This is a genomic window from Actinacidiphila yanglinensis, assembly GCF_900107965.1.
In the GTDB taxonomy this organism is placed as follows: domain Bacteria; phylum Actinomycetota; class Actinomycetes; order Streptomycetales; family Streptomycetaceae; genus Actinacidiphila; species Actinacidiphila yanglinensis.
The window spans coordinates 1-57,355 of record NZ_FNVU01000031.1 but is presented as its reverse complement, the minus strand read 5'-3'; the positions used below and the strand labels follow the sequence as shown (position 1 = coordinate 57,355).

Below are 57,355 nucleotides of genomic sequence, written 5' to 3'. Positions count from 1 at the left end.
TGTGGAGTGTCAGATCCTCCAGGACGCCGTTGGCGTCGAAGAGCGTTGCCATGCGCTGATGGTCGCCGGCGGCCGCGCTCCGGGACAGTGCGGCGACCGTGCGCTTCAGCGGTGACGACGCGTTCTCCCCGGGCAGGGTCCACCCGAAGTCGCTCGGGAACTGGGCGGGGGGCGAGCGAAACGCGCTCAGCTCCGAGATTCCGAAGTGCCGGCCGTCCCAGTAGTCGATCCAGCGGACGAACTTGCCTTCGCGGATGTCGACGACGGAGATCCCGCGGATCTCCTGCCCGAACTCCTGCGGGCTGTTGGTGAAGAACAGTGCGGCGCCGGTCTCGCTTCCCAGGAGGTCCGTCTGGTACGAGTGCGCGTCCGGGCCCCAGTTCGGCATGTAGTTCTCGAACACACCCTTCAGGGTGGCCCAGTCGGGGAAGCTGAATCCGGCGGTGGCGTCCCAGTAGGTCATGTCGCTCCGGCTGAAGAACGCCATGGTGCGGTCGACGTCGGCCGCGCTCTTCGCCGTCAGGAAGGAGCTGAAGAGGCGCCGGATACCGGCCGGGGCCTCGGCACTGATGCCGGGGGCTGCCTCGGCGGACCCCGGGAGCATCCACGTGCCGGCGAGCGCGGCACTTCCGGCGGCGACAGCGGTGAGTGCTGATCTTCTGGAGAGGAACCTCGCGTTGTCGTTCTTCATGGTCTCCACCCTTCGACCGGGACGCATGGCACCCGCCGTATGGATGTACGACTGGGGACATGCATACTGAGCGTCCAGTATGGTAAAACATACCAGTCGTTTAGTATGTGGTCAAGATCGACGGGATCCGGTGCTAGTCGGACGCCCGGCCGCCCGCATCGAGGGTGGCCGCGGCGGCTTGGAGCAGGTCCAGCCGCATCTGGTCGGTCAGCTTGCCGCCACCCTCCACCAGTGCGGCCATCGCGCCCTCCTTCACGGCGACGACGGCCATGCGGGCACGGATGAGTTGGATGGGCGACGGGTCCGGGCCGGCGATGGCCAGGATGATCAGTTCCGTCCTTCCGGCGAAGTCATGGCGCTGGGAGTGTTCCTGCAGGACGGAGGCATCCCCGGACTGCAGTGCCATGTAGGCGGCCGGGTGGTGGGCCTGCAGGTCGATCAGGGCGCCGAGCAGTTCCCGCGGCGTGCGCTCGCCGGCATGGGCCGCGAGTTCGGCGATCTCGGCGGCCGGCTCTGCGACCAGAGCGGAGAGGATCGCCTCCTTGGACTTGAAGTGGTAGTAGAGCGCGCCCTTGGTGACGCCCAGGGCCTCGGCCAGGTCGGCAGTCGAGGTGACGGTGTAGCCCTTGGTCCCGAACAGCTTCCGCGCTGCATCGAGGATGTCTGCCCGCATATCACGGCGCTGGCGTGGAGTCATGACCACCAGCATACTGATCGTTCGGTATGACGTTGCATACTGAACGACCGGTATGTACTCTGGGGTTGTCGTCCTGGGGACCAGCCCCCGCAAGGCCATGAGGAACGAAATGACTCCCGAACAGACACTGAGCCTGGTGCGCCGCTACCACGAGGCGTGGACCACGACCAAGGATTTCGACACGGCAGCGCAGTTCCTCGCGGAGGACCTGAAAACGGACCTCCCCGTCAACACCTACGCGGACAAGCAGGAGTTCGCGGCGGCGATCCGCGGTTTCGGCGAGATGGCGTCGAGCGTCCGAGTGCTGTCCGCATGCGCCGGTCCGGGCGAAGCCGCGATGGTCTACGACCTGGAGCTCGGGCCGATCGGCACGCTGCGGATCGCTGAGCAGTTCGTCGTCGCCGAGGGCCGGATCACCTCCATTCGCCAGGTGCACGACACGGCGACCATGCGCGCGGCGGGGTTTGTACCGCCCCTGCCGCAGTAGCCCCTCCGGCCGGCGATACGTCTACCTCTGCGCGGCGCCGCAGTCCTCACCCCGGAAGAGAACGATCCATTCCCCTCACCCTCCCGGAGCCAGCCTCCGGCGTCCGCGGGTAGCGGAGACGAAACCACCACAACACACCTCATGCACATCGATGATTGGAGCTTGATCACATGTCACAGCGCACTTGGTTCATCACCGGCACCTCCCGCGGCTTCGGCCGCATCTGGGCGGCTGCGGCTCTGGACCGCGGCGACCGCGTGGTCGGCACCGCCCGCGACGTCGGCGCGGTGAGCGACCTTCAGCAGCGTTACCCCGACACCTTCCTCGGACTGCCGCTCGACGTCACCGACCGCCCCGCGGTCTTCGGCGCGGTCAAGACCGCCCACGCCCACTTCGGCAAGCTGGACATCATCGTCAACAACGCCGGTTACGGCCAGTTCGGCATGGTCGAGGAGCTGTCGGAGCAGGAGGCCCGCGACCAGATCGACACGAACCTGTTCGGCGCACTGTGGGTCACCCAGGCCGCCCTGCCCTACCTGCGCGAGGCCCGGAAGGGCCACATCCTCCAGGTCTCCTCGATCGGCGGAATCACCGCGTTCCCCGGGATCGGGATCTACCACGCCTCCAAGTGGGCCCTCGAAGGACTCAGCCAGAGCCTCGCCTCCGAGGTCGCCAGCTTCGGCGTGCATCTGACCCTCATCGAACCGCAGAGCTACGCCACCGACTGGGCCGGTGCCTCGGCCAAGCGCGCCACCGTGATCGACGCATACGGACCGGTGCGTGAGGCGACCTACAAGCGACTGTCGAGCAACAAGCCCGGCGACCCGGATGCCTCCGCCGCCGCGGTGCTCAACATCGTCGACGCAGAGACGCCCCCGCTGCGCGCGTTCCTCGGCTCCGCGCCCCTCGCTGTCGCGGAGAGCGAATACGCCAGCCGCCTGAAGATGTGGCGTGAGTGGCAGCCGGTCGCCGAACTCGCCCAGGGCAGCTGATCCCCTCGCCTCCGGCGATGATGTGCGGGACGCCACGCCTGCGCAGGCAGGCGCGGATCTTGCGCGAATCGCAGCGACTGTCACCAATGATGAGGCGGGGCACACGCCGCGCAATGCGCACCCCGCCGCGAACGACACCAGAAAAGCCACCATTCGCACCAAGATCACACCATGGGAGGCGGGATCCACAGAGCAGGTTGGGCCCACCCCCAAGCACCAGGTGGCTGCTTTCAAAGAGCGCCATCACCGCCGAGGCAGACGAGCATCCACGGCCTTTCAACGTTGTTCATCAGGCAGCTGTCAGGCCGGCGCGCGGCCGGGCGAGGGCGGAGGCCAGGCCGTTTCCGGATCTCCAGGCAAAGATCCGGGCGGCGTCTTCCAGGTCGTTGTAGTCCGGTTGCTTGGTGAGCTGGGCCTCGTTCCCTATTAGATAGGCGTGTCGGAGCCGTACGGAGCGCCTAGGAGGAGGGGCCGGATGTGGCGTGTGTTTTGGGTGCCGCGAGAAGGGCCGGAGGTGCTGGCACGGCTGCCCGTGTTGAGGACCCGGAGCGACCTGCGTGAGCGTGAGGCCTCGGTTCAGATCAGGCCGGGTGATCCGATCCTGCTCGCCCCGGACTATCGGGTCGACGAGCTGATGACACCACCCGCATCACGACCGAAAGCATCTGACCGGTGCCCCCAGCCCCCGACGAACGCGACCGCATTCGGGCTGCGATGGACCGCATCCTGTCCGGCACGCCCCAGCACTCGAAAGGCGCGCTGACGATCGTCGCCCTCGCCACCGAAGTCGGCGTGTTCCGCAACGCGCTCACCCAGCGCCACCTGGATTTGAAGAACGAGTCCTACCCCAAGGTCAAGGAGCGGGGCCAGCCAGGGAATGTCGAGATCCGGCTCCGCCAGCAGGTCGTCAAGCTCAAGACTCTGCGCCAGAACGACCAGACGGAACTCGCCTCGCGCGGCAGGACGTTGAGGCCCTGGTGCCATCGTGAACCAGCTCACTGCCGAGAACCGGCGCTGCCGAACGCAGTTGACCGCTCCGGACCCCGTCGTTCGGCTGCTCCCCACCTAGCCTCAGCCGCCCAGGCCGTGAGCGGGCTGGAAGGTCTGGGCCGCCTCTCGTGAAGCGAGGTCGAGCGAGAGCGCGTGATCTTCGTACGGCCCTACGAGGCTCGGGAACAGGCAGAGCTTCAACAGTCGCACGATCGCTGATTTCCGAAATCGGCGGCGTTGTCTACGTTGGGGCGCTGGCTCTCGCTCCTTCGGGGGCCCGGCGCATGATGCCGTGGTGTTCGCGGGACCTGGCCACGCGGGCGCGTCCCGCGTGAAGTGCGTGCCCGTCGGGCACGACTGCGCCGTCCTCCGCGCTCCGGACGTGGCGTGCGAGGTGTGCGTTCAGCACTCTGTTTCGTTGGCAGCGACGACTTCACGCTGCGCGGTCTGTGCCACGCGCGCGAGCAGCGTCCGCAGTTGCTCGGTGTCCGTGGGGTCGAGGTCGGTGAGGAGGCGCGCTTCGGCGGCGCCGAGGCTCTCCCGTACCTGGGTGAGGCGTGCGCGTCCGGTGTCGGTGATGAGGACCTGGCGGGCGCGCCGGTCGCGCGGGTCCGGCTTGCGGGTCACCAGGTTGTGGGCCTCGAGGTCGTCGAGGAGGTAGGTCATCACGGTGCGGTCGAGGCTCACCTCCTTGGCCAGGGTGAGCTGTGACGGCGGCTCGCGGTCGCCGGCCAGAGCGACCAGGACCAGGTAGCCGCGGGCTCCGCCGGGCAGGTCCGCAACGGAGTCGGTGGCGACGCGGCGAAACGCAGTAGAGACCATGCGGATCGCCCAGCCCAGGTCGGTGTCCAGCGCCAGCGGTTCTGACTCGTTACGCGGCTTCTTGTTCTCGGACATGGGTGCGGCGGTCGGCCGAGCCGGAAGGTGTTCGCCCACGAAGGCGCGGGGCGTGCAGGCACCGTGTCGGCCGCCTGACGTCAGGGCGCTGTGGTCAGCGCTTCGTTGGCTGCGCGGAGCATGTCCGCGTACGGGGCGCGGGGTTGTCCGGTCTGGAGGACGACTTGGCGGGCGGCTTGGTGGACGAGCATGGGCAGTCCGCTGATCACGGTTCTTCCGGCGTTCCGGGCGGCGACCGCGCAAGGGGTGGGCCAGGGCTGGTAGACGACGTCCAGGAAAGCTCCCGCGCCGCGGGGCCAGTGCGGTGCGAGGTGGTCGGCGGCGCCGGGCGGTACCGCGGAGATGACGAGACCGGCGGACAGGTGGTCCGAGGCGGTTGCCCACGAACGGACGCCCGCGCGGATTTCGATCCGCTCTGCGGCGTTGAGCAGGTGGTCGGCCCGGTCGGGGTTACGGGCGATCACGTGGGCGTGGTGGCAGCCCAGGTGCCGGGCGGCGGCCAGGGCGGTGCCGGCGGTTGCTCCGGCGCCGATGACAGTGACCGAGGTCGCGCTGGTCACACCGGCTTCGCGGAGGGCTTGCAGCATGCCGTGCAGGTCGGTGTTGTCGCCGAGCAGGCGCCCGTGGTGGACGACGATGGTGTTGGCGGTTCCCGTCTGCCGGACGGTTTCGGAGGCGTCGTCCAGGAGTGGCAGGACAGCGCGTTTAAGTGGCATTGTGAGGGACAATCCGGCCCAGCTCCCGTCCAGGCCGTGCAGGAACCCGGGCAGCTCTTCGGGCAGGCATTCGATGGCGTGGTACGCCCAGTCCAGTCCCATTGCTTGGTACGCGGCCCGGTGCAGCACCGGCGAGAGCGCCTGGGCAACGGGGGATCCCAGGACAGCGAGCTGCTTCACGGCCGGCGCTTTGGGGCGTGGTGCAGGATGGCGGCCACGCCTTCGTCGCTGGGTTGGTAGGTGATGCCGCGTAGGACGGCGACGGGGGCGCCGCGCCCACGCTGGCCGAGGATCAGCCCGGCTGCGGCGGCCACCAGGTCGGTCAGCGTCTCCTCCTGATGCTTGGTCCGGCCGCCGGGTTCGGTGTGCTCGGTGACGCGCAGGGAGGCGATTCCGGCGGCGCCGATGCTGATGACGGTGGCGCCCCGGCGGTCGGCCCGGCCGTCGGAATCGGCGATCACCACGGCGACCTTCGCCCCGCTGGAGGTGGTGAGTGCGTCGCGCAGCCGGCGGGCGGAGGCGTCCGGGTCCTCGGGCAGCAGCCACGCCCCGTCCGGTCCGGCGCGGTCGATGCCGGCGGAGGTGAGCTGGTAGCCGAGGTGGTGTCGGGCGATGATCGGCCCGCGGTCGGTGGCCAGGAAGTGGTCGCTGGATTCGTCGAGGATGAGCTGGACGATCTCGGCGGGCTTGCCCGTGAGGGCTGCCAGCTCGCGAGCTTGAGGGCCTGGGGTGACAGTTGCCAGGTCCCGGTAGCGACCCTCGGCGATGGAGACGACCTTCGAGGCGATCACCACGATGTCGCCGTCGCACAGTGCGGAGCCCTGGCCGGTCAGGGTGGTGGTGATCGTCGCGGCGAGGTCGTCGCCGGGGCGGATGGTGGGGAAGGGCTCCGCGGCGAACGCGGACAAGGCGCTGGTGTTCATGGCGTGTGGCTCCGTGCGGTGCGGGAGGTGAGGGCGGTGACCAGCCGGGCGTGGGCGGCAGCGAGATCCGCGGCGCGCCCGCCGCAGGGTGGTGCGGTCAGCCAGGTACGGACGCGGTCGACATAGGCCGGCCACAGGGTGCGGGCCGCCTGGTCCGGCGGAGTCCCGGATCTGACGGCTTGCCATGCATCGGCTACCGGCAGTGGCCACGGTGGAGCATCGTACCCGGCCTGTGCGGGGGCGAGTTTGTCGAGCACGGCGTGCATGGACGCCAGGCGGTCGGGGGTGACCTGCCGTTCGGCGGGTCGGTACCGGGCAGCGGGCAGGGCTTCGGCGGCTCGGGGCTGGGGCTGGTGGGTGGTGAGGGCGAGCAGGATGGGGACGGCCTGGTCGTAGATCTGCTGCAGGTGGGGGAAGGAAGCGGCGTGCTGTTTCGGCGTAGGCAGGGTGACGGAGCTGAGGGGGCCGGTGCGGGCGCCGGTGAGCAGGAGGAAGGCGTCGATGCCGTAGCCGTCGACCGCGGCGGCGAGGTCCGGGGCCAGTTCCAGGTCGGCTCGGAGGGCTGCGCGGACGGCCCGGGCCGGTAGGGCGAGGTCGCCGGCCAGCGGCTGGGGGATGTCGTGGCCGGTGGTGGCGGCGATCAGGGGGCGGGCCAGGTGGGAGGTGAGGTTGGCTTCGTCCCAGTAGCGCGGGTAGTTCGCGGTGGCACACCCGCCCGAGGTGCGGGCGAGGTTGAGGAGGGCGCGGTACACGGCCGGGTCGGGGTTGCGGGTGTCGGTGTCGGCGATGAGGACCGGCCCGGTGCCGCCGGGCAGGTGAGCCAGGGCGTTCAGGATCTGGGTGCCCTTGCCGCGTGGGACGCCGGTCAGGCTGATCTTCCGGGCCCGGGTTGGGGTCGCGGCGAAGTGCCTGGCGGTGGCGGGGTCGTCGGAGGAGTCGGTGTGGACGATGACCGCTTGGGGATCGTCCAGGGCGGTGTCGACGGCGGTGGTGACGGCGGCGATGGTGGCGGGTTCGTTGCGGCTGGGCAGGATCGCGGCGGCCGTGCGTGGTGTGGTCATGTGGTCATCTCCCGGGTGATCAGGTCGGCGGCGCTGTCCGGGTCGGGCGCGTACAGGTACAGGTACCGGTGGTTGCCGAGGCGGGAGATCAGGTGGGTGCGCCAGTGGGCCAGGGCCGGGGTGTCGATGTTCCAGACCCGCCCGTACGGGGCACCGGCCGGCCCGCTCAGCGGCGTGGGCAGCCCGGAGATCTGGCGGGCGAGGGCCTCATGCAGGCGGAGTTGTTCGTTGATGCTGAACGGCAGAGCGTTCACCAGCAGCGGGCTGGGGACGGCCGGGTTCACGGTGAGGCGGACCACCGCGGCCAGTGCGGACGGGCTGGCGGCGAACGGGGCCAGGCGGACGACGGGTTTGGGTACCTGCCACCTGGCCGCGTCGCGGGGGCGGGCGGCGGCGGTCGCTTGGCCCGGCCACAGCAGCAGCTCCGACCCGTGTTCGCCCAGGACCGCGAGGTCGTCGCCGGCGTGGGTGAAGCCGCGCTCGCCCAGTGCGAGGGTCACGCTGGTCTTGCCCGCGCCTTTGGACCCCAGGAGCAGCACGCCGCAGCCACCCGGGGTGATCACGGCGTTGGCGTGCAGGGTGAGCATCTGCCGGTGCTGGCGGGCGCGTTCCAGCGCTGTGTACGTGGCGTAGGCCAGGGTCGCGGTGCCGGCGACCGCGCGGGTCAGGCGCAGGCGGACCGCACGCCCGGTGGCGGTGACGTCTGGATCCCCCGTGGTGTACTCCACGATCACTTCGGGAGCTTCGGGCGGCGGCGGGCGGTCGTCGTGGTGCCAGCCGCCGGGGAGCCGGTCGCCCACCGCGGTGGCCGGTGTCGTGTCCAGCCCGGTAGGCAGGTCCATGGCGGCGGTGACGTGGCCGGTGGCCACGGTGCCCCGGCTCATGACGGGGTAGTGGGCGGGTCGAGTTCGGCGAGCAGGTCCTCGACCGGGGCCACTTCGGGCAGGTAGCGGTGGTGCTCGACGAGGTCGGGCATCCAGTCAGTGCGGTGGAACACCGCGCGGACGACGTCGTCGGCGTAGGGGGCGGGGTGGGTGGTGGTGATGTCCAGCGAGGCGGGGTCGGGGTAGCGGGAGCCGTTGGTCCACATCACCGCGATGCGGCAGGGACCGGCCCGGCGGGCGAGTTCGGTGGCTGCGGTGTCGGCGAGCCAGCCGCCGACCTTGCCGACGTGGTAGGCGGGGTTCTTGCCGAACAGGGTTTCGTTGCCTGCCTGCTGGCCGGGGGTGATCAGCCCGGAGCGGGCGTTGCCGCGTCCGACGAGGCCGTCTTCGCCGTAGTCGATCGCCGATCCGGACACGGTGAAATACTGACCGGCCAGCGGACCGGTGGGGGTGTTGCGTGTGTTGCAGACCACGGTGACGGGGCCGGGCAGGCGCTTGGATAGCTCCGCGGTCAGCTCGCCCGTGGTGTGGGTGACCGCGTCGTGGAGTTCGGCTGCCGAGGACAGGTGACCGGGCAGGGCCGGCACGCAGGTGGTGACCGTGAACATGGTCCCGTCCCGGATGACCAGGGCCTTGATGTCGCTGCCCGCCCAGGGCCGGCGGCGGAACCATGCTTCGGTGAGCAGCGCGGTCGTCTCGGCCGCGGTGCGCGGGCCGGTGCCGACCAGGAACGCGGTGTCGTTGGAGTACGGTGCGGTGCGCTCGGGCAGGTCGGCCAGGGTGCGGGGCGCGAACCAGTACGGGAACTTGGAGGAGTCCGTGGTCTGGTGCAGGACGGTGTAGGTGATGCTGTCGAAGCCGGGCAGCGCGGCGCGTAGTTGGTCGGTGGCGGCCTGCTCCAGGATCTCGCGCACCGGCAGGGCGTGGCCGGCGAAGGTGGTCGAGATCCGGCCGCCGAACACCACCCGGACGGGGCGGTCGTAGACGCCGTCGCTCTCCCCGAATCGGGCCCGGCCGCCCAGGACGGCGACCTTGTCGAGGTTGTGGTGCAGCACGGCGCCGAACTCCCGCAGGCAGTAGGCGCTGTAGTAGAGCGAGGCGCGTTCGGCTATCGCGTCGGCCAGGGTGTCGGGGTGGCCGATGCCCTTGCGTTCGACGACCTCGACCCTGAGTTCACTGGGCAGGACGGGCCGGGGAGAGGTGGCGGGCAGTGCGGTAGACATGGTCGATGACCTCCAGCGGGCGCACCAGGGCGCCGAGGGGGAAAAGGCTCGGATGGTGGTGGGACGGACCGCTGGTGCCGGGGGCGGGCAGGGCGCGGTACATCTCGCGGCGCAGCGTGCGGTCGTCGGGCGCGGTGGTGGCCGGGCCGAGTCCGGCTTCGAGGTTCCGGCCGTGCACGTGGACTTGCTGGCCGTCGGCGAGGTGCAGGAGCACTTCGTGCCGCGGAGGTTTGTCGCTGTCGACGCGGGCGTCCACGGTCAGGACGGCGCCGCTGGTGAAGGTGACCTCGGCGGTGACGTGGTCCTCGGATTCGGCCCACCGGCGCTCGTGGCGCACCAGGCCGTCGCAGGAGGCGATGTCCCCGGGCGGCAGCAGTCGCAGGGCCAGGGCGAGTCCGTGGATGGCCTGCTGGTGCAGGACCCCACCGGACGTCGCCCAGTGGGTGCGCCAGGTGCGGTAGTAGGCCCGGTCCCGTCGGCAGACCAGCGTCACTTCGGCCCGGTCCACCGCCGGCCCGTGGTCGAGCAGTCCGGGAAGGCCCGGTGCGAAGTGCGGCTGGAACGCCACGAAGATCCGCTCGTCCGCAGGCTCGGGGCGGCCGAGGTCCGCGGCGCGGACGGTGACGGGTTTTTCCACCAGCACCATGGCACCGGTGCGTGCGGCCCCGCGCGCGACCGTCAGCGCGGTCCCGGGCGGTGCGGCCACGACCACCAGGTCCGGGGCCAACCGTTCCAGGGCGTTTTGCCAGTGCGTGAGCCGCGGCAGCCCGGCGGGCAGGCCGGTGATCGGGCGGGGGTCGGTGACCCCCACCACGGTCATGTCCTCGACGCCGGTTATGGCCTCGAGGTGCTTGATGCCGACCTCGCCCGCGCCGACGAGCAGGACCCGCCTCACGCCAGGCCGCCCGGTATGGTCCGGCGCAAGAACGCCGCCCCCTGGGTGATCGCTCCGGCCGGATCGTCGCGCACGTGGGTCTCCAGCGCGTACGGCAGGGCGGGGCGCACGCGGTGCAGGGCTGCCAGCAGTTCGCCGTACGGCACGCTTCCCGATCCGGCAGCGGTGAAGTGCTTGGTGCCGTCGGCGGCGGGCCGGTAGTCCTTGACGTGGACGTATTCCGCGTACGGGGCAAGGGCATCGACCGCGCCGGCGGTGCCGTGTCCGACCTCGTGCAGGTTGCCCAGGTCCAGCCACAGGCCCATGTCGGGGTGCGTGCGCAGGACGTCCAGCAAAGCGGCGGGCTCGGCGATCGTGCACACCGGCTCGTTCTCCAGCAGCAGCCGCACCCCAGCGGCCTTCGCCCGCTCCAGCGCGTAGGGCAGCAGCGGGTCGTCGGGGAACGTCTCGGTCAGTGCGCCCTCCACCCGCAGATGGGAGAAGACCCGTATCCGGCCGGTGCCCAAGATTCCGGCGACGCTGATCGCCCGGTCCACCCACCGGCGGCGGTCCTGGTCCGGCACCCGGGTGGGGAAGCCGAAGCTGTCGACCCGGCCCGGGGTCGCCTCGGGACGGCACCACTTCCACAGCGGCGACGCCAGCGCCGCGACGACCAGCCCCCGCTCGTCGGCCAGCCGCCGCACCGTGCGCAGCCGGTCATCGTCCAGGACCAGGGCGTTCGAGCCGTAGGCGCTGCGGATCTCCAGGTGACCGACACCCAGGGCGACGGCCAAGTCCATTCCGGCGGCCGGGTCTTGGCCCAGCTCGTCAGGATTGAGTACGACGAATCCCTGCACGAGAAGCTCCTCGTCATCAGTTTTCGGGTGAGGGCCGTTCGGCGGGTGCGAGCGGGCCCGGCTCCGGGCGCTGCACGCCGATGCGGCGCCGCGCACGTGTAGCCGGGCAGGCGCGCCCGGCTACACGTGCGGCGGAGGCGGTGAGGGAGTCGGAGGGGCCGGAGGGGCGGGAGGCGGCGGGGGAGGGGGCTGGGGGCGCATGGCGGAACTCCTCCTCGGTGCGGGGCAGGCGGCGGCCCCTGCTGAGGCGCCGCGGTCGTCGGCTGTTGTCCCAGCCTGGGAACTCCGGGGCCGCAAACCCATCCCGAGGCCCTATAGGGCCGGCCTCTGGCCGTCACCCCAAAGCCATGACAAGCAGTCACCGCGCATCTACGCTGGCGCAGTCGAGACTGGTCCCCTGAGAGGGGAGATCACCGTGCGCAGCCACCACCAGCCCGCCGTGCCCGCCGGCCTGTGGGACCAGGACACGGTCCGCCCCGCCCTCGAACAGCGCGACGTGGCCGTCCTGTTCAAGCACTTCCGCAAGTACGCCGGTGCCAGCCAGACCGCCGTAGGCGCCTTGGTGGGTCTGGCCCAGTCCGATGTCAGCGCCATCGAACGCGGCCTGCGCCAGGTTCAGAGCCTGGAGGTCTTGACGCGTATCGCCGACGGCCTGGGCATACCGCCGGACCTCATGGGTCTGGCCGCAGCCGGCAGCGCCACGGCCGCCGCCGGCCCGCCGATCCCCCGTACCGTCCCCACCCCGCCGCCGTCGGCCGCTAGGCTGGCCGAAGCCGATCAGGAGGACGACGTGCGACGACGCGAACTGGTGGCCGGCGCACTCGGCCTGGGAGCCGGGATGATCGCCGGAACCGCGTCCCCGGCCGCCGCGCAGGAAGACGGCGACAACCCGGCTGCCGCCATGGAACGTGCCTTGTTCACCCCAGTGGCCGCAGCACCCGCCGGCCCGCGCGCCCTGGCAACCGCCCTGGCCGGGGCCCGTGATCAGTTCACCGCGGCGCGCTACGCAGCCCTCGGCCGTGCCCTGCCCCCGCTGATCGCGACCGCCGAAGCCACACGCGACGCCACCAGCGGGCGGGCCCGCGAACACGCCCAGGCCATGGTCGCCCGCGCCTACGTCCTGGCCACGGAACTCGCCGTCAAGCAGCACTCCGAAGCCGCCTGGGCCACCGCCGACCGTGCGCTGAACGCCGCCCGCGCCAGCGGCGACCCTCACGCCGTCAGCGAGGCCGCCCGCGTCCTGGCCATCACCATGCGCCGCGCCGGCCGCAGTAGCGACGCCGTGCACTTCCTCACCGGTACCGCCGCGGCCCTTGACCTCGGCCCAGGCTCCCAGCTCACCGATGCCCTCGCCGCTCGGGTCTGCCTGCTCATGACTGCCGCCTACACCGCCGCCACCGGCGGACAGCGCAGCACCGCCCTGGACCTTCTGGGGGAGGCGGAGGAGTCCGCCGACCGCATCACCGTTACCAGGACCGGGCCGCCGGCCGGGCTCTTCACCATTTCCGCCAGTCCGGCCGAATGCGCGATGTACCGCATCAGCAGCCTCACCGTCCTGGGCACGCCCGATGACGCCGTCCCTTACGCCGCCCGCGTGAAACCGTCTCAGCTGGCCAGCACCGAACGCGTTGCCCGGTACTACACCGACACCGCCAGGATGTGGCACCAAATCGGCGACAACCGACGCACCTTCAGCGCGCTGACCGCCGTCGAACGCACCGCACCCGAAGAAGTCCGTCGCCCCGCCCTGCGCTCCCTGACCGCCGACCTGCTGTACGCACCCCAGAGCCTCCCCGGCCTGAGGGAGTTCGCCGTCCGCACCGGCGCTGCCGCCTAACGCGGCTCTGTTACCGGAGATAGTCGACAGTGGCCCACGGAAGTAGGCACGGCCTGCGCCGCGGGTGCATCCGCAGCGCCATCCCCGAGAAGATCGACCTGATCCCCGGGTTCACCCGGGACGTCACCGGCCTGGGCCATCACGGAACCGGTGACCTGGAGGTCCGGCTGCGTACCGAGAAGGACCTGGAGCGCGCCGGCGACCTCCTGCGGCTCAGCTATGCCGCGGCCTAGCTGAGTGCTGCGGATGGCGTTGGTGGGTGTCGGCCGGACTGGTCGGCACCCATCGGCGTGTCCGTGGCTGTGCACCTTGCGTCCACGGGCTCATCGTGGGTTCGCTGGCGGTCTTCCGTAGGCGACGTGCGCGGCGTTGTGGGAACAGGTGCCAGCCGGACGAGTCCTTTCGTCGGCGGACAGGGCGTGGCGGTGTGAATTCCATGATGCTGAGAAAGCGCGTTTTACCTGACGGTATATTTTTTCCGTGCTATTACGGGCTGCGTGCCGTGCCTCGGGCTCCGGCGGCCTTGTTGTGGGAGGACTTGTGGCTTGAGCAGGTCGGAGCTTGTCGATCAGTTGCCGCCGCATGACTGCACGCGGGGAGGATGTGCGATCTCGGGCTCGCCGAGCGTCTCTTGTGTCTGCGAGCAACTGACGCGTGTCCCTGCCTGCACGACCTATTCGTCATTTCGTTCACGGTCCCCGCGAGCCGCGCGGCGTACCTCACGCCAGGCTGAGAAGAGGTCCGGAAGCTGGCGCAGCAGCGAGGTAGCCAGATACACAAGGAGCCGGAGGAAGCCGAATGCACCCAGTGCGGTGCCCGTAGCGACGTACATGGCGGGTAGCTTGGACGTGGAACCCGGATGGCGCAAGCAGCAGCGGCGAAAGTGAAGGCCGTATTTTCCGGCACGCCGAAGTGGGGCGAATGCGTCCCCTCGCTGCCCCAGGTCATGGTACCGGAGGCGGCTGCCCCGGTTGAACTGCGGGAAAGAGAAATCATTAAAGTACATGCGCATATAGAGTTAAGCAATATAGGCCACGTCGTTAGCGATCTGAAAAATGGCCGGAATTGTCATGGGTGGCGTGAACTAGACGCTTTCGGGCGGCACTATTGGCGGGCGGCTTCGCGGCTGCGGCGTCGCCGCCTGTGTGGGCGGGGTCGCGTTCGTCGATCCGGTGTGCCGCGTATGGGGTGTCGCGGCGTCGAAGGCGGCGAGAGGACCGGGTCGTCGAAACACGGTGTGGTGACTGGGCGGCGCCCCGTACCCTGCTCTGGCACAGGCCGCGTCGTTTGGCCCCGACCGGCTCCGTCCAGCAGCGGGAGAGCCGGACATGACAGGCAGTGGACAGACGGACATCACTGAGCTGGCCGACATGCTCACCGGGCAAAAGCGTGTGAACGTCCGTATGGCCCTTGTCACGGAGGGCAGCCAGTGGCGGATTCACCTGGGCGAGATCAGCATCGACGGCGTGGGGATGAGGGACGGGCGCACCTGGCGTTACAGTACGGCGGCCTTCGTGGAGCGACGCCTGCCCGGCAAGGTGGCCGCGGCACTGCTGATCGGCGAGCCGCAGGAGATCGCCGGACTGGAGGTCTGCAGCCCGAGCCCCCAGCACTCGTCCGCCACGACCAGACGACTGCACGGCCGTCAGGAATGGGGCCGGGAAATCACCGCTTGGCCACGCACGGAGTGGACCATCACCAGGGACTCCGCAGCCAGCCAGCATGGCGGCGGGATCCTGGTCGGCGACGGCGACATTCCCTCGTACATGACGTTCGACGCGGCCTTGAGCGCCTTCTTCTACGGCAGCCCGCACAACAGCAATACCCACTACTCGTACCTGTGGCGGATCGCCCTGCCGCAGCGTGATGCATGGCTGCAGAAGATCACTGTCTCGCCGGATCTTCTGACAGCCGACGTCACCGGCGAGGATCTCGCAGACGTGGTACTGGAACTGAGCGAGCCCGCCGGCCACCAGACGCGGCAGGTGACCGGGCCCGGCACCTACACCTTCCCCCTTCCCGACGGACTTGCTTCCGACTGCCTGCTCATGCTGCGCCGCAAGGGCGACTGGCTGGACCTGCGGTCCTTCCCCGCCCCCGTCTTCGGCCGTGTCCGCGACGACTCGGTTGTCTGGGAGCAGCCGGGAGCTGAAGTGGACATCCTCCTGGCTGCGGGCGAAGGCCAGCACCTGGAGGCGAAGCGAGAAATTCCGTCGGCGGGCGAGAGCCGCAGGAAGATGCTCATAACCATTGCGGCCTTCGCCTCCCAGCACGGCGGCGGCACCCTGCTCATCGGCGTCGAAGACGACGACCTGCAGATTGTGGGACTTCGCGAAGATCAGACCGTCGACCAGCAGATGCTGCAGGTCGGGAACATAATCCGCGACAGCATCGAACCGGCTCCCCTCTACACGCCGCGCGTGATCGACCACCGCGGCAAGAAGGTGCTCGCCATCGAGGTCGCAGGCGACGGCCGGCCCCACGCGTACCGCTTCCAACAAAAGCCGCTTGAGTTCTACGTCCGGCGCGGCCCGAACACGGTTGCTGCGCGGCATCACGAGATCGCGGACGGGTTCGGCCCGCCGCCGTCCGCACGCTTGTACTGAGCGTCCCATCAGCGGCCGCACCCTTTTGGATGGTCGTGATCGTCGCTCTGTGGTCGGGCCCCGGCGTCCGTTCACTGGGGTGCCCCCGCACAATGTCCAGACGGTCCGGTTGTGGAGGCTGCCGTGTACCGCTTTGCCGGCCTTGCCTTCGCGGTGTTCGTCCTGGTCGTGCCGACAGCCCTGCTGGCCAGCGTGGCCGTCTCGGCGGCGGTGGGCCGCTGGTGGACGGCCGCGGTGTGCAGGATCTTTGTGGTGTACGCCGCCGCCTTGATTCCGCTGGAGCGTTCCTTAGGGCGAGGCAGCCGCGGACAGCAGGTCCACTACCGGAGGCTGCGGGAGGTGACTGCTGGCAACGCCCCCCTCGGCGTGACCCGACTGCTGCGCCGGCGGCACGGCGACCCCTTCTTCTACACCGTCGGGCGCCATGCGGGCAGGTTTGGCACCTGGTGACTACTCATCCAGCGTTTCGATGACCGGGACATGCTGACCTAAACCGGCTCCGCCGTGGCCGAAGGCGTGAAGCACTTGTGTGCACGGGCTATCTACGCGGGTTGGCACTTCTTGCCAGTTGTGGTCGTGGGGCGAGGGATCCGATGTGCGCCGTTTCCGTCTCAGGTACATCCCCCTCTTCTGGCTGCTTCACGTCGTGCTGACCTTGTGTAACACCGTCGAAGAGATGCCCTTTAGCAGCAGGCTGTGACAATTGGCCGGGGCGGCCACGAAGTTTCCGCCGGTTCGACGGGCGCCGGTGAGGGGTGCTTGGCCTCTCTCGTTGCCTGGGTACTCAGCCCTGCAGGCAGGTGAGGGTGCAGGTCGCGGGCTTCGGTCGGAGGCTCGGACATTGGCTTGATCGCGATGGTTGGCGATCGTGAGCGCCACGGCAGCCGCGACGCTTGCGGTTCTGTGACTCAGTCGGCGAGAGAGGGAGATCAGCGTGGCCAGCGAGGCGCTCGTGTCGGCGGTGCGGAAGTTGCTGGATGATCCGCATGCGGACCCGGGGTTGGAGGTCTCGGGGGTCGAGCAGGCTGCGGAGGCGGTTCGTCTCCTCGACGAAGGACTGCGTGGAGGGTTGGGTGTCTTTCGCAGCATGGCGGCGGGCGCGCAGCAGGGTGCCGAATCGCTTTCGTCCGACTCCTTGCAAGTGCTCTCTGAGTTCGTACAGAACGCCAACGACGCCGGCGCTGGGCGACTGCGCTTCCGGTTGAGCCCGGAGGCCCTTCTGGTCGCCCACGACGGTGACCCTGTCCGCCTAGGCGACATCCTGCTGCTGGGAATGCCCTGGCTTACCGGCAAGACCACCGACGCCCAGAGCACGGGCCGCTTCGGCATCGGTCTTTCGACGCTCAGGGCTCTTGCCGCCACTTGGGAGGTCCACTGCCGTCCCTTCCACCTGAGGTACGCCGGTCTCACTCTGGAACCCGCTACTCGCCCCGAGCTGCCGGAGGAGATCTCCGGGCCCAGGTGGACGGTCTTCCGGATCCCCCTGGAGCCGGGACAGCTGCCCGCTGACGAGCTCTTCGCATGGTTCGAGAGCTGGAGTGACTCCTCCCTGCTCTTCTTGCGCCATCTCGAACACATCGAGGTGACAGACGGCGAACACAGCACCGTACTGCGGCTGTCCTGGGAGGAAGCCGCACGCACGCGCGTGGAGATAGGCGGCACGGAGTCCAGCGTGGTGGTGCGGCACGCCACGACGAGCGAGGGAGCGGTCTGGCGCATGTACGAAGCGCAGGTCACGCCGCGACCCGAATGGAAGCGTCACCACAAGGCACTCGGGGACGAGGTTCCCGTTGCGGTGGCGCTACCCCTGCAAGTCCACGGCCACGGCAGCGTCCACGCTGGCCTGCCCGTCGCACCGCTCGACATGGCCGCCCGCGTCCACACCCAATTCGACCCCGTTGCCAGCCGCGAGGGATTCGCGAGCAGTCGCCTGAACCAGCAGCTCGTGCCGCTGGTGGCCGATCTGTGGGAGGGCGCCGTCCGCGACGTGCTCGGACACGTGGATCCGGCCGCCTGGCACCTCGTGCACCTCTCGCCGACGGGCGGAGCCACGCCACCGCACCACCTGCAGGACGTGATCAGGTCGACGCTCCAGACCCGCGCTCGACAGTCGCTCGCTGCGAATCTCGTCCTCCCGGCGTCCGACGACGGCCCCCCGGTGTCCCTGGTTGAGTTCGCCGTCGAAGAGATCGCCCTGACCGGCGTGATTGACGACGCGGAGGTCGCCCGTCTGTCCGGCGCCCCCTACACCTTTCCGCACACTGCCCGCGACCGGGCTGGCCACTGGCGTCGCGTCCTTGCTGACTGGCGCGCGGCGGGGGCGGCCGAGTTGCGCCCCGAGGTGCGGGTCACGGACGCGCTCGTCCTCTTTGGCGACGCGGAACGCGATGTCGTACGAACCGTCCGGCTTGCTGCGGTCGCCCTCGAATCCGGCCACGAATACACGCTGGCGCAAAAGCCGTGTCTGGTCAGCGCCGACGGGCGTTCGCTGAATCCGTCCGACCGTCGGCACGCGTACGCCGAAGGGCCCGCCAGCGATACCGGGACCCTGGACGGCCTGGGCGTCGTGCACGATCTCCATCCCGCCTTCTGGGCTGAAGACCCTGCCGCGAAGAAGGTGCTCGACTGGCTGCGGCGTCGCGGATCGCTTATCCGGCGGGACGACACGGCTGCCGTCCTCGGGATCGTCGCCCGGCTCGGCGAGTCGGGCGGACGACTGCCCGACGCCGACGAACCAGAGGAGATCGCCCGCCTCGCCTCCCTCCAAAGCGCCCTCGGCGACCTGCCCAAGAGGGCCCGGAACACTCTCGGGCCCAAGATCGGGCGGGCTGTACGGCTGAACGCCTTCACGTTCGACGACCAAGGCGAGGAGCAACCCTGCGTAGTGGAGCCCCGCGCCGCCTACCTTCCGGCGAAGCTGGAGAGCGCCGACCGCGACCGGTTCGCTGTCGCTGCCCGCAAGACACCGGGACTCGTCTGGGTGCACCGCTCCTACGAGCGATCGCTCCTGTCGGCCGCACAGGGCAATGGTCTGAGCAGAACGGCCTTCCTCCGGCTTCTCGGCGTCGCGGACATCCCTCGCCTGACAGCGCTCCCGCGCGACCGCTTCGATTCCGCGTACTTCAAGCAATACGCGGCGGACTCCCGGATCGGTCTGGCACGCCATTGCATGTGGAACCTCCCGGACCGCCGGAGGGTGATGTGGAATGAGACCGCGACGCACACGCTGGACGACCTCGTCAGCGACGACCTGCGCGCCGTCGTGGCCGATATCGTGGCCGAGGAGAACGTGGGCGAGCGTCGGCGGCGCACGGCCGCACTACTGCGCACGCTCACGGGGCCGCTGACCAGCTCCGAACAGGGCCGGGTGCAGATGGCCCAGGCGGACCGCAAGTGGTTCGTCGCGGCGAGACGTCGGCCCTGTGGGTCTGGCAGCTGCGGGACGCCGCCTGGCTGGAGGACGCCACCGGTGCTCTGCGGCCCCCGACCGCGCTTCAGCTGCGCACGCCGGATGCCGTGGCCCTCTACGGTCACGACGACCCCGACTACCTGCACAGAGACATTCAGCAGGCCTTGGCTAGCCGTACCGACGTCCTCACCCTCCTCGGCGTTTCCGGCGACCCCGACGTTCCCCGGCTCGCGGACCGGCTCCGCGAACTGCGAAAGCGCACATGGGACGGCGACGAGATCGGAGATGGCCTGCGAGCGGAAGCGCTGCTCGTCTACCGGGCCCTCGCACGACGTCTCACGGACCGCTCGACCGAGGTCCCGCGGACCGAGGTCGAGCGAAACATCCGGCACGCCTTCATGGGGGAGGAGCTCATCCTGACCGACCAGGGCTGGAAAGCCTCGGACGACTGCTTCAGCGGCACCGCTGTTCTGCGCGGCTTCCGCCCCTTCACCTTCACCGAGCCTGGCCTCGAACCGCTGTGGCAGCTCCTCGGCATCGGCGAGCCGGAAGCCGAGGACCTGGTCGACGTACTGAAAGAGATCGCCCGGCAGGACGAGTTTCCCGCCTCCCAGCAGCAGGTGATGCTCAACGCCCTGCGCTCCCTGCGGGACCGGCTCGCTTCTGTCGGCGGACCGGCCCCGCTCGCGGTGCGCAACAAGTTGCGGCCGCTGCCGCTCTGGACCACCTCTGGGTGGACGCGGACCAGGCCGGTGTATGCCGTCGATCATCCTGGCGTCGAACGCGCACTCGCCGAGCGGTTGCCGCTCTGGAAGCCGGGAGGCGACGTCCAGCAGTTCACGTCTCTGTTCGCTCTACTCAAGGTCATCCCGCTGGACGTCGCCGGCGCACTGGTCATCGATGGCCAGGATTCGGTGCCCGACAGCACCCTGACCGAGGACTTCCGCCGCGCTGTCGTCGCACTGCAAGACCTTCTCGTACGGGACGAGCCCGAGCTCGCGGAGTCCTTCTCCGACTGGAATTGGCTGGCGGGCCTGGAGGTACGGATCCATCCCCACCTGAGGATCCGTCTTGAACCGGACGGAGCGCACGAGCCCGTTGAGCTGCCCGTCGACGCGCAGATCGCCCGTGAGCAGGGCGCCCTCTTCCTCCGCTCCGCTGAGGCACTGCCGACCAAGCCGGGCACGGGCACGGCCATCGCCGCCCTCTTCCCCGGGCAACGGCACCGAGTCGGTCACCGTTGGCGCGACGTCTGGGAGGAGCGCCTGGCGGACACTGCAGTCGAGACTGCGTTCACGTCGACCGGGCAGCAGGACCAGGAGGACCGCCGGCGGCTCGACGAACAACTGCGCCGAAGGCAGCAGGAGACCCCGGCCACGCACCCCACACCGAGTGTTCCGGCCTCACGTCAAGCACCGCCACCACCCCTAAAGAGGGTGCCAGCCCAGAGCCTCCCCTCCGCCCCGTCACTTACTACCCTGCCAAGCAGACCATCGCCCTCGCCGCAGCCGGCCCCGCCGTCGTCCGCGCGCCGCCTCGTCAGTGAAGCTGCCTTCGATGCTCCGCCCCTCACGGTCACCACCACCGGTCCCTCACAGCCGCCCACGAGTGATCCGTCCGCCTCGGGTTACACGCGTACCGGCGGAATGAGTCCATGGCCCTCATCCCTTCCCCTCTCCCGGCCCGGCGGTAGTCCGCCGCGAGAGCAGTCCGCTCCGCTGGGCTACCGGGACCCCGATAAGGAGCGACTCGCCCTGCGGGCGCTACGGCGCATCCTGCGGGACCAGGGCATCGACCTGGAGGATCAGCGCGGAGTCTCGGGCTTCGGGGCCGACGCCCTCGACTCGACCGGGCGCTTCTTCGAGATCAAGGCGCACGGCGGTGCGGTCCCCCTCGAACTCTCCCTCACCCGTGCTGAGTTCAGGCGGGCAATGTCCGAAGGGGACAACTACATCCTGGTGATCGCCTCACACCTGGAGAAGGGCAAGGGCACCCCGACCCTTCGCCTCATCCCGGACCCGGTGAACCGCTTCGAGATCGAGCTCCCGACGGAGACCAGGCTCAAGGGCGTCCGGTACACGGGGGTGGCATCCACGGTGTACGAGTGGCCTTCGGAGCAGTGAGCCGCACCAGTTCCGGGTGGCGGCACCAGATGATCGCGGCTCATCCCGCCCTCCAGGCACTTCAGGGAAACCCGGCCGGGCAGGCGGACGCCGCGGTGGGCGCCGTCGCCGGCTCGGCGGTTGGTGATCAGGTCGTCGGCTTGGAGCCGGGGCAGGGCGGCGGGGTGTCCGGGCACGGCGCCATTGTCGTGGGCGGCGAGGATGCGAGCCCCGGTGAGAGGGTGAGGGGGTGCAGACGATGCCTTTCTCGGGTGCGGCTCTGACCCGTCGGTCTGCGGTGCGGTCGGGTGTGAGGAACGCGGCATGACAGTGTCCCTGTGGCCATCGACAGGTGCCTCCCGGCTCGATGTCCGAGTGACTCCTCGGCGACTCAGGCGTTAAAGGTGTGTGGTGCGCTGCATGCGTCACACCGGCCCCACGTACACCGGCGCATTAGTCGGGGGCCGTTCGAGCGGGAGGCCCTGGCAGTCATGGCAGCCTCCGGATCCGGGGCCTCCCGCTTGCACCGCTGCCGCTCGCGACGGGAACGACCACCACCGCGTGGGGCCGCCATCGCCTCGGTTGCAGGTGACCTCTGCCTCAGTTGCGCCTTCGGGCTGTTGGCCGTCAGGGGTTGCCATCAGCGGGCTTCGACCGTGGGCAAGCCGCCCTGTGTGTGAGCCCAGGTCTGCCGGTGCTGCTACGGCCCGGATCCGACGGGCTGTGACCATGGAATGTGGATGGTGTGGTGTGCGAGGCGTTCGTGTCGGTGGTGGCGGCGCGAAAGGGAATGGGGGCGCGGGGAATGCGTATTCCGATTTCTGCGTGTACCAACCTTAAGGCGCCGTGTGCGCTCCCGGGCGCTCCGCCGTATGGCTGACGTCGCCCCGAACCGCTTGATGGCGAGACCGCTCAGATGGGTTAATCCGGGCATCTGCTTCTTTGGGCGGTGATCCACGGAGCATACGAAAAACCCCTCGACTGGGATCGGTTGTTCCCCGTCGGGAGTCACGTCCGATGTCCTCGCGCGTGACGGTTCATGCGGGACTGCATCGCAATCCGCGCACGTCACGAGGCCATCGAACGAACCACCTGCCAGTGGTTGTTGTGACGTCGGTGTGCACCTTTTCGGGATGTCCGTGGATCTGAACGCCCCTGTCACTGCTCGGAAGAGTACCGCATTCCGAGCGAGGAGGAACAGCTCATGCCAATTACCCCCAACCAGGGCCCGAGTGGCGGCGGAACTCTCGTCACCATCACGGGCACCAATTTGAGCGGCACCACCGCCGTTCGCTTCGGCACCCGTTCGGCGACGTCCGTCACCAACGTCTCGCCCACCCAGGTCACCGCCGTCTCGCCTGCGGGCAACGGAGCGGTCGGTGTCACCGTGACCACGGCCGGCGGAACGAGCAACCCGGTCTCGTTCTTCTACGTCGGCGCGCCCTTCAAGCAGTCGCTCAGCCCGGACACGGGCTCGACCGCGGGCGGCGAGACGGTCACCATCAACGGCACCGGGCTGGCCACGGCCTCCAGCGTGGCTTTCGGCGCCAACAGTGCGACGCCGACGGTCGTCTCGGACAGCCAGATCACCGTTACGGCGCCGGCCGGGACCGCCGGTTCCGTCGGTGTCACCGTCACCACCGCGGGCGGGAGCAACAACGGCCTGACGTACACGTACGTGGCCGACCCGACGCTGACCGCGATCACGCCCACGTCGGGGCCGACCTCGGGAGGCACCGCGGTGACCCTCACCGGCACCAGCCTGACCTCCACCACGGGGGTCACCTTCGGTGGTGTCCCCGCGATCTTCGGAGTGCTGTCCGACACTTCGGTGTCGGCCGTCACGCCGGCGGGGACCGCGGGCGCCGTCGACGTCGTGCTGACCAACGACGCCGGCAGCGACACCCTGGCGGCTGGCTACACCTACGTGGCGGGCCCGGGCATCTGACCGTCCATCAAGGGCGCGGTGTCCCTCTGTGGCCCCCGCCAGGACACCGCGCCCTGCTTTTCGCGGTCCCCGGCCCGATCCCCGGGTCGGGGACCCTGCACCCGCCTGCCGTCGACCGTGCGCCGCGGGAGACAGCCCGGCCGGAATTCCCCCTGCCACACACCCGTGCAGGGACCACGCCGTAGCGCCTGGGACCTGCCGCTCACGGCCCCGCCGGCGCGATCGGGCCGACCACACCTCTTGGAGTCACCGTGGCCCCTGTCCTCACCTCGGTCGTGCCCAACACGGGTCCGGCGGCGGGCACCAATCCCGTGACCTTGAACGGCAGTCAGTTCACCGGCGCCACCGCCGTCACCTTCGGATCGGCGGCCGCCCTGTCCTACACGGTCACCAGCCCCTCGGTGATCTCCGCGACGGTCCCGCCCGGCACCGGCATCGTCAACGTGACCGTGCGTACGCCGGCCGGGCTCAGCAACGCGGTCACCTACACCTACGCGGCGGCGCCGACCCTCACCTCGATCGCGCCGTCCCAGGGCCCGGCGTCGGGCGGGACGACGGTGGTCCTCACCGGCACGGGGCTGACGGGGGCGACCGCGGTCACGTTCGGCAGCAGCCCGGCGGCTTCGTTCACGGTCAACTCGGCCACCCAGATCACCGCGGTCACTCCGGCCGGCACCGGAACGGTGGCCTGCACCGTCACCGGCCCCGGCGGCACCAGCAACACCGTCTTCTACACCTACCTGACGGCGCCCGTGCTCACGGCGCTCTCGCCTGCGCAGGGCCCGACCGGCGCCGGCGCCAGCGTGACCCTGACCGGCACCGGGCTGACCACGACCACCACCGTCCTGTTCGGTTCCACGCCCGCGGCGTTCACCGTGATCTCGGACACCACGGTGGTCGCCCTCGCCCCCGCGGGCGCCGCGGGAACGGTGGCGGTAGGGGTGACGACGGCCGCCGGCGCGAGCAACACGCTCACCTACCTACGGGTGGCACCCCCCGCGATCTAGCCCGAACCCGCAGCCCCCTGCCTGCAGATGGCCCCACACGCCGCCGCCGGACCGGTCCATTCGAGCGAGCTGATCACCCAGGAGAGTTCGGGCGGAGCCAGACCTCCCCGAAATGCTCTGAAAAGCGACTTAAAGTCACGCCTCGAACGATGTTGCCCCCCACCAGACGTTCCTATCGAGGAGGCCCCCGTGATTTCCTGGCGCGAACGACGTGTACGACCTGAACGACGCAGCCCCAAAGCCGCCTTCCTGGTCGCCGCGGCGGCCGCCGCCGCTGTGGTCGCCCTCGCCCCGTCGGCCGCCGCTGTCGATACGTCGACCACCACGGTGGAGGCGTCACCCTCGCCGGCGACGACCGGGCAACTGGTGGTGCTCGACGCAACGGTGACGTGCACTTCCGACCCGAGCACCGGACTCGGCGTGTCGTTCTTCGACGGCGACAACCTCCTCGCCACCGCGCCCGTCTCCACCGACGGGCAGTCCTTCCTGACCACCGGCTTCACCACCACCGGCACCCACCACATCATCGCCGCCTACAACGGCGACGCCAACTGCGGCGCATCGAACGACGACACCGACATCACCGTCACCCAAGCCACCACACCCACACCCCCACCGAACAACCCGGGCTGCCTCCTGTGCGGCCTGATCAACTACCACGTCGGAGACATCCACAACGAGATCAACATCAACAGCCACAACACCACGAACATCGTCAAGCCCAGCTCCCGTTGGTAGAACCACCCGGGGGACGCCACGGACTCGTGGCGTCCCCCAGGCACGCCGCGACCCGCACCTCAATGATCGGCCCCTCCCCAGTCGCCACTGAAGGCGGGAGATGCTGGCCCCGGTGGGCGCAACCACCCGACGCAACCAAGGGCCCGGCAGAGTCTCGGGAATTCCCCCCGGCAATCCCACCGCGCCCCGCCCACGGGCAGGGCAAGGGAGTTTCCGTCGCAACATGCACCGGGGATTCGGGCGACCCGGTAGGGACGTGGCAGGCCACCGTAACTCCGGTGCGACATTCTCTGGGCAGCCGAAAATCTGAATGGGCGTGTCGTTGAGGTACGGGTAGACCAGGCGCGCATAATGGACATACCGGCTCCTCGTTGAGCAGGTGAGCCCGGGACAGTCGCAGGTCAAGAAAGTGGTCGGCTGTCCCGGGATATCCAATGCGGAGCCAAGGTTCCCGGGTGGCTCGCTGAACGCACCCGACAGGCTAGACGTGGCGGTCGAGACTGACCGACGTCTCTCTTTCTTCGCCGAGAAATACTGGCTTTAAATTCCTGGGCGCTTGCCGCTCGATGGCATTCTTTCCGTGGGCGTCGCAGGCCGTCCTTGGGCACTGCATCGGCGGTCGGGTGGCAGCAGCTCCAGCGGCCCCGCCCACCGCCGGAGTTGATGGAGCGGACGGCGTCTTGGACGCGGCCAAGGACGTCCTGGGGGACCGACTCGGGCGTCTGTCTGCCCCTCGGGGGGCATCCTGCGGCCCGCCACGCTGAGCCTGGCGGGCCGCTTCGGTGCGACGCCATCACGGCACGGTGCCGTTCCAGAGACAAGGCCATGTGCCCGCCGGGCTGGGAGAAGGTCCTGGGAGACATCCGTCGCGGGCGGTAGCCCGGGCAGGGGAACCGCCGTCGTCTTGTGCCGACATCCGCGGTCCCGGTCGGCGTCGCGTGGTAGGCGTCGGCGCATGCAGATCCCGGAGCCGATGCTGGCCGCGCCTGTCAACGAGTGGGCCCTGGACGCCCACACGGTCGCGGAGCCGAAGTGGGACGGGTTCCGAGCGATCCTGGCCCGGCGGGAGGACGGAACGGTGCTGGTGCGCTCCCGGCGCGGCACGGACATGACCCGGTTCTTCCCGGAGATCGCCGCCCCGCTGGAGCGGTTGCCGGCGCCGGCGGTCCTGGACGCGGAGCTCGTCATCTGGGTCGACGGCCGTCTCGCGTTCGAGCGGCTCACGCCGCGGCTGAACCGCACACCGGCCGCAGTGGCCCGGCTCGCCGGCCAGGCCCCGGCGGCCGCGGTCGTCTTCGACCTGCTGTGCTGGTCCGACACCGACTACCTGACGATGCCGTACGCGCGGCGCCGCACCGACCTGGAGGCACTGTTCGCCGCCCAAGCCCTCAAGCCGCCGTTCAACCTGTGCCCGTCGACGTCCCAGACGCCGGTAGCGGAGCAGTGGCTGAGGGACTGGGTTCCCCTCGGTATCGAGGGCCTGGTCCTGCAGGACACCCGGGCGAAGTACCGGCCCGGGGCGCGAGGGGCGCGGGGGTGGAGGAAGTGGCGGGTGCGGCACACCGCGGAGGGAATCGTCGCCGCGGTAACCGGCCGCCCGGCCCGGCCGCGCACCGTCCTGCTGGGCCGCTACGACACCACCGGCCGACTGCGGTACGCCGGGTACCACCAGGTCCACCTCGAGCGGCTCACTGCTGCCCCAGGCGGCGGAGAAGCGGCGACCCTCCCACGGATGCCCCTCGCCTGCCGGGATCAGGAGCGGCCCGAGACGGGCCGCCACGGCGGCGGGCACCGTGGTGGAGCGGGGAGTTGGTGGTGGAGGTCTCCGCCGACGTCTCCCTGAACGCCACGGGCCGATGGAGGCATCCCGTGCGGATCGTCCGCGACCGACCCGACCTCACCCCCGCGGACGTCACCGGCTTCGGACCCTGACCGAAGCATCGGCCCCGCGCCGGGTAGGGCCGGAGTGAGGGAGGCGACAGCGTGCGTGCACGGGTCTGCCAACAGGCGACCGATGCCGGGGGACTGCGGATCACCCACCCGCGGCCGCGGCTCATCTCTCAGATCGTCTCGCCGGACCGCGCGGGCCGTATCCTCGCCGCACGCGAGGCGGGCGCGACCGATGCCGAGCTTCAAGAGCTGGTTGCACAAGCACTCGGGTGCGCATACTTTCGGAATTCCGGCCCGGGATCGAACGGACCCGACGTTGCTTTCGCGGACGTTGATTTTATAGATTTAAGCTTCTGAGCTGCCTGTCCGGAAGAGCTGGTATACCTGGCTCACCGAATTACCGGTCGCACCACGGCCGGTATGTTTTTCCGTCTGAAAGCGAGGCGCTGATGACCACGCGCCGGCAAGCTGTCCACCGCCCGCCAGTCGCCCGTGAACCGGTCGACCCCGCCCGCATCGGACGGGGCTGGGTGCGCCGCCTGGCCCGGGGCATGACCGCCGGCGCGGTCGCGGCCGCCCTGGAGGAAGCGCGGTTCGACGCCCGGCAGACCTCCCGGCACGAGGATCTGGCCGACAACCCTCGCGGCGACGCGGAGTTGGCGGAGTGGGAGCGCATCGACCAGATGCTCGCCGCGGCCGGCCCTGGCGCGGTCTACGACCCGGACACCGATGACGTCGCGCGGGCGGGCCTGGCGGCTGACGCTGCGGCCGACGCCGCGCGTCAGACTGAGCTGCGCGAAGCCGCCCGGATTCAGGCCCGCGCCGATGAGCTCCAGTCGCTGCGTCAGCTCGGCGTGCTCGCGCAGGCCGAACCGCACGCGGGCGACGAAGCCTTGCGGGACCTGCTCACCCGCCGCGCCGGCCACTACGTCCAGCCGGATGTCGACGCCTGGTTCGCGCACGCCCTGGCCACCCACCGCGGGCACTACCGGGAGCCGGCTGCCCGGCAGGCCGCCGCCGATCTGCTGACACGCCCGGTGCTCACCCATGCCGCGCTGCTGGCCGCGCTCACCCGCCTGCAGCCCGGCGTCGACGTCGACCGGCTGGGCTTCGCCGGCCGCCTCGCTGCCGCTGACCCGGAGGCGGCCGCCGACCTCGCCGCGTTCCTCACCGGCGCCGGGGACGGGTGTCACGCTGACGGAGGGTGAGCGTTGCCCCGCCCTGGGGAGCGTGGCACCCCGCGTGACACCCCGCAGTGCCGTCCGGTGAGGCGAAACCGCAGCTCAGCCCGCACAGTTGCGTCGTCGGGAGGCGGCGCCGTGTCCGGGTTCCGGGTGTCGCGTTCGCCCCGGGCCGGCCCGCCGGCGAGCCGATCCGGGCACCCCTGGAGCGGGCGGGCAGCGTTACACCCGTGCGGATCTCACCGGCCGTGAACCCCGAGCCGGGTCGGGGCCGGCTGCCCGTACGGTCACCTCAGCCCGGGGCGTGGCGCCGCGTAACCGATGAGGGCGGGGTTCGTTGAGCATCGCAGCCCCATGACGGAGCCCCGGACTGATCACGGCGGTCCGGGGCTTCGTGTCGTGCTGTTACTGGCGGGCCAGGCCCGCGGGGTCGATCTCGAACGGGAACGGCACATCGACGTGGGTGACGGCGCCGGCCAGCGCGGTGGTGCGCTTGATGTACCGGCCGCCCCGCAGTTCGGAGATGACCAGCACGGGGTCGGGGTCGGCTTCCAGCCGCCAGTAGGCGGGGATGCCTGCCTCGGCGTACAGCATGGGCCTGAAACGGCGGTCCATGGTCGCGTTCCCGGGGGAGACCAACTCGACGACCAGCAGCACGTCCTTGACGTTGATCGAGGCACCGTCCTGGCCGGTCGCGCCCGCGTCGGCGACCACGATGTCGGGGACGACCAGGCCGGACGGCAGTGTGACGTTGACGGCCTCGAAGACCTCCACCGGGGCGCCGGCTACCAGGGCCGCGGCCTCCAGGAAGTTGGCGAGCCGGCGGCTTGCCCGCTGGTGACGCAGGCCGGGGGCAGGGGACATGACCAACGACTCTCCGAGCAGCTCGTACCGATACCTGCGGTCCTCGTCCAGGGCGAGGACGTCGTCCACGGTCCAGGGCCCGTGGTGCTGCTCGAAACTGCCACCGATCACGTCCTCCACCTCCTTTCGATCGCCTTAGTTTGCCCCGGCCGCAGGGCCGGTGTCGCCTGGTTCGGACGGCTTCAAGGCCACCTCAGCCGGGAACGGGCCACCCCGTTCCGGGCCGGGCTCGTTGAACACAGCGGACCCCCACAAATAAAGCCCCGGCGCCGCCCCACCGGCGGGCCGGGGCTTCGTGCTGCGCCCTGTCCCTGCAAGGCCGCCCGGGCGGCCCCGCGGCGGCGCTACCGTGGGATCAGCCCACAAGCGCCCTGGAGGCCGTGATGAGCGATCAGCCCGTCCCCGACGACGTCCAGCCCGGCGCCGCCGGCCGTGAGGCGCTGACGCCCGACGGCGCGCAGGCGCTGCGCGCGTACGCGGCCCGTACCCGGGAGAACGCGGACCTGCTGGCCGGCGTCCTTGAGGACATCGCACTCAACGGCCTGCCCGACCCCGCGGACTGCACGCCGTGGGAAGAGCTGCGGGAGCGCAAGCTCGCGCAGCTGCACGCCGCGCGCGGCCACGTCGCCTGATGCCGCGCCACTCCCGCCCCCGGGCCCGGATCACGTTCTCGGAATCGGCGCAGAAGCAGATCGAGGCGCTGGCCGACGAAGCCCAGCTGCTCGCCCTGGACCGCGCCCTGGCGGTACTGTCCGTCGATCCCGACGCCGGCGCCCCGATCCCCGGCTCTCGTCCCGGCCTGCGCGACTACCGCGACGACGTCGACGACGTGCGGGTCATCTACTTCGTCACCGCGCTGGGCACCGTGGTGGTCGTGTCGTACATCGAGGCGTAGCCCACGAAGGAGACCAGGATGCCCTCCCTCTTCGCGCAGCTCGCTGCCGGACGGCAGTTCACCTCCCTGCGCGCGCTGCTCAGCTGCTCCAAGACGGCGACCACGCTGCGCCAGGGACCGCCCGTCGAAGCCGGGGCAGCGCCGGCCTGGATCGGCTTCCTGTGCCCTGCTCATGTCGACGCGCTGCCCGCGTGGCCGGGCACCGCGGCCGACGCCGACGGCACCCGGCAGACGTGCGGCGCCTTCCTGGATTTCCGGCCCACCGAGCAGCTGCTTCAGTCGCACGCCGACTTGTGGCTGACCCCGCTGACCGGCGTGGACCCGAACGCGTTCGACGGAGTCTGGGCCGATGTCCTTCAGCAGGCCGACCGCGTGCTGCAGGCCCGCCTCGAAGAACGCGGCGATGCCGGCGAGGACGAACCGCTGCTGGACCTCGCGTCCGTGCTCGGCATCGCCTGCCAGAACGCTGCCGAGGGCGACCTGCACCAGGCGGCCGTTCCCCTGGCCATCTGCGAGACCATCGCCGGGACCCTGTGACCGAAGGGTCCAGGTACGGCGCCGTGCTCACGGCCAGGTGGTGAGGGCGTCGACCAGGACGCGCAGCTGCAGCACGACGTCCTCGGCGCCCGCGGCCTGGTCCACGATGCCGGCGGCCGGCGCGAGCACGTCGACCAGCCGCCCGCTGCGCACCCCGGGCGACACCTCCCGCAGGACAGCGCGCAGCACGTGCGCGTCCCAGCGGCTGCGCCCGAGGCCCTCGGCGAGTTCCCGTTCGGCCGGGTCCGGCACCCAGGCGCCCGACCGGTAGTCCTCCAGTAGCACCGCGGCGTCGCGGCGCAGCGCCTCCGCTAACCCGCTCGTGATCATCACGTAGCTCCAACGAACGCCCGCATTGCCGGCGGGCCGGGCCGCGCAGCCGTTTGCGGCGCGGGACGTCGCCCAGGCGGCAGTCGAGTTCCTTCTTGATCCGGGCTGCGGGCACGTCGAGGTGGGCCAGGACTCGGGCGGAGGCGAAGCCTGGGTCGAGGGCGAGTGCGAACAACAGGATCTCGGTGCGCACCTGTACCTGTTCTTGCTGAACGGTCATCTGCGCGGCCCGCTCCATGGCCTCTTCGGCAGCGCCGTCGCCGATGGTGCGCAGCCCACTGCCCGCGTCAGAGTCCTGGCCGGGCGGGAAGAGGCGCTCGCAGGCGGCGCCGACGTTCTGGCGGGTGATGCGGGCGCCGATGCGCTTGCCCCATAGCCATCTCCTCAGGTGAGGGACGGCGTGCGCCTTGTCGGCATGCAGGCGCTGGGGCTTGAAGTAGTGGCCGCGGTGGGGGTCGTGTCTCGTTGGGTGGCCCTCAACCATGGGCTTCAGGGCTTGGCTGTCGTGGACGTTGGCCGCGGAGATGCCAACGATGAGGGGCAGGCCGTTCGCGTCCGACAGGACGTGCATCTTGGAACCCGGCCTGCCCCGGTCCACGGGCTTGGACCTGTGAGTTCGCCCCGTTACCGTTTTCACGGCCCTGCAATGGGGTTCCCGGCCTCCTGGCCCGGCATGACTTGTGCCCCTTGTCGATCATGATCGAAAAAGCGGTGTCACCGGGTTCGGAGGCGTTGGCAGACCGCTGATGAGGGGCTTGAGCGCCGACCCCGTTCCCGGGTGAAGCAGACTCTCCGTAACGTGGATGCCGGCACGCCGATGCCGCAGGGTCGGGAGGACGAGACCAGGGGAGGCCCAGTTGACCAGCACCGACGCCATAGATCTCTATCTCGGATTGGACGTCGGCAAAGGCGAGCACCACGCGGCCGCACTCACCCCCAGTGGCAAAAAGGTCTTCGACAAGGCACTGCCCAACAACGAGCCCAAGCTCCGTGAGCTCTTCACGAAGCTCCAAGCCAGGCATGGGACCGTGCTTGTGGTGGTCGATCAACCCGCCACCGTCGGTGCGCTGCCGCTGGCCGTCGCCCGCCACGTCGGTTGCCGGGTCGCCTATCTGCCCGGCCTGACGATGCGCCGGATCGCCGATCTCTATCCGGGCGAGGCCAAGACCGATGCCCGCGACGCACACGTCATCGCGGACGCGGCCCGCACCATGCCGCACACCCTGCGAGACCTGGAGCAGGCCGACGAGACCATCGCCGAACTGGAGATGATCGCAGGCTTCGACGACGACCTCGCCGGCGAATCGACCCGGATCAAGAACCGGCTCCGCGGCCTGCTCACACAGATTCACCCCTCGCTGGAGAGAGTCCTGGGCCCGCGCCTGGACCATCCCGCCGTCCTGGGCCTGCTCGAACGCTTCGGCTCTCCCACCCAGCTGCGCAAGGCCGGCCGCCGCCGACTGGTCACACTGCTACGGCCCAAGGCACCCCGCATGGCCGAGCGCCTGGTCGAAGACATCTTCACCGCGCTGGACGAGCAGACCGTGGTCGTGCCCGGCACCGAAGCCGCCGCACTCATCCTCCCCAGCCTGGCCGCCTCGCTGAGCTCAGTCCTGGAACAGCGCAAGCTCCTGGCCACAAGGATCGAGCAGCTCCTGGAGGCCCACCCTCTTTCCCAGGTCCTGACCTCCATGCCCGGCATCGGGGTCAGGACCGCAACCCGCATCCTCATCGACGTCGGCGACGGCACCGCCTTCCCCACCGCCGGACACCTGGCCGCCTACGCAGGCCTGGCACCGGTGACCAGAAGCTCCGGGTCCTCCATCCGCGGCGAGCACCCCTCCAGACGCGGCAACAAGCAACTCAAACGCGCCTTCTACCTCGCCGCGTTCGCCTCCCTGTCCCAGCCGGAGTCACGCGCCTATTACGACAAGAAGCGACGCGAGGGGAAACACCACCTCGCAGCCTTGGTCGCCCTCGCCCGACGCCGCATCGACGTGCTCTTCGCCATGCTCCGCGACGGCACCTTCTACCAAGCACCCGCTACAACGGCCGCTTGACGAAAACCATAGGGGCACTTTTTAGCCCTGACATGCGCGGAGTCGAGCACGGCCCGCGACAGGTCGAGCATTCCGGCGTCGTCCAGTCGGTGCAGGATCTCCTCCTGGAGCCGGCCCCATACGCCGGCTCTGGACCAGATCAGGAACCTGCGAGGCGCCGTCGATTTCGATATCCCGAAGCACGGCGGCAGTGCCCGCCAAGCGCAGCCGGACACCAGCACGTAGATGATCGCGGCGAACAGCGTCTCGTCAGACGTGTCCTGTGTTCCGCCGCCCTGTCGGCGCACCCTCGACAGCGGGATCAGCGGCTCCGCGATCTCCCACAGCCCGTCCGGAACAATCCAACTCCACGTACCCCGCCCCATGCCGATCTCAACGTCCGCCTCACCACGTAGGACACGGTCTTAGCCACTTCGTCCGCGCGGGGGCATCGGCTTCCCTGCGAAGAGGTCGGCGGTCATTGGCGAGGGGTGCGCGAAGGAGTCCGGCCACGGCGGAATGCCCAAGGAGTTCGCCTTCCCGAGCGCCTTACGTGGTGGCTCGACGCGTTCGGCCCTGGCGAAGTACCGGGTGTGCGGGATTCCGGTTGTCCACGATGACATCGGCGTGGGATCGAGGATCGGCCTCGGTGTCGTAGATCCGCTCGGCGGGGATGTAGTAGTCGCGATAGTGCTCCGCCGCCGCCTGCTCGGATTCCATCCAGGCGGCGTCACGCGCGGCGCCCCTGGCCAGCACCAGGTCGAAATCGATGTCGAGGAAGATGCGGAAGTCCCAGAGTTCGAGAAGTTCCGGACGGAGCAGGTACGCGCCGTCGGCGATGACGACCGCGTCCTCGGACACGGACCGCGCCTCGTCCGGGAACGGTTTCTGGTTCCGCTGGTCGAAGAACCTCACGCGGATCCGTCGATCCCCGCCCGGTCCAAGGGGTGCCAGCAGGAGAGAGTGGATCGCGTCGAGATCGAACGCGCCGCGGTAGAAGCCGGCCGGGCCCGGAGGGCGCTCGGACCGGGGCCGCTTGAAGTCGTCCAGTTCGGCCCGAAGGCAGGTCCGCCCGAGATCCGTTACCGCGGCGGCCAGTTCTTCGGCCAACGTCGATTTGCCGGCCGCGGAGAATCCGTCCACACCGACGCGAAGGGGATGCGGCCGTTCGATCTCGCTGATCATCCGGGCCAGATGGTGGAGAACCGCCGTGCGTTCGCCGGTGTTCGTGGCACGTCCCGACCCCTCGTCCATGCGGTCAAGCATAGAACGGTCCCCTCTCGGTGGAGGCCGGTGATCCGCTTGTTTCCACGGCTTCCGCCTGAACAATGGGGTTCCCGGGCTTCCGAAAGGCAGGAATTTCATGACGACTTCCGCGTTGGACGACGTCCGAGCGGGCGGTGGCGGCGAGCCGGGGGAACGGGGCGGGATCGCGCCGACCAAGGCCTTCACCTGGCTGCTGCTGACCGCGGGCGCGCTCGGACTGCTCGCCTCGTTCGCGCTCACGAACGGCAAGTTCGCTGTGCTGCTACAAGCGCTACGTCCGCCTCACCACGTAGGACACGGTCTTAGGCGCCCGAGCTGATGGGCTCACAAGTGGCGGTCGGGAGGGGAACGGCGTGCCGCCTCGGGTATGACTTCGGCGCCGCTCCTCGGGAGTGCGGCGCCGAAGGACTTCAGCAGGTTCTGGAGGACTGTTCAGCCGGCCAGGCGCAGGGATGGCCGGGCGTCGGGCGCGGGGGCGTCCTCGCCCCCGTCAGGGTCCGGGTCGAAGTCGGTTCCGGTGCGGGGGTCGCTGCTGCGCGGGGGGCGGATGTCGCCGGTGGGGAAGTTCAGCGGCCACAGGAAGGTGGCGGGGTCCTGGAGGTGGTTGAGCATGTGGGTCAGCGACTCGTAGCCGGCCAGCAGCGGGTGGATCAGCACGGTGCCCCTGCGCTGGCGGTCCCCGAGGATGCCCTTGTCGCGCAGCTGGCCGATCGCGCGGGAGACGGCGGCCTGCGTGATGTCGAGGCGCTGCGCGAGCTCCTGCTGCCTGATCCGGACCAGCCCACCGGGCTCCTGGCGGGCCGTCAGGACGTCGAAGACGTCGCGGGCCGTGGGGGACGGGCGAGCGTTCGGCAGAACCTCGAAGATCTCCGGGTTATGGAAGCCGGGCGTGCTCATCGCGAGGTCTCCTTCCTGACCGACGGGATGACGATCTCCTTGTTGGTCAGTGTGTCCTTACCCAGCTTCGCCAGCAGCGTGCGCTGCTTGCGGCTGCCCCACCGGTAGGCGTACAGCGGGTGCAGCCGATACTGGCCGCGCCGCTCCTTCCAGGCGAAGTTGTGCCGGGTCAGCTCCCCGACCGCGCGGGAGACCTTCGACTGCGAGCAGCCGAACTTCACCGCCAAGCTCGCCTGGGTCATCTGCACCAGGGCCTGGTCGTCGTGATGGACCGTCATATGGTCCAGCACGTTCCGCGAGGTCGCCGACAGGTGGAACTTCCACAAGTTCGCCCGGATGACCTGCGACACGCTCAGGTGCTGACCGCCGTAGAAGGCATACGGCTTGACGTCCGGGTTGGTGCTGAACGTGCCACCCTTGCGAGCGAGCTTCTCCAGCGACAACAGCAGCTGCCGCGCGGACTCCATGCCGTCGAAGGTGTCCGCCGGCGCCGGAGCTGGAGACAGCCGTCCCGCCTGCACCGGCGCGGACGTGCCACGCCTCAAGGGCTAGCCCACGGGCTCTCCTTGCTTGATCGGGAATCAACGCCCTGCAGGTGAGACGGTTTTTGTGTCCCAGCTGCAAGCGCATGGCGGGGGGTGGCCCTCCGTGTCGCGTTGCCACATCGAGACCCGTTCGGGACCGTCGCGCGGCCCAGGGCGCCAGGCGATAGCTGGCACCCTCGGAGGTATGGGTCAGTTACAGGAACGGCCAGATGATCCCGATGCTCACCGGGCGGACAATCCCAAAACCGGGATGGACAGGCTCAGTAGTTGCTGTCTGACGGCCTGGATCATCGTATTCATCGGTTACATTCTTCTCTACATTCTCGTTGCCTGGGCCATGTCGCACGCCCGTTTCGTCTTCTAGCCGGCCTGGACTCGTTCGCCGGTTACGAGGGCTCCGCCCGCCGCCTGTCACCAGTAGGGGCTTTGGCCCGACCGCACGCCGTCCCGGGGCCACCTTCTCCCTCGTAGCCGGCGTGCTTGTTGCCTGCCAGGGCCTGATCTGCCTGAATGGGGCAGGAGTAGAAGTGGTCGTCTGCAAGGTGACCCGCGCTCCGGGGAGGGGAATGTGGTGAGGAAACCGTTCCAGGACCGTGAGCCGAGCAGTGGGGCGTTCGAGCTGGAAGCGGATCGATGGGTTCACCGAGATGTCGGACTGATCCAGGATGCGTCGTGCGACCTGCGGCAGACCAGCGTCCGGTATCTGTCGGAGGCTCAGCCCAATCCGCTGACTCTTGGAGCCAGCATCCTCCGGTATCGGTGGCATGCCCAGGCGTTCGAAGGCCGGCGTCATCTCGCGGTGGGTCAGGTAAACAAGACGCGCCGCTACCGTGCCGACCAGTGCGCGCAGTTCCGAACGATCCCTGTTGTCGTTCATTGGCCGATGGTCGCAGAATCCGAGTAGCGGGGTGGGTGGGTCGGTCAAGCAATGTGAGCGCATCGCCGGCAACTTGAGCCCCGTGCGACGTGATCCCTCGGTCCTTATCGCCCTCCTGCGTGAGTCCGTCGACTGGTAAATGCCGAAGGAGTTCGTTCAGGGGGCTGCCCCGCAGGGTGCAGCAGCTTTATGAGGACGCACGGCGCCCGCCCAGCAGGTGCCGCGGGGCGGGCGCCGTGCGGAGTGTCGGGTCAGGCGGGGGTGATGTTCTCCGCCTGGGGGCCCTTCTGACCCTGGGTGACGTCGAAGTTCACCTTCTGGCCCTCCACCAGCTCGCGGAAGCCGGAGCTGGCGATGTTGGAGTAGTGGGCGAAGACGTCAGGGCCCCCGCCGTCCTGCTCGATGAAGCCGAAGCCTTTTTCCGAGTTGAACCACTTCACGGTTCCACTGGCCATGTTGCCCTCCAAGGGGGTTCGAAGTCGGTTCCCGCGTCGTTCGGGAACCGGAGGTGATCGCCCTGGTCCTCAGAGACTGTGAACAGCAAGATCGCCCGTGCACGTGCTCACGGGCGACCGGTACTTCGGAACCATGACAGCTGGTCCTGACACTACACCGGCAGCCGCACACTCACCGCCGAATATTGATGGCAGTGCCTCGAATTTTTCTCCGGCCAATGCCGCCCTGGTGCCACCCGAAGCCCGCCTCATCTCCGCAGTAGGTTCGCGCTGGAGAACTCGGTGGCGCGAGCCGGTTCCATGGCAGACAATCCATGCATGGATCACGGCGCCGTTGTCATGGGCGGCGAGGATGCGGGCCCCGCTGGGGGTGAGCGGGTGCAGATGATGCCTTTCGTGCGCGGCACTGGCCCGTCTGTCGGCGGTTGCGGTCAGCGGGTGGCGTGGGCGGGTGTGCTGGTAGTGAGTGCAGGGGGCCGTTCGGCGGATGTCAGGCGGCTTGGCTGCGATGAGCTGCGCCGCACGCCGACGCGCATGGAGCATGGGTCACGAAGTCCCGTCGAGGGTGCGGCTTGTCTGCCGCAGACGAACGCCCCGTCATTCGGACGTGAGTTGGTTCGGGGGAGGGCGCGTTGGCGGATAGGGGTTGTGCGTCTGATCATCGTGGTCGTGTGACGGCGTCTCAGCGTGTTCTGCGGATGGCGTCGGTGGCGGCCTTGGCGATGGCGGCGGGGGCACTGGAGGGCCGGGGCAGGTGGAGCGGGGTGGTCCCCGGTAGGTGGAGGGAGCTTGCGGTCTCCGTGCCATCACGTCCTCCTTGGACGGCCGACGGTGCGGTGGCGCGGGGGAGCCCGCGGCGTCCGCGCCGGCCCGGGAGCGTTTCGCTCCGGGGGACCTGAGGGGTAGTGCCCGGTATCCGGGTATGGACGGGGGTCGGCGACTGTGTGCCCCCGGTGTGAGCCCTCCCCGACGCAGAAGTGGACGGAGGCGTGGGTAAGGCCCTTTCTGTCGAACGCGGTCGCATGGTCGGTGATGGGCTACCGGCCGGTGGAGGCGTACGGCTGGAAGTGGGCGCGGGGGTGGTCGAGCGGGAGGGCGGGGTTCCAGGCGGTCAGGCACTGGGCGCTGGGCACGAACAGCGGTTGCGGCATTGCGATAAGGGGCCAGAACCGCCAGGATCCGATGGTCTCTTCGCGCTGATGGGGGATGCCTGACCAGCGCGTGACGAGGACGGGCACCGTGAGCCGTGCGACATTGCCCACCCGGTCCAGGAGCGTCCCCAGCACCTGTACGTCGTCGGGCCGGGCCATGAGGCCGGCCTCCTCGTGGAGCTCGCGGACGGCGGCCTCGGCGAAGGTCTCGCCCAGTTCGACGGTCCCGCCGGCAAGCTCCCAGGTACGGCGCCGGTGTCGGCCGAGCAGGACGCCGTCCGGGCCGTACACGATCACTCCGACTCCGAGGGCGGTGTTCGGCGTAGGAGGTGTGTTGGTGCGGGGGCGGCTGGGCACGCGTTCCGGGCGGCGGGCTGTGTACAGCCGGTAGGAGAGCGCGTTGTCGGCGGTCGGGGAGGCGATCGCTGTGACCGATTCCAGGGTGAGCCCGTGCTGGACCAGGAGGTCTTCCCACAGCTGCACGCTGAGGACCCACATGTTCACGGGGTGGTCCTGGGTTGTGCCAGGCAGTCGCAGGATCTCGGGGCGCGGGGCCACCTCGTTCGAGGGCCCGGCGCCGTGCGAGTTGGTGTGCAGGGCGGAGAAGACCAGGCGTCCACCCGGTTTGAGGCCGTTGGCCAGGGCGGGTAGCAGCCGGTTGGGGTCCAGGAACGGCATGGAGCGGACGGAGTAGATCAGGTCGTACGGGTCGGCAGTGCGCAGGTGGTCCACCGCGTCGGCGCACACCAGGTGCAGGCCGGGGTGGTCTGGGTAGCGGGTGAGGGCGCGCTGGTGCTGGGCGGATGAGGCGTCGACGGCGGTGACCTTGGCGCCCAGGGTGGCCAGGTTCGCGGCGTGCCGGCCGAGGCCGCTGCCGAGGTCGAGGACGTGTAGTCCCGCCACCCCGCCGAGGGCTTTGGTGTCGGGGCCTGTCTTCGGGATTCCCCAGTCCCACCGGTCCAGCTCGGGCAGTTGAAGTCCTCTGGTGATCTGGTGGGTGCCGTACGTGTTCCAGATGTCGACGGTGTCCTTCTCAATGGTCACCAAGTCCTCCATCGGTAAAAGGTGAGTGGGTCAGGGGCGCAGGGCGCAGGGCGTAGCAGCGGAGCACGTCACAGCCGGAGGTCTGGACGGCGGACCAGCCGGAGGTGAGGGCTTGTCTCGGCTGATGGCGGCCGCGTCGTGCACGATCTTGGTGATGCCCAGGACGACGGCGAAGGCGGCGGCTGGGATGGTCGCCAGGCCCGCGGCGGCGGTGAGGTCCGCGGCGATCATTTGGGGGCGCTTGGCGGTCCGAGAGCGCCCCGGCCGGGAGCGCCACGATGGCGTTGGGTAGTTGGCTGAGGAAGGGGAGCGCAGCGACTTGGGTGGCGGAGACGTGGAGTTCCAGTACGGCCAGAGTGGGAGGGCGACGGTGCTGACCGCGGATCCGGACAGGCTGGCGCACTGGCTGGTGACCAAGCGGCGCAGATCCGGGGAGGTGACCTTCGCCGCCTTGGCAGTCTGGATGGAGGTCGTCACCCGGCCTCACCGCTCAGCAGTTCCGGGGCGATCACGTTGGAGTAGAGCCGGCCGGTGGAGAAGCGGGTGAGGACCGCCTGGGTGAAGGGGTGGCAGTCGGGTGGCGCGGCCGCGGGGTCGACCCACACCAACTCGGTGTGCGTGCCCGGCTCGCGGTTGTACGGGGTGCCCTCCCACTCCCGGACTGTGAAGGCGGCGCCGATCACCCGTTCACCGTCTGCCGCGTGGAAGTGGAGCAGCTGGCAGAACCGAAGGTGGTCCGGGCTGATGTGGATGCCGACTTCCTCGGCGAGTTCGCGCACCGCTCCCTCGTCGAGGAACTCGCCATGCTCAAGGCGTCCTCCGACGACCGTGAGCATCCCGGGGGAGTGCCACGACGTCGCCTGGTGCCGGAGGGTCAGGACCCGGCCGTCGGCGGGACGCTGGAGCAGGACCATGACGTTCCCGATGCTCCGGTGTACGGCGCTCACGACCGGTCCTCCTTCATGAGCCTGTCCAGGGTCCGCCGACCGCGGGCGGTGACCTCGGCGTCGCCGTTGTCCGGGCCCCATGCCAGGCAGTTGACCGCGTCGAGCGCGGTCAGGCAGCGCAGGGCGTGCCGCTCGGCGTCGGACAGCTCCCGCCCGTAGGACCGGAGGAATGCCTTCTCGCGGTCCGGATGGTCGGCCCACTGGGTGGTGGCGAGGATGACGAGATCCTGGACGCGGGCGGCCGGCCGGGAACGTTCGAAGTCGACGAGGGCGAGCCCGTTGGACCACAGCCAGTTCCTCGGCTGGTTGTCACCGTGGATGTAGCCGACCGGTACCGGGCCGACGCGGCGAAGACGGGCAGCGTGGTCCCGGATCAGCTGCTGCTCGTCTTGGTTGAGCCGGTCCCCGGCGCGGGCCAGGTACTTCTCCGCTCCGTCAGCGGCGGAGGGCAAAGAGGCTCCGGCTTCCACCCGGTCGCCGCGGTCGAGTGGCCCGGCCACGTGGAGCCGGGCACAGAGCGCTCCGGCCTGTTGGTGCACGGTCCGCCATTCGGCGGCGCCCAAGCCGAGTTCCTTCGCTGGGGCGCCGGGGACTGCGGTGAGCAGCAGGGCGAGGTCCTGGGCGCGGCTGTCGACGAGGCGGGGCGCCCGGGTGTGTCCGAGTGCGGGGACGACGTGGCGGTATGCCCGGCTCTCACGGGTGAAGAACTTCACCGAGGGCGAGACCTTCAGGTAGTGGTGCCCCCCGCGTTCGCTCTCCAGGTCCCACACCCGGGAGCGGTCCCAGTCGTGCGAGGCGTCGCGGACGGACACCACGGGGCCGATCCGCTGTTCCGCCCAGCGCTGCAGTGCCGCGGGCAGCAGCTTCGTCGGGCTCATCGGACAGACCTCGCGCCCGTGCGCGGGACGGCGGAGCGGCAGGGCCCACCACCATCAGGTTCGGTGCGGTCGGGGAACACGATTCCTCCCGGGGGTTGTCGTTCGCGTCAGTCGTCGGGGCGCCGGATCGGCCGGCCAGGTCGGCGGACCCGGCGGACCCCGGCCGTCGCCGGACGGCCGGGGCCGGCTCAACACTGCGGCGGGGACTCAGGTGGGGCTGGGCGCACCGCCGGTTCGCTGCTCCAGTTCCCACAAGGTCCGAAAGAGCCCGGGCTCGCGGGTGAGCTGCGCGTACGTCCCTTCCTGGACCAGCCGGCCCTGGTCCAGAACGACAATCCGGTCGGCCACCGCGACATTGGCGAGCCGGTGCGTGATCAGAAGGATGGCGCGGTCCTTGGCCAGGTCCCGCAGGCCGGTGAACACATGGTGCTCGGCCCGGGCATCGAGGGCGGCCGTGGGCTCATCCATCACCAACAGGCTCGCCCTCCTGTGAAATGCCCTGGTCAGGATGACGCGTTGCCACTGCCCGCCGGACAGTTGGTGACCGCCGAACCATTCGCTGGTCAGGAGGGTGTCCAGGCCGGAACGGAGGTCGGGCAGCATGTCCGCAGCTCCGGACGCCTCGCAGGCCGCCATGAGCGCGGCATCGCTAGTGTCGTCCTGCCCGAGGGTGACGTTGTCGCGCAGCGTCAGCGGCAGGTAGGTGAACCGCTGCGGTGCCACCGCAACGTGCTTCCACGCCTCCCACGGCTCCAGCCGCGCGGTGGTCTTGTGGTCCCACGCCACTTCCCCGAAGGTCGGCAGGAGAAGCCCGCAGATCAGCCGGGACAGCGTCGTCTTCCCCGACCCGTTCTCCCCGACCAGCGCCACGATCTCCCCGCGCCGAACCTTCAGCGACACCCCGGCCAGACTGTCCTTCTCCGCACCGTCGTACCGGTAGATGACGTTGCGGACCTCGAACCGCTCCGGCGGCGCCGGCAGCACCTCGGAGCCACGACAGGTCACCATCGCCTGCCCGTGCGCGTTGTCGATGAAGTTCTGCCAGTCCTGCACGTACCAGCCGGTACGCACCAGCCGGGCCCCGCCGTTGATGATGCCCCGCACCGAGCCCGTCGCCGTCTGCAAGGCGAAGACCGCGCCGCCGCCCGCCGCCAGGTCCATCCGGCCGGAGACCAGCAGCCACAGCAAAGTCGCCCAGACCGCCGCCGAGGCGACGCCACCGGCGGCCGCACCCGCCAGGCCCATCCAGGCCCCAGTGTTCGCGGCCTCGCGCTCGGAGACGTTGACGGAGACAGCCAGACGCCGGTAGCGATCAAGGAGGAACGGGCCGGCCAGGCAGGCCCTCATCTCCTCGCTGGATTCCATGTAGGACATGTGCCAACGCAGCTTGTGCAGCATCCGCCGTCGCCCCGACGTCTCCAGGCCCGCGAGGTACACCACGCGCGCCGCACGCACGTACGCGGCGGCCTGCGGCAGGCACGCCACAAGAAGCAGAGGCAGAAGAAGGGGATGGATCACGGTGAGGACGGTCGCGCCGGCGGCGAGGGTCGCCGTGGCGGCCAGCACGTCCTGGGCTTCCTCCACGAGGTCGGGAGTGACCTGCGCGCCGCGGTCGGCGATGTCGTACTGGTCGTTGTATCCCGGCTTGTTGTTCGCCGCAGCCTCGGCGCCGAGCGCCGCCTCGACCATGCTCACTTCTGCAGCCCGGGCGAGCACCGGCCGCAGCCGCCCGGTCAGCCAGGTCACCGTGACCCCCAGCAGGGCTCGCAAACCGGCGGCCCCGGCGATGACGGCCAGCTGCGGAGCCGCCTCCCGCACCCGGTCGGTGATGTCTCCGGAGGAGATCAGTGCGGTCAGGGTCCCGGTCACGGCGAACAGGCCCAGCGCGGCCAGCACGCCGGTGCCGATCTGGCACGCGAGCAGACCCGCCGTCGCGCCCCGGTCCACCTGCCACGCCATCCGGAGCGACCGACGTACCAGCACGGGCAGACGCCGCGCCATCGTGGTCGTCGTCATCTGCCCGCCAGCTTGGAGCCGGGACTCGTCCCGGTACTGGAACTCCTCCTCCTGCGCCGCGTCCCCGCTGTCCGGTGGAGTCCCCTCCGCTTCGTCCGCGCTCGGCTGCGCGGCTGTGCTGCCCGAGGTCAAGTCGATCCCCCTGTCGGTCGGTCACGGCTGGTTCGTGAGGCTCAACGACACAGCCCAGTTATCGAACACACGTTTTTCGGTCGGCTGTGAAATCCCGAGATAGAGCGTTCGAGGAACCCTGCAAACTGCACCGACCCAGCTCCTGCAACGGCGCTGCCACAAAGAGCGGTTGGCCGAATCGCCGAGGATGCTCTTCGCGGATCCAGGATTGGCGCGTTGGTCCGCGCCGGCTCGTGCTCAGCTTGTAGAGTGCGGGACTTCCGGGCACAGCGGATCGAACCAGAACGGGACCTCGTGGAACTCGCCGTCCCCGCCGGGTTCTTCCCTGATCGTCATGATGGATGCCGTCCCGTCTTCGTATGGGGGCTGCATGGCGTGTCCTGCCGGGTCTAGATGTCGAACAGCCCGCTCTGCACCGGCAGGTTGTGCTTGGCGGTACGACCGGCGGCCTTCACCAGCGCCGCGAGGGCGTCGAGTTGGGGATCCTGGTCGGCGGCGCTGATGAGCTGGATGAAGACCTTCGCGGTGACCTCGACGTCGGCCAGGGCCCGGTGCCGGTCTCGGGGCTGCGGAATGCCGAAGTGCGCCAGCAGCGTGTCGAGTTTGTAGTTCGGCAGGCCCGGGATGAGGCGCTTGGCCAGCGGGATCGTGTCGATCAAGTCGGTCCGGGCCAGCGTGGGGCAGTGCTCGGCCTGGTGGTGGATGACGCCGGCCTCGGTGGCCGCATGCTGGGCCACCAGCAAGTACGAGGCGCCGGTCGTGAGCCGCCGGTCCAGAGCCCCCAGTGCCTCCGCGGGGGTGGGTGCCGTCTGGAGCTGCTCGGCGGTCAATCCGGTCTGGGCGGTGTCGGCTGGGGTCACCGGGGCGAACGCGGGCGGCCGGATCAGAGAGGTGCTGCGGCCGGTCTCCTGCCACACGCCGTCCGGGCAGCGCAGAGCGAGGGCCGCGACCTCGATGGGCTGGGCCGGGTAGCCGGTGGGGGTCGTCGTCTCGAAGTCGATGACCACGAATGTCGTTGCCCGGAAGGCCGGGTCTTCGGTCAAGGCGCCCATGGAGTGGAGCTCACGCAGATCCTGGTTTCGAAGGCGGCCGTCGGTTTCAAGGCGGGCGACCATCGCGGCGCGTGTGACGCCAACTCGATGTTCACAGCCAACGCATCCAGGGAGTCGATTGGTTTCACTGGTTAGCCCACCAATGCGTGCGGGGCACTGCCGTGTCGCGCTGCTGACCCAGGAGCCCGCGTAGGCGCTCTTCGGCAGCTGACGCTGCCCTCTTGAGAGCGTCGACCAGCGTCGCGGGGAGCGGGCTGCTGCCGAGGCTGGCGGCGTCCAGGACGGCATTCAGATCGCTCAGCTGCCGCTTCGTCATCGCTGCCCTGAGTGTCGGGTGGTCCAGGACGGTACGGGCTGCGTGCGCATCGTTGCGCGCGATAGCGAGCAGTGACGAGCTCAGGTGTCGTTGCTTCGGGGTGTCGTGGCCATCGGCGAGGTCGAGGGCGGTGATGCCGAGCCTGGTGTGGAAGACGGCCAGAGAGGGGTCGGGACGTTCCGTCTGTGTCCGGACCGTCCCGAGAAGCGCGGAGGCCGCACGTGCGTGTTCCTTGGCCGCCGGGCGGCACAGGACACGCAGCAGAAGCTTGACTGCAGACTCCCAGGGCTCGTTCACCAGGCTCTCGTCGACCAGGGTGCGGGCGCGATCGCACTGGTCCTCTTGGATCAGCGCGAGGATGGCTGCTTGCCGGCCGTCGAGCAGGCGCGCCCCGATCCCGCGATGCGCAGCAGCCTGTTCGGCGGCCTCGCGCCAGCGCCCGGCCAGGGCCAAGGCGCGCGTGCCGTCGGCCAGCAGTGCTGTCCAGATAAGCGTGTAGGCGGTCTTGTGGTCATCTGGCGCGCTGGTGAGGCCGCGGAGGTTGACGGTCCATCCGTCGATGTCGAGGTTCGTGCGGTCGCGGGCGGCCTGGTAGAGCTGATCGAGCAAGGCGTACGCCTCCTGCCCGTTGCCCTCGCGGATCATCTGCCGGGGCAGATTCAGCAGCGGCTGCACGGCGAGCTTCACGGCACTGGCCGGGAGCGGGTGGGCGTGGTCGAAGACGTCGTGCTGCCGCCGGCACAGCGCGCGGGCGAGCTCGGGCAGGCCGCAGTCGGAGGCGATCAGCGCCGCCTTGTTGCACACCTCGGCCGCCTGCACCAGCTGGCGGTGCGGCTCATCTTCGGGCGGCTGGGCGAGACGGGCCTGCAGTTCCCCGATCCGGTCTCGAACCGGTCGGCACGGCGGCCGGGACCGGGGGACGAGGGGGAACCAGCCGGGGTGGATGAGGCCGGTCAGCGGCGTGCGGGCGTCGTGCACGGCTCGCCTCCTTGCGGCGGTTCGCTGCTGGCGGCCGGATCGGTCCCGAACACAACGGACTTGGCGACATGGGCCAGGGCGCCTTGAGTGGTGTGGGGCAGGCCGTGCCGGTTCCAGGCGAAGATGATGTGGTGGGCCAAGACGGCGCGCAGTCCCCGGTGCAACTGCCCCGTCGCCGCGAGGGCGGCGAGCTCCTGCCCGGCGCCGGTATAGGCGCGGGTCCAGTCTGCGGCGAAGGCCAGCGATCCGCCGTTGCTCGTCAGGTGGGTGACGTTGGCGCTCATCAGCCGCTGAAGGCTGTTTTGCAGCGCGGGAAGGCCGTCAGGGGGAATGTGGTCGGGCCGGTCGCGGTGGTCTGCGACCCGTGCCCAGACGTCGCCCTGCTCGTACCAGTCGAGTCCTGCCGCGCGGAGTAAGGCGGTGCACAGCAGGATCGACAGTTCCCGGCGGTGGCTGCTCGTGCCGTTCGGGGGTAGAGCGAGGTGGGAGAGCAGGTGGTGGCTGTCGCGGTGGAAGAGGCGGTGCGCGCCGGCCATCGCCTTGTGTCCGCCGAAGGCGTGGGTCTCGGGTTCGTAGACGATGCCGGCGGTGATGTCGAGGTCGTGCGCACTGCCGAGAGTCACAAGGCGCTCAGTTGCTGCGTCGGCATCTGGTGATGCGGAGGCGGGTTGGTAGCGCAGGCGCCAGGAGGGTGACTTACGGATGAAGAACCACGACTCGACCAGCCCTTCGACTTCGGCGGTGGCCAGCAGCGGGCCGAGGTGAGCCACGGCGTCGTGCTCGGCCGTTGCCCAGTCGGGGAAGGTGACGTGGACCTGGCGCCAGGGGCTGGGTGTCATGAGGGAGAGCTCCGGGGGTCAGGCGATCAGGAGGAAAGCGTCCCAGCCCGAGGCCGGGGCGGCGCCGGTGCCGAACGTGTGGAGGGCGAGCGCGGCGCCGGCGGCGCCGTCGAGCAGTTCCGGGTCCGTGATGCCTTGTGCCAGTTGCGTGGTGAGCCGGGCGGCCAGCTGGTGCAGTTCCGCAGGGATGCCGGGGATCGTGGCGTCGGCGGCCATCCGGCCTGCGGCGTGCAGGAGACCGGCGGTCCCGTGGCACAGCCCGATGCCGTCGAGGAGCTGCAGCTGGGCGGGGTCGCGGAGAACGGAGAGCAGGCCGCGTTCGGCGGTCTGCTGACGGCTGCTGTCGCCGAGCGCACGTGCGGCCAGCTGCTGGGCGCGGGCGGTCCCGGCGACGCCGTAGCACCAGGAGGGCCGTGGCCGCAGCGTGGCGTCGACGCTGTGGGCGCGGACTTGGCTCGGGGTGATGAATCCGGGCCACCAGGGGGAGTCGTTGTCGCCCTGCTGCCACTGGTCGGTCCATGCGCAGATGCGGGCGATCGCGTCGTGCGCCCCGGGGGCCTTCTGCTCGCCGAGCACGGCCAGGGACAGCAGCGCCAAGCTGGCGCCGATGCCGTGTGCGAGACCGAAGTTGCCGTGTCCGCCGGGGAACTGCGGGCTTGGTTCGCCGTTCGGTGCCACGTTCGTCCACCAGCCGGGAAGCCCGTCGTTGTGGCCGGGCAGCGGCTCGGTCAGCTTCACCAGGTAGGCCAGGACCTCGGCGGTGATCGGGTGGTCGGGGTGGGCCCTCAGGTGGTACGCGCCCAGGCCGGTCAGTCCTCGGATGGCGTCGAACTCCTTCATCACCGGCCGGTCGCCGCGGTCGATGCGTGCGTAGGCGGCGGCCAGTCGTGCGCGGGTGAGGGTGAGGGTGGCGGCGTCCAGCAGCGCGAGGGTGCGTTGGTATCTGCGGGTGGAGCCGGCGGCGGTGTGGGTCGCGAATGCCATGGCCGGGGCGCCGAGGTAGAGGCCGGCGTTGGGCGCGGCGGTCAGGTCGTCCGAGGCTGCCGCCGACAACCAGGCGTGGACGGTGTCCGAGTCTCCCCGGCCGGAGCGGGCGCGTTCGATGTGGAGCAGGGCGATGCCTGCGGCGCCGCCGGCGAGCGACTGGGGCCAGGCACGGTCGCTGGGAGGCGCGGCGGCACGCACGGCGTCGGGGTCGGACAGCGCCTTGGCGACCGTGTCGGCCGCGGCGAGCGCGTTCGGGTCGAGCACGTTATGCCTCCTTCTTCGCGCGAGCCGACCAGCTCAGTGCCGCTGCTCGGGCCAGGTGCAGGCACGTTCGCTCTCCCTCCGCGGACACGCCGGCCATGCGGGCGTGGTGCAGGTGGAGCAGTTCGGGCAGCAGTTCGGCCGCGCCCAGGGCCGGGCCGGCCGAGAGCACGCTGCGGTAGGCGGTCAGCGCTCGATGGCGTTGGGCCCAGGCCGAGAGGAGGGCCTCACCTTCCGGCGCCGCCGCCAGGCTGCGTGGATCGTGGGGGTTGCCCAGAGCGACGGCTTGGTCGTAGAGCGGGCGGGCCGGTGCGGAAGGTGCGGTGCGGGCGTGGGCGATCATCCAACGCATTGCCTCATCGCCGCCGCCGAGGACTGCGGCGACGGTATCGAGCATGCTGGCGGCGGTCATGGCGCGCGGGTCCGGGCCGCCGGGCGCGGAGCACGCCGTCAGCTGCGCCAGGGCTGCAGCGGAATCGGCGGCGAAGTATGCCTCGGCGGCGGCCATCGCGTCCTGGCCGCCGAAGCGGGCGGTCTCGGGGAAGTAGGTGTCCCACTGCACCCGGCTGGTCAGCCCGGCCTGTTGGAGCTGCCGGGTCCAGGCGCCGATGTGTTCCGCGGCGGCCGCGCGGCGGCCGGTGGGGACGGTCAGTCGCAGTCGCAGATGGTCATCAGGATCGCGGTAGCGCAGGAACCACCCCGCGATTGGCTTGTCCGCCCTGTCGTCGATGACCTCGCCGAGAGCTGTCAGCAGGCGGGGGAGATGGCCGGTGAGGAGAGAGGTGTGCCGGTCGGGGTGTGCATAGAGCTTGAGGGAGAACCGGCCCTCGCAGCCGGGGAGATGACCGTGCTCACGTCCGCTGATCGTCGCGCCGTCCAGCCAGCGCGGCGCCGGCAGGGGTCTGTCGGCGGCGAGGGGAATCACGACCTCGTGGACGTGGCCGTTCATCCACGCCACGGGACTGCCTGGGCTCCCGCGCAGGACGGCGGTCGACTTCCGGTCCAAGTGTGTGCGCAGCAGCGCCCGGTGCGCAGGCTCGGCCAGATCCAGGGGAACGCGCTGGTCGCCCTCGCCGAGAGCAACGTCATCGGGCAGGCCCGCCTCGGCTCGCCTGGCGGCCAGGGCGTCGTCCCACTGCGTCCACGGCGCTGCGGCGGGCGGCAGTTCGTCGGCGTGGAGGATCCACCGGGCCGGGGAGAGGACGGTCCGCCCGTACCGCAGTGCCGGAAGGAACGGTAGGCCCGCCGCGGCCCCCCAGTCGAAGACCACGCACGGGGTCCGCGCGGCGTTGGTGGCTTCCAGGACGAAGCGCGTGAGCGGGTGCATGTGGTGGACGGGCTCGACCGCGTTGAAGGCCACCGGTTCGACCGGGCGGCCCTCGGACAGCGAGACGAGGTAGACGCGATCGGCGTCGGCGGTCACAGCGATGTCGTCCACGGCGATCCGGCCCGTTGCGGAGCGGTCGTCGAACTCGCCCAGCCGCAGCACCTGCCGCATCACCTCCGGCGAGCGGGCGACGTTCTCGGTCGCGGCGTAGGGGAGGGCTGCGGAGATCTGCGGGCGAAGGGCTCCTTCGTGCGCGGGGGGTATCTGCGCGTACGTGGCGGCCATTCGCTCCCGGTCCGTGGCCTCGAACAGGTCTAGGAACCGGCCCGTGGTGGTGCCGGCGCTGCGCGACACCCCGACGATCGACAGGGTGAAGCCGTCCTCCTCGGCGGCGGGTGCGTGGATGCGCACGGTCAGCTCGGTGGTGGGTTGGCGGGGCGCCGCCGGGTCGACGACGGCGAGTTCGGCGACCGTCGCGTCGTCCAGGATCACCTCGTGCCGGCCGGTGAGGGCGGCTTTCTGCGCCAGCGCCAGCAGTTTCCGGTCCCGTTCCGTGATCGCCGCGGGGGCGGGAGCCGGCGTCCCGAGGTACCCGGAGGGGTAGCCGAGACCGGTGTCGGGGTCGATGGCGTCTTGGAGCGGAACCTGGGCCCGAGGGCCGTAGCGTTCGAGGAACCGGCCGTGCCAGGCCGCCCATCCCGTGCTGAGGGGAGCGCGGGGTGCCAGGTGTACGAGCACGTTCGCGGCTCTGGCTGCTTCGGCGGCCACCGCGACGGGGAGCGTGAGATTCCAGCTGCCCTCGCCTTCGACCCACAGGTCGACCCCGTCATCGAGGGGCAGCCGCCGCTCGGTTCCCGCGCCGTCCCCCTGCATGGGCACGAAACCGCACAGCCGGTAGGCCTCACTGGCCAGGCCTGTCTCGGTGCGGTCGAATGCGATCGTGCGGGTCAGGCCCTTCAGCCGCAGCGGCACGACGATCCTGCCGCTCTCGGCCAGCTGCTCCAGCCACGCGGGGGGGATGTCCCACGCGCCGGCTGTGACGATGATCCGGTCGAAAGGAGCACGCTGCGGTACGCCGCCCTCGGCGTCGGCCTGCACCACCTCGACCTGGTCGTAGCCGGCGGCGGACAGGCAGCCGCGGGCGCGCGCGACGATCTGCGGGTCGATGTCGACCGAGATCACCTTCCCACCCGAGCCGACGAGCTCCTGCAGCAAGGCGGCGTTGTAGCCCCCCGATCCGATCTCCAGGACCCGCATCCCCGGCTCGACGCCGGCCTGCTCCAGCATCACCGCCTGGATGTGCGCGGCGCTCAGCGAGCTGAGGGCTTCACCGTCGTCGGTGCGCTTGATTACCAGTGCCCGGTTGGCGGCGTAGGCGGCCTCCAGTGGCTCCCCGACGGCGAACAGGTGCCGCGGCACCGTGGAGAACGCGGCGGCCACCGCATCCGACGCGATCGCCTCGTCGCGTCGCAGCTCAGCAACCATGGTGGCGCGCAGGGAAGCCGCATCCTCAACGCCTGCATCTCGCACAGTAGTCATCCGGTCACCCTATTCATGAGGATCGCGTCGGCGGCTCCCGCGAACTGCGGTGCCGCGCCACGGACTCCAACCCTGGCCGGAAGCCCCGAGCCGTTAACTGCCCCGCAACGTAGGGCCTGTTCGCCACAGGTAACCAGCAAGTTGCAGAAACTTGCAGATTGACGAACATCCCACAGTCCGTGAGGATGACGTCACTGCAAGTTCCGGCAAGGTCCTACGGTGGAGGCAGGCGTGAAACTTACCTTCGTGGCCAAAGATCCCGAGTCCGAGCCGAGCGGCTCACCGACGCTCTACCGCACCGACCGAGGGACGTGGCTGGTCCAGGGCTGGGTGGTCGCCGACCCCGAGGCGCTCGCCGAGATGGGCATCCCGGAGGGCGAGACGTGCGTGGAGATCCCCGACCGGATGATCCCGTTCTTCCAGCAGAACCCGTGATGAGACCGGCCACCCACGACGAGCTCAATGAGCTGTGCAAGGGCATCACGACCTCATTCGTGCATCTGGAGACCCGGGATGCCTACGGGACCGAGACCGAGCTGCCGCACATGGCCAAGTGGCGCCGCGGTGAGGCCGACGACTTCGCCTGGCTCGGCTGGTGGCTGGACATGCTGCGTGGACACCGTGCCGCTGGCCGGACCTGCCGCCGGGCGCGGATCGTTTCCCAGCCGGTCAGTGACTACCAGCGGTGGACGATGAGCCACGCCAAGGTGCTCATCGACGCCGGCGAGGACATCCGCTACGTCCCGCGCCCCCGCCTGGCGACCGTCCCGCTGCCGGGGAGCGGTGACTTCTACGTCTTCGACGACGAGATCGCCCTTTTCCTGCACTACGCCGGGACCGGCACGAACGCGGCATTCGAGATCACCGAGGACGCTCAAACGGTGCGTACCTGCAAGCAGGCATTCGAAAGCGTCTGGCAGTTGGCGACACCGTTCCGTGACAACCGACCCCAGTAGCCCCCTCGCCACAGCGCGCAGAGAACTCGGCTCCCGGCTGCGTCAGCTCCGCAAGTCCGCAGGGCTGACGCAGCAGGCCGTGGCCAGCGCCACTGGCCAGCACGTCACCAGGGTCAGCCGGATCGAGAACGGCGGACAAGCACCCACCGAGCACCACATCCGCGACTGGTGCGCCATCTGCGGCGCCGACGCCCAGATCCCCGAACTGATCGCGACCGCCCAAGCCGCCGAGACCGCCTACCTGGAGTGGGCCCGGCAATCCCGCGCCGGCATGCGGCGCCTCGGCGACCTGCACTCCATCCCCACCTACCAGCGCACCACGACGTTCCGCATCCACGAACCACTCGTACTACCAGGGATTTTCCAGACCGAGACCTACATCCGACAGATGCTGGCTTTCTGGTACGCCTTCCTCGACGCTCCTGATGACACCGACGAGACCGTTGCCATGAAGGCCGAACGCACCGCCGCCGCTCTCCATCCGACCAAACGCATCCTGGCCGTCCTGGGCGAACAGGCCCTGCGCACCCGCCGCGGAACCCCTGAAGACCACTCCGATCAGCTCACCCATTTGCTCTCGCTCATGCGCCTTCCGTACATCTCCGTCGGCGTCATACCCGCTGACGCTCAGCGTCGCGCGATCGGCACCATTGGGTTCTGGATCTTCGACGACAACGCCGTCGCGCTGGAGACACCCACCGCAGCGATCAAGGTCACCAGGCCGCAGGAAGTCGCGCTCTACGCGGCGATGTTCGACCAGCTGCAAACCGAGGCGGTCTATGGCCATGAAGCGCGCCGTCTGATCGCAACCGTTCTTGCCCACCCCTGATATTTCCAAGCGCTCGGACCATCTGAGCGGTTTGTATGATCCGGGAGGGAGCAGTCCAGATACACGGCGTCGGCGCCGGCCAATGCCTGCAGTCGCGGCCGACTGAACGCCGAGGGTGTCTCTGAGGAGTCCGTGGTCCTGGATGCGGAGAGATATCGGCTCTTCGATAGGGGCGGACATTGGCGAGGGTCCGATCAGTTGGCCGCTCTTCGTTGAGCGGGGAGTGTGAGGGCCAGGGAGCTGGTGGTGGACCACCGAGCCGATCCGGACGGGCATCGCCAGGTACGCCAGCAGCCGCACCTGGTCGCGGCGGCGCTCGCCAGCGCGCTCGCGTACCGCGGCATCGCCTTCCGCAACGAACAAGACAGTCAGGACCTGACCGCGGAGCCGGCAGCCGCGCTCGAATTCAACTTCATCCGTGTAATTGCCGACGACAGGCAACCCGATGCGTACGCCGACCTCATGAGGATCGCCGCTCGACCGAGTGCGCCCGAGCACGAGGCAGCACGCTTCAACGGCCGGTTGAAACGGATGATCGGCGACGCCCGAGAGACCGTACGCGGCCCACAGTTCGAGACGGCAGACCCTGGCGCATGGAGGACCCTCGTCCACCAGTTCCTGAACCTCGTGTCAGGGCCCGTGCTCGCCGCGCTGTCGGCCGGATATCAGCAGGGCACCTGGCTCGACGACGTGTTCGAGGGCGAACTGGACGCTTTCAGCAAGGAGCTCACCTTGGACGGGGATCCCGTCCAAGCGCTCCGGCGCCTGTCCGAGGCGGACGCTGTCCGCTTCCTGACCATCCACAACTGCAAGGGCCTGGAGTTCGAGAAGGTCGTGGTCCTCGGGGTCGAGGAAGAGCTCTTCTGGGGCACCCCCACCGAGGCAATCTCCGAGTTCTTCGTCGCGGCATCCCGCGCGAAGCACCATCTTGTGCTGACCCACGCCAAGCACCGTGATCGACCAGAGGGGTTCACGAAGGGGTGGGACTGCAGCGTACGCCCCACCAAGGGTTCTGGGGCTTCGCCCACGAAGACGAGGTTCCGGCAGGCCAAAGCCTCCGGGCTGCTTCCGTGGGCAAGATATCCGTCCCTGACGGTGTATCAGGCGTCGATCATGGGCAACGGCCAGGGTTTTGCATAACTGCGAACGTACGGAGCGAAGCCTCCCCGCGACGAGGTCCTCATGGGCTTCCGCACCGTCTTCCGCCTCCACACCGACGGCGGCAAGGTGCCCGAGGGCGCGTTCCTGCAGGCCGAGGAGTCGACCAACGACCACGACCTGGCCTTCCTTCAGATCGAGGGCCCGGCTTCCCCGCAGAGCCCGCGCCGACGCCCCGGGCTCGCGCACCTGGCGTGGGAGGTGGATACCCTGGCTGAGTTCCAGCAGATCCGCGGCAAGCTGCTGCAGGCAGGTGCGCTGACCTACGAGACCGACCACGGCACCACCAAGTCGCTGTACGCCAGCGACCCGGACGGCCTGGAGTTCGAAGTGTGCTGGCTGGTGCCCGCCGACAGGATTAACGAGGTGGACCGCGAGGCCTTCGCACCGCTCGACCTGGACGCGGTCATCGCACAATTCGGCGCCGACCTCCCAGGCGGGACCGGCATCTCCGCTCCGGCCCGCCACTGAATCAGCAAACGCTGTCTTTCGGCCCCGGCTGGCCATCACACCCGGCCCGCCGGGGCCCCTCTCAAGGGCTCACCCGACCCACTGGAGGGCACGGCGGGCGCGTCACATCCCCCGACGATCTGCACTTCGGCCGTGGCGCCGATGGGCCGCACATCGCGTAGCGGCGCTCAGTCGGCAGATCCGCGCGCTGAAACAAGAAATCGGACCCTACTGCTGACAAGAGACTGCCACGGCGTGGCGCTGACCGACGCCGGCAGGCAGTTACTGACCGATGCCGGCCTGCTGATGGCCTCCGCGCACGCGATCCGCGGTGCCAGCCGTCCCGATCCTGTCGTCCCGACAGTACGAAGGGCCCGCTGAACTGGCATTGAGCCAGGCCGGCGGGCCCTTTCACGTTATCGGTGACCGTTCCCGGATGACGCTCCGGGAACGGTTGACCATCCGTGGCGGTGGGAGTCGTCGACGAGAGCCGCGAGCCATGCGGCGGGCCACGGCACGCTTCGGCGTTCCCCTTGGTGTTCGCCGCGGGGGATGTGGACCGTGACATAGCGGCCGGACGCGGTGGGTCGGCGAGCGTGCTGGTCGATCTCTTCGCCCCACACCTCGAACCGGAAGGTCATGGACGACCTCCCGATGTCCTCCAGCACGATGGTCGTCGTGGCCTCTTGCCCGAACCACAGGGGCGAGCGGAAGTCGACTTCGTTCCGTACCCGGGCGCGGCACCGAAGTAGCCGGTGATGCCTGAGCCGGTGCCCTCGGCTCGGTGGGCCCTTCTGGTGCGGCCCGGGGCTCCCCGGGCCGCACCCGCTTCGCTCTGGCGCGCTACCTGCGGCTAGCTTGTGCGCATGACAGGTTCGCAGGCCCATGGTGACGAAGGCGCACGGGCATGGGAGGTAGGGAAGAGTGTCGCTGCGCGGAGGTGACCCAGCCGAGATCGGCGGCTACCCGCTTGAGGCGCGGCTCGGCTCGGGCGGCATGGGCACCGTCTTTCTGGCCCATACGAGTTCGGGGCGGCCTGTAGCGATCAAACTCATCCACCAGCAGTTCGCGGGGGACGACGAGTTCCGTACCCGTTTCCGGCAGGAGGTGGCGGCGGCGCGGCGGGTGAGCGGCGCGTTCACCGCCGCCGTGGTGGACGCTGCCACCGAGGACGAGCAGCCGTGGATGGCGACGACCTACATCGAGGGGCACACCCTCGCCGAGCGCATCTCCGCGAAGGGCCCGCTGAACGGGGCGGAGCTGAGGAGGCTCGCCATCGGTCTGGCGGAGGCGCTCCGCGACATCCACCGGGTGGGTGTCGTCCACCGTGACCTGAAGCCTTCGAACGTCGTGCTCTCGCCGGAGGGCCCGCGCGTCATCGACTTCGGCATTTCGCGCGCTGCGGACCAGCAGACGCTGACGATGACCGGGCGGGTCATCGGTACGCCGCCCTTCATGTCGCCGGAGCAGTTGCAGGCGCCGCGCGGGGTGGGCCCGCGGTCCGATGTCTTCTCGCTGGGGACGCTGCTGGTGTACGCGGCGACGGGTCGTGGGCCCTTCGACGCGGACAGCCCCTATATGACGGCGTATCAGGTGGTGCACGAGGAGCCGTCGTTGGGCGCCGTGCCGGTGGCGCTGCGCGCGGTCGTCGAGTCGTGCCTGGACAAGGAGCCCGCGGGGCGCCCCTCGGCGGACGAACTCCTCGTGCTGCTGCGGGACCTGCCGACCGATCTCGGCGGGACCGACGCGGACGGGCTCGGCACCGGCCACACCCGCGACGTGATCACGCAGCATCACCTCGCGATGCCGCCCGCCTCGACACCGTTTCCAGTCCCGGCCCCGGATGCCGCAGCTCCGGGCGAGGCGTCCGACCCCGATGCCCGAGCCCCGACTGCCCATGCCCCGGCCGGACAGGATGCCCCGGCTGCCCCGGCCGACCTCGACACAGGCAATATCGTCATCCCCACCACTGGCCGCCGTACCCGCCGCCGTACCCGCCGCCGTCTGCACGGCCGTTGGCGTCCGGTGCTCGCGGCCGCGCTCGCGGTGGCAGCGATCGGCGGCGGGATCGCCGCGCTACAGGGGGGCCGCCACGGGGGGAACGGCGGCGGCGCCAAGACCACCAGTGTCGCGGCGGCGCGCACTACACCCGCGGACCTCGTCAAGCCGTGGCGCACGAGGGTGCGGGGCGGTGACGTCCCCGACGAACTGCGTTGCGTCGCGCGCGACAACGCGCTGTTCTGCGGGGGCGGCAGTGTCGTCGCGACCCGCATCAGGCCCGCTGACGGCTCGCAGGTGTGGACGGTGAAGAGCCCGGGAGCCCCCGTCTCGGGCATGCACCTGGTGGGTGCCACCGACGACACGGTGATCGGTTACCGCATCGCCCCCGACAACGCCTCGGACGAACCTCTCGTTACGGTGATGGCCGTCGACGCCGACAGTGGCAAGGTGCTGTGGTCCACTCCGTCGGGTGCCGAGGCCGAGGCTGTCACCGGCCAGGCTCAGGCCGCCGTCGTGGCTGGCACCGCCGTCGTGGCGGTCGACGGTTCCAACTCCCGCTTCGAGGCCCGGGACGCGCACAGCGGTGACGTCCTGTGGACGAAGTCGTTCCCCGCGAGCGCGGAGTGCAGTCCTGTCCTGGCGGGGCAACAGCTCCTCGCGATGTGCGCGCCGAGGGCCGAGGTGACCGCCTTGAAGGTGCTCCACCCCACGCTGTACACCCTCGACGGCACCTCGGGGAAGCTGGGCGAGCCCATCGCGATCAAGGGCTCTGACGTGCCGATGGGTGTCGCCGACGGCAAGTTCGTCCTCCTTCGGGAGCACCCCCAGGGATACTCCGAGTACGGGTACGACGAGGTGGTGCGGGTGGACCTGGCCACGCGGAAGGTGGCGTACTCCCCGCTGGCCAAGACCTTCGACGGGGCTCCCGGCATGGTGGACGGCACCGTCTACATGACCGGGCACACCGGTGTTGTCACGGCGCTCGACCCCGCGACCGGCCGGCAGAAGTGGTCGCGGCAGACCGTCGTGGAGGGCGCGTCGGGTCCCACCGCCGGAGCCGGCGCGCTGTACTTCAGCTCGACGACCGGCCGGGTGGTCGCTCTGTCGCCGGACGACGGCAAGACCCTGTGGGCGACGAACCCGCAGGCCGACGGTCAGGAGGACGATCAGAACGACGGCACGCGCGTGGCCGTCATGGGGCACGAGGTGGTCGTGGCCGCGTCGAACAACACCCTGTCCGCCTTCGACGCGCGCAACCCCCCGAAGGCGGACTGACCCAAGCGCGCGCCCGGCGGCGGCCGCTCATGTCCCGGACCGGCTCCCGCGAGCGCGGAGCCGCCGTACCGTCCCGGGAACACCGGGCGCAGGAGGCACAGTAGACATAGCGATCACGGGCGGGTTGGGCGCGCGGGCACTAGTACTCCAGCCGGACTTCTCCATCAGTGCTGGTCAGCGGCTTGGGTTGGGGAGTTTAGCGGTTTCGCGTGGTGGTGGGGCGGTCTTGTCTGGGCCGTCCCACGAAGGTGTGACCGCGTCTTTTGTAGTGGCAGCGGCGGGCGTGTGCTTGGTGGCGGCGTCGCCAGTGAGACCACGTCATCGCGTGGTCGCTGTCCGGAGCACGCTGGCGGGGTCCAGTTGCCAGCAGCCGTCGAATCTCGGCCGGCGTGAGGTCCACGAGGTCGGGTGTGTCCCGCCCTGTACCCCCCTTTCCCGTTCCTGGCCGGCCATGACGGCGAGGAAGGCATGCGCGAGCATGGCGAGGGTGATGTGCCGATACCA

52 protein-coding genes and 3 pseudogenes (1 of these 55 cut by a window edge) are annotated in these 57,355 nt (G+C 69.8%); 26 read left to right on the top strand and 29 right to left on the bottom strand.

What is annotated here, in order from left to right:
• Together C4U44_RS39090 and C4U44_RS39085 are read right to left on the bottom strand one after the other, a co-directional pair.
• Positions 1-691, bottom strand: partial view of a nuclear transport factor 2-like protein gene (locus C4U44_RS39090; protein ID WP_103890883.1) — the 5' portion only. The gene continues 275 nt to the left of window position 1, outside the view; the window shows 691 of its 966 coding nt (coding positions 1-691); it begins with the start codon at positions 689-691; its stop codon lies off the left edge, out of view.
• 133 nt (positions 692-824) lie between these two features.
• Positions 825-1,388, bottom strand: coding sequence for a TetR/AcrR family transcriptional regulator (locus tag C4U44_RS39085; RefSeq protein WP_200823558.1), 564 nt, complete (start codon positions 1,386-1,388; stop codon positions 825-827).
• A gap of 109 nt (positions 1,389-1,497) precedes the next feature.
• Between C4U44_RS39085 and C4U44_RS39080 the strand changes: the two genes are divergently transcribed.
• From C4U44_RS39080 to C4U44_RS39070, 3 genes are all read left to right on the top strand, one after another.
• Positions 1,498-1,875, top strand: coding sequence for a nuclear transport factor 2 family protein (locus C4U44_RS39080; protein WP_160145203.1), 378 nt, complete (start codon positions 1,498-1,500; stop codon positions 1,873-1,875).
• A gap of 170 nt (positions 1,876-2,045) precedes the next feature.
• Positions 2,046-2,867: an SDR family oxidoreductase gene (locus C4U44_RS39075; RefSeq protein ID WP_103890880.1), complete on the top strand. Its 822-nt coding sequence runs from the start codon at positions 2,046-2,048 to the stop codon at positions 2,865-2,867.
• 714 nt (positions 2,868-3,581) lie between these two features.
• Positions 3,582-3,989 carry a hypothetical protein gene (locus tag C4U44_RS39070; protein ID WP_200823557.1) on the top strand — a complete coding sequence of 136 codons (408 nt, stop codon included), beginning with the start codon at positions 3,582-3,584 and terminating at the stop codon, positions 3,987-3,989.
• Between the two features lie 270 nt (positions 3,990-4,259).
• Here C4U44_RS39070 and C4U44_RS39065 read toward each other — a convergent pair whose 3' ends face one another.
• From C4U44_RS39065 to C4U44_RS39030, 8 genes are all read right to left on the bottom strand, one after another.
• Positions 4,260-4,754, bottom strand: coding sequence for a MarR family winged helix-turn-helix transcriptional regulator (locus C4U44_RS39065; protein WP_103890879.1), 495 nt, complete (start codon positions 4,752-4,754; stop codon positions 4,260-4,262).
• Positions 4,755-4,834: 80 nt separating this feature from the next.
• Positions 4,835-5,650 (bottom strand): shikimate dehydrogenase, encoded by an 816-nt coding sequence (locus tag C4U44_RS39060; protein WP_103890878.1) that lies wholly within the window; start codon positions 5,648-5,650, stop codon positions 4,835-4,837.
• Complete coding sequence (locus C4U44_RS39055; protein ID WP_103890877.1) at positions 5,647-6,393, bottom strand: coenzyme F420-0:L-glutamate ligase; 747 nt, start codon at positions 6,391-6,393, stop codon at positions 5,647-5,649. Before C4U44_RS39055 ends, C4U44_RS39060 begins: the two co-directional genes overlap by 4 nt.
• Positions 6,390-7,454 carry a glycosyltransferase family protein gene (locus C4U44_RS39050; RefSeq protein WP_103890876.1) on the bottom strand — a complete coding sequence of 355 codons (1,065 nt, stop codon included), beginning with the start codon at positions 7,452-7,454 and terminating at the stop codon, positions 6,390-6,392. Before C4U44_RS39050 ends, C4U44_RS39055 begins: the two co-directional genes overlap by 4 nt.
• Positions 7,451-8,338, bottom strand: coding sequence for a phosphoenolpyruvate carboxykinase (ATP) (locus tag C4U44_RS39045; protein ID WP_103890875.1), 888 nt, complete (start codon positions 8,336-8,338; stop codon positions 7,451-7,453). The genes C4U44_RS39050 and C4U44_RS39045 overlap by 4 nt, the downstream gene beginning before the upstream one ends.
• Positions 8,335-9,561, bottom strand: coding sequence for a methionine adenosyltransferase (locus C4U44_RS39040; RefSeq protein ID WP_103890874.1), 1,227 nt, complete (start codon positions 9,559-9,561; stop codon positions 8,335-8,337). The genes C4U44_RS39045 and C4U44_RS39040 overlap by 4 nt, the downstream gene beginning before the upstream one ends.
• Positions 9,512-10,456: a Gfo/Idh/MocA family protein gene (locus tag C4U44_RS39035; RefSeq protein WP_103890873.1), complete on the bottom strand. Its 945-nt coding sequence runs from the start codon at positions 10,454-10,456 to the stop codon at positions 9,512-9,514. Before C4U44_RS39035 ends, C4U44_RS39040 begins: the two co-directional genes overlap by 50 nt.
• A complete protein-coding gene (locus C4U44_RS39030; protein ID WP_103890872.1) occupies positions 10,453-11,292 on the bottom strand; it encodes a sugar phosphate isomerase/epimerase family protein in 840 nt (279 codons plus the stop codon). The genes C4U44_RS39035 and C4U44_RS39030 overlap by 4 nt, the downstream gene beginning before the upstream one ends.
• 415 nt (positions 11,293-11,707) lie before the next feature.
• Between C4U44_RS39030 and C4U44_RS39025 the strand changes: the two genes are divergently transcribed.
• The 11 genes from C4U44_RS39025 to C4U44_RS38965 all read left to right on the top strand — a co-directional run bounded on the left by C4U44_RS39025 (position 11,708) and on the right by C4U44_RS38965 (position 28,037).
• Positions 11,708-13,129: a helix-turn-helix domain-containing protein gene (locus tag C4U44_RS39025; RefSeq protein WP_160145202.1), complete on the top strand. Its 1,422-nt coding sequence runs from the start codon at positions 11,708-11,710 to the stop codon at positions 13,127-13,129.
• Between the two features lie 29 nt (positions 13,130-13,158).
• Positions 13,159-13,362 carry a hypothetical protein gene (locus C4U44_RS39020; protein WP_103890870.1) on the top strand — a complete coding sequence of 68 codons (204 nt, stop codon included), beginning with the start codon at positions 13,159-13,161 and terminating at the stop codon, positions 13,360-13,362.
• A 1,095-nt stretch (positions 13,363-14,457) separates the two neighbouring features.
• Positions 14,458-15,735, top strand: a complete 1,278-nt coding sequence (locus C4U44_RS39015; RefSeq protein ID WP_103890869.1) for an AlbA family DNA-binding domain-containing protein — start codon at positions 14,458-14,460, stop codon at positions 15,733-15,735.
• A 111-nt stretch (positions 15,736-15,846) separates the two neighbouring features.
• On the top strand, positions 15,847-16,185 hold the full coding sequence (locus C4U44_RS39010; protein WP_146088457.1) for a hypothetical protein: 339 nt from the start codon (positions 15,847-15,849) through the stop codon (positions 16,183-16,185).
• Between the two features lie 484 nt (positions 16,186-16,669).
• Positions 16,670-19,564: an ATP-binding protein gene (locus C4U44_RS39005; protein ID WP_103890867.1), complete on the top strand. Its 2,895-nt coding sequence runs from the start codon at positions 16,670-16,672 to the stop codon at positions 19,562-19,564.
• On the top strand, positions 19,543-21,267 hold the full coding sequence (locus C4U44_RS41795; RefSeq protein ID WP_160145201.1) for a protein NO VEIN domain-containing protein: 1,725 nt from the start codon (positions 19,543-19,545) through the stop codon (positions 21,265-21,267). The genes C4U44_RS39005 and C4U44_RS41795 overlap by 22 nt, the downstream gene beginning before the upstream one ends.
• A gap of 1,183 nt (positions 21,268-22,450) precedes the next feature.
• Positions 22,451-23,194, top strand: a complete 744-nt coding sequence (locus C4U44_RS38990; RefSeq protein ID WP_103890864.1) for an IPT/TIG domain-containing protein — start codon at positions 22,451-22,453, stop codon at positions 23,192-23,194.
• A 251-nt stretch (positions 23,195-23,445) separates the two neighbouring features.
• Entirely contained in the window at positions 23,446-24,201 is a 756-nt protein-coding gene (locus tag C4U44_RS38985) for an IPT/TIG domain-containing protein (protein WP_235032678.1), read from the top strand.
• A gap of 189 nt (positions 24,202-24,390) precedes the next feature.
• The gene (locus tag C4U44_RS38980) at positions 24,391-24,939 is read left to right on the top strand and encodes an Ig-like domain-containing protein (RefSeq protein WP_235032677.1); all 549 of its coding nucleotides are present in this window, start codon (positions 24,391-24,393) and stop codon (positions 24,937-24,939) included.
• A 955-nt stretch (positions 24,940-25,894) separates the two neighbouring features.
• Complete coding sequence (locus tag C4U44_RS38975; RefSeq protein WP_103890861.1) at positions 25,895-26,782, top strand: ATP-dependent DNA ligase; 888 nt, start codon at positions 25,895-25,897, stop codon at positions 26,780-26,782.
• Positions 26,783-27,278: 496 nt separating this feature from the next.
• Positions 27,279-28,037 carry a hypothetical protein gene (locus C4U44_RS38965; RefSeq protein WP_235032676.1) on the top strand — a complete coding sequence of 253 codons (759 nt, stop codon included), beginning with the start codon at positions 27,279-27,281 and terminating at the stop codon, positions 28,035-28,037.
• A gap of 378 nt (positions 28,038-28,415) precedes the next feature.
• Here the strand turns inward: C4U44_RS38965 and C4U44_RS38960 are convergent, their stop codons facing one another.
• The gene (locus C4U44_RS38960; RefSeq protein WP_322973739.1) at positions 28,416-28,985 is read right to left on the bottom strand and encodes a Uma2 family endonuclease; all 570 of its coding nucleotides are present in this window, start codon (positions 28,983-28,985) and stop codon (positions 28,416-28,418) included.
• A 272-nt stretch (positions 28,986-29,257) separates the two neighbouring features.
• On the opposite strand from C4U44_RS38960, the gene C4U44_RS38955 reads away from it, so the two are divergent.
• The 3 genes from C4U44_RS38955 to C4U44_RS38945 are packed head-to-tail and all read left to right on the top strand — an operon-like array spanning position 29,258 to position 30,306.
• A complete protein-coding gene (locus tag C4U44_RS38955) occupies positions 29,258-29,506 on the top strand; it encodes a hypothetical protein (RefSeq protein ID WP_103890859.1) in 249 nt (82 codons plus the stop codon).
• Complete coding sequence (locus tag C4U44_RS38950) at positions 29,506-29,769, top strand: type II toxin-antitoxin system RelE/ParE family toxin (protein WP_103890858.1); 264 nt, start codon at positions 29,506-29,508, stop codon at positions 29,767-29,769. The genes C4U44_RS38955 and C4U44_RS38950 overlap by 1 nt, the downstream gene beginning before the upstream one ends.
• Before the next feature lie 18 nt (positions 29,770-29,787).
• Positions 29,788-30,306: a hypothetical protein gene (locus tag C4U44_RS38945; protein ID WP_103890857.1), complete on the top strand. Its 519-nt coding sequence runs from the start codon at positions 29,788-29,790 to the stop codon at positions 30,304-30,306.
• 27 nt (positions 30,307-30,333) lie between these two features.
• On the opposite strand, the gene C4U44_RS38940 is transcribed toward C4U44_RS38945, so the two are convergent.
• Positions 30,334-30,636, bottom strand: a complete 303-nt coding sequence (locus tag C4U44_RS38940; RefSeq protein WP_103890856.1) for a hypothetical protein — start codon at positions 30,634-30,636, stop codon at positions 30,334-30,336.
• A 25-nt stretch (positions 30,637-30,661) separates the two neighbouring features.
• On the opposite strand from C4U44_RS38940, the gene C4U44_RS38935 reads away from it, so the two are divergent.
• Positions 30,662-31,012 carry a hypothetical protein gene (locus C4U44_RS38935; protein ID WP_103890855.1) on the top strand — a complete coding sequence of 117 codons (351 nt, stop codon included), beginning with the start codon at positions 30,662-30,664 and terminating at the stop codon, positions 31,010-31,012.
• On the opposite strand, the pseudogene C4U44_RS43745 reads toward C4U44_RS38935, so the two are convergent.
• Positions 30,947-31,257, bottom strand: a pseudogene (locus tag C4U44_RS43745) (transposase); the annotation flags it as partial. The gene C4U44_RS38935 and the pseudogene C4U44_RS43745 sit on opposite strands and share 66 nt — an antisense overlap.
• A gap of 236 nt (positions 31,258-31,493) precedes the next feature.
• Between C4U44_RS43745 and C4U44_RS38925 the strand changes: the two are divergent.
• Positions 31,494-32,696 carry an IS110 family RNA-guided transposase gene (locus C4U44_RS38925; protein ID WP_103890854.1) on the top strand — a complete coding sequence of 401 codons (1,203 nt, stop codon included), beginning with the start codon at positions 31,494-31,496 and terminating at the stop codon, positions 32,694-32,696.
• A 17-nt stretch (positions 32,697-32,713) separates the two neighbouring features.
• Here C4U44_RS38925 and C4U44_RS38920 read toward each other — a convergent pair.
• The 15 genes and pseudogenes from C4U44_RS38920 to fxlM form a co-directional block, all read right to left on the bottom strand.
• A pseudogene (locus tag C4U44_RS38920) lies at positions 32,714-33,061 on the bottom strand (transposase); the annotation flags it as partial.
• A gap of 163 nt (positions 33,062-33,224) precedes the next feature.
• On the bottom strand, positions 33,225-33,929 hold the full coding sequence (locus tag C4U44_RS38915) for a nucleoside/nucleotide kinase family protein (protein WP_103890853.1): 705 nt from the start codon (positions 33,927-33,929) through the stop codon (positions 33,225-33,227).
• A 444-nt stretch (positions 33,930-34,373) separates the two neighbouring features.
• Positions 34,374-34,838: a helix-turn-helix transcriptional regulator gene (locus tag C4U44_RS38905; RefSeq protein WP_103890851.1), complete on the bottom strand. Its 465-nt coding sequence runs from the start codon at positions 34,836-34,838 to the stop codon at positions 34,374-34,376.
• Complete coding sequence (locus tag C4U44_RS38900; RefSeq protein WP_235032675.1) at positions 34,835-35,305, bottom strand: helix-turn-helix domain-containing protein; 471 nt, start codon at positions 35,303-35,305, stop codon at positions 34,835-34,837. The genes C4U44_RS38905 and C4U44_RS38900 overlap by 4 nt, the downstream gene beginning before the upstream one ends.
• Positions 35,306-36,511: 1,206 nt before the next feature.
• Positions 36,512-36,715 carry a cold-shock protein gene (locus C4U44_RS38895; RefSeq protein ID WP_103890915.1) on the bottom strand — a complete coding sequence of 68 codons (204 nt, stop codon included), beginning with the start codon at positions 36,713-36,715 and terminating at the stop codon, positions 36,512-36,514.
• A 1,037-nt stretch (positions 36,716-37,752) separates the two neighbouring features.
• Positions 37,753-38,910, bottom strand: coding sequence for a bifunctional class I SAM-dependent methyltransferase/NUDIX hydrolase (locus tag C4U44_RS38885; RefSeq protein WP_235032674.1), 1,158 nt, complete (start codon positions 38,908-38,910; stop codon positions 37,753-37,755).
• Between the two features lie 30 nt (positions 38,911-38,940).
• On the bottom strand, positions 38,941-39,141 hold the full coding sequence (locus C4U44_RS41360; protein ID WP_146088456.1) for a hypothetical protein: 201 nt from the start codon (positions 39,139-39,141) through the stop codon (positions 38,941-38,943).
• A 242-nt stretch (positions 39,142-39,383) separates the two neighbouring features.
• The gene (locus tag C4U44_RS38880) at positions 39,384-39,857 is read right to left on the bottom strand and encodes an NUDIX domain-containing protein (protein WP_235032673.1); all 474 of its coding nucleotides are present in this window, start codon (positions 39,855-39,857) and stop codon (positions 39,384-39,386) included.
• Positions 39,854-40,735 (bottom strand): phosphotransferase enzyme family protein, encoded by an 882-nt coding sequence (locus C4U44_RS38875; protein WP_103890848.1) that lies wholly within the window; start codon positions 40,733-40,735, stop codon positions 39,854-39,856. The genes C4U44_RS38880 and C4U44_RS38875 overlap by 4 nt, the downstream gene beginning before the upstream one ends.
• A 207-nt stretch (positions 40,736-40,942) precedes the next feature.
• A complete protein-coding gene (locus C4U44_RS38870) occupies positions 40,943-42,883 on the bottom strand; it encodes an ATP-binding cassette domain-containing protein (protein ID WP_235032672.1) in 1,941 nt (646 codons plus the stop codon).
• 389 nt (positions 42,884-43,272) lie between these two features.
• Positions 43,273-43,935, bottom strand: coding sequence for a 3'-5' exonuclease (locus tag C4U44_RS38860; RefSeq protein ID WP_103890846.1), 663 nt, complete (start codon positions 43,933-43,935; stop codon positions 43,273-43,275).
• 124 nt (positions 43,936-44,059) lie between these two features.
• Positions 44,060-45,229 (bottom strand): hypothetical protein, encoded by a 1,170-nt coding sequence (locus C4U44_RS38855; RefSeq protein WP_103890845.1) that lies wholly within the window; start codon positions 45,227-45,229, stop codon positions 44,060-44,062.
• Entirely contained in the window at positions 45,205-46,068 is an 864-nt protein-coding gene (locus tag C4U44_RS38850) for a thiopeptide-type bacteriocin biosynthesis protein (RefSeq protein ID WP_103890844.1), read from the bottom strand. Before C4U44_RS38850 ends, C4U44_RS38855 begins: the two co-directional genes overlap by 25 nt.
• 18 nt (positions 46,069-46,086) lie before the next feature.
• Positions 46,087-47,319 carry a lanthionine synthetase C family protein gene (locus tag C4U44_RS38845; RefSeq protein ID WP_103890843.1) on the bottom strand — a complete coding sequence of 411 codons (1,233 nt, stop codon included), beginning with the start codon at positions 47,317-47,319 and terminating at the stop codon, positions 46,087-46,089.
• A 1-nt stretch (position 47,320) separates the two neighbouring features.
• On the bottom strand, positions 47,321-50,182 hold the full coding sequence (gene fxlM / locus C4U44_RS38840; protein ID WP_103890842.1) for a methyltransferase, FxLD system: 2,862 nt from the start codon (positions 50,180-50,182) through the stop codon (positions 47,321-47,323).
• Positions 50,183-50,413: 231 nt separating this feature from the next.
• Between fxlM and C4U44_RS38835 the strand changes: the two genes are divergently transcribed.
• The 7 genes from C4U44_RS38835 to C4U44_RS38805 all read left to right on the top strand — a co-directional run bounded on the left by C4U44_RS38835 (position 50,414) and on the right by C4U44_RS38805 (position 56,851).
• Entirely contained in the window at positions 50,414-50,617 is a 204-nt protein-coding gene (locus C4U44_RS38835) for a hypothetical protein (protein ID WP_103890841.1), read from the top strand.
• Positions 50,617-51,138, top strand: a complete 522-nt coding sequence (locus C4U44_RS38830; protein WP_103890840.1) for a DUF6879 family protein — start codon at positions 50,617-50,619, stop codon at positions 51,136-51,138. Before C4U44_RS38835 ends, C4U44_RS38830 begins: the two co-directional genes overlap by 1 nt.
• Entirely contained in the window at positions 51,119-51,967 is an 849-nt protein-coding gene (locus C4U44_RS38825) for a helix-turn-helix domain-containing protein (RefSeq protein ID WP_103890839.1), read from the top strand. The genes C4U44_RS38830 and C4U44_RS38825 overlap by 20 nt, the downstream gene beginning before the upstream one ends.
• 246 nt (positions 51,968-52,213) lie before the next feature.
• Complete coding sequence (locus C4U44_RS38820) at positions 52,214-53,107, top strand: 3'-5' exonuclease (RefSeq protein WP_200823556.1); 894 nt, start codon at positions 52,214-52,216, stop codon at positions 53,105-53,107.
• A 42-nt stretch (positions 53,108-53,149) separates the two neighbouring features.
• The gene (locus C4U44_RS42170; protein ID WP_200823555.1) at positions 53,150-53,596 is read left to right on the top strand and encodes a VOC family protein; all 447 of its coding nucleotides are present in this window, start codon (positions 53,150-53,152) and stop codon (positions 53,594-53,596) included.
• Between the two features lie 234 nt (positions 53,597-53,830).
• On the top strand, positions 53,831-53,956 hold the full coding sequence (locus C4U44_RS43390) for a hypothetical protein (protein WP_265737363.1): 126 nt from the start codon (positions 53,831-53,833) through the stop codon (positions 53,954-53,956).
• 543 nt (positions 53,957-54,499) lie between these two features.
• On the top strand, positions 54,500-56,851 hold the full coding sequence (locus C4U44_RS38805; RefSeq protein WP_103890837.1) for a protein kinase domain-containing protein: 2,352 nt from the start codon (positions 54,500-54,502) through the stop codon (positions 56,849-56,851).
• A 318-nt stretch (positions 56,852-57,169) separates the two neighbouring features.
• Here the strand turns inward: C4U44_RS38805 and C4U44_RS43110 are convergent.
• A pseudogene (locus C4U44_RS43110) lies at positions 57,170-57,355 on the bottom strand (IS701 family transposase); the annotation flags it as partial.

Bases quoted from the DNA above. Each gene is read 5' to 3' on its own strand.
- C4U44_RS39085 (WP_200823558.1), bottom strand. From the start codon at position 1,388: ATGACTCCACGCCAGCGCCGTGATATGCGGGCAGACATCCTCGATGCA.
- C4U44_RS39080 (WP_160145203.1), top strand. From the start codon at position 1,498: ATGACTCCCGAACAGACACTGAGCCTGGTGCGCCGCTACCACGAGGCG.
- C4U44_RS39075 (WP_103890880.1), top strand. From the start codon at position 2,046: ATGTCACAGCGCACTTGGTTCATCACCGGCACCTCCCGCGGCTTCGGC.
- C4U44_RS39070 (WP_200823557.1), top strand. From the start codon at position 3,582: ATGGACCGCATCCTGTCCGGCACGCCCCAGCACTCGAAAGGCGCGCTG.
- C4U44_RS39065 (WP_103890879.1), bottom strand. From the start codon at position 4,754: ATGTCCGAGAACAAGAAGCCGCGTAACGAGTCAGAACCGCTGGCGCTG.
- C4U44_RS39055 (WP_103890877.1), bottom strand. From the start codon at position 6,393: ATGAACACCAGCGCCTTGTCCGCGTTCGCCGCGGAGCCCTTCCCCACC.
- C4U44_RS39050 (WP_103890876.1), bottom strand. From the start codon at position 7,454: ATGACCACACCACGCACGGCCGCCGCGATCCTGCCCAGCCGCAACGAA.
- C4U44_RS39045 (WP_103890875.1), bottom strand. From the start codon at position 8,338: ATGAGCCGGGGCACCGTGGCCACCGGCCACGTCACCGCCGCCATGGAC.
- C4U44_RS39040 (WP_103890874.1), bottom strand. From the start codon at position 9,561: ATGTCTACCGCACTGCCCGCCACCTCTCCCCGGCCCGTCCTGCCCAGT.
- C4U44_RS39015 (WP_103890869.1), top strand. From the start codon at position 14,458: ATGACAGGCAGTGGACAGACGGACATCACTGAGCTGGCCGACATGCTC.
- C4U44_RS41795 (WP_160145201.1), top strand. From the start codon at position 19,543: ATGGGGGAGGAGCTCATCCTGACCGACCAGGGCTGGAAAGCCTCGGAC.
- C4U44_RS38990 (WP_103890864.1), top strand. From the start codon at position 22,451: ATGCCAATTACCCCCAACCAGGGCCCGAGTGGCGGCGGAACTCTCGTC.
- C4U44_RS38975 (WP_103890861.1), top strand. From the start codon at position 25,895: ATGCAGATCCCGGAGCCGATGCTGGCCGCGCCTGTCAACGAGTGGGCC.
- C4U44_RS38965 (WP_235032676.1), top strand. From the start codon at position 27,279: ATGACCACGCGCCGGCAAGCTGTCCACCGCCCGCCAGTCGCCCGTGAA.
- C4U44_RS38955 (WP_103890859.1), top strand. From the start codon at position 29,258: ATGAGCGATCAGCCCGTCCCCGACGACGTCCAGCCCGGCGCCGCCGGC.
- C4U44_RS38950 (WP_103890858.1), top strand. From the start codon at position 29,506: ATGCCGCGCCACTCCCGCCCCCGGGCCCGGATCACGTTCTCGGAATCG.
- C4U44_RS38945 (WP_103890857.1), top strand. From the start codon at position 29,788: ATGCCCTCCCTCTTCGCGCAGCTCGCTGCCGGACGGCAGTTCACCTCC.
- C4U44_RS38940 (WP_103890856.1), bottom strand. From the start codon at position 30,636: ATGATCACGAGCGGGTTAGCGGAGGCGCTGCGCCGCGACGCCGCGGTG.
- C4U44_RS38915 (WP_103890853.1), bottom strand. From the start codon at position 33,929: ATGGACGAGGGGTCGGGACGTGCCACGAACACCGGCGAACGCACGGCG.
- C4U44_RS38905 (WP_103890851.1), bottom strand. From the start codon at position 34,838: ATGAGCACGCCCGGCTTCCATAACCCGGAGATCTTCGAGGTTCTGCCG.
- C4U44_RS38900 (WP_235032675.1), bottom strand. From the start codon at position 35,305: ATGGAGTCCGCGCGGCAGCTGCTGTTGTCGCTGGAGAAGCTCGCTCGC.
- C4U44_RS38895 (WP_103890915.1), bottom strand. From the start codon at position 36,715: ATGGCCAGTGGAACCGTGAAGTGGTTCAACTCGGAAAAAGGCTTCGGC.
- C4U44_RS41360 (WP_146088456.1), bottom strand. From the start codon at position 39,141: ATGATCGCCGCGGACCTCACCGCCGCCGCGGGCCTGGCGACCATCCCA.
- C4U44_RS38875 (WP_103890848.1), bottom strand. From the start codon at position 40,735: ATGAGCCCGACGAAGCTGCTGCCCGCGGCACTGCAGCGCTGGGCGGAA.
- C4U44_RS38860 (WP_103890846.1), bottom strand. From the start codon at position 43,935: ATGGGCGCCTTGACCGAAGACCCGGCCTTCCGGGCAACGACATTCGTG.
- C4U44_RS38850 (WP_103890844.1), bottom strand. From the start codon at position 46,068: ATGACACCCAGCCCCTGGCGCCAGGTCCACGTCACCTTCCCCGACTGG.
- fxlM (WP_103890842.1), bottom strand. From the start codon at position 50,182: ATGACTACTGTGCGAGATGCAGGCGTTGAGGATGCGGCTTCCCTGCGC.
- C4U44_RS38830 (WP_103890840.1), top strand. From the start codon at position 50,617: ATGAGACCGGCCACCCACGACGAGCTCAATGAGCTGTGCAAGGGCATC.
- C4U44_RS42170 (WP_200823555.1), top strand. From the start codon at position 53,150: ATGGGCTTCCGCACCGTCTTCCGCCTCCACACCGACGGCGGCAAGGTG.